Source organism: Streptococcus acidominimus, from assembly GCF_001921825.1.
Taxonomy (GTDB): domain Bacteria; phylum Bacillota; class Bacilli; order Lactobacillales; family Streptococcaceae; genus Streptococcus; species Streptococcus acidominimus.
The window spans coordinates 1-46,896 of record NZ_MSJL01000015.1 but is presented as its reverse complement, the minus strand read 5'-3'; the positions used below and the strand labels follow the sequence as shown (position 1 = coordinate 46,896).

Sequence of the window (46,896 nt, the reverse complement as noted above, 5' to 3'; positions counted from 1 at the left end):
TCATGGGCTTAGTGCGCCCAAAAATAGGAAAATAAGCAAAAAGTAAGCTTCGAAAGCGAAGCTTACTGGAATTAATGCTTACAAATAGGGCTTACTTAACAACTACTTGAAGTTTTTAGAGGTGCCCGTAACAGTTTTTCTTCCAATTCTGGTAGGCTAAGCCATTCACCTTTGGCATAGCCTGTTAGGCGCTCCTTGGCACGGCGAACGCGCTGCAACAAGCCACCCATGCGGATATCTACTGTATCTAGACCAAAGACCTTGTTTTCCTGCAACCATTGACGGCTGAAGCAATTGATAAAGCCTACCAAGTCTGCTTCTAGCTCCACCAAGTCTTTTTCAGCATAGGCTAGCAAGCTGGCTTTATCCCCTTGCTCATAGGCCTTGCGGATGTCCTTTGGTAGACAAGTCTTGACAGCGAGGATCCGATTGAGCTGGGCTTGGGTTTCAAACAAGTAGGCAAAATCTCCTGCTGTCTGTGCGATCGTTGCCAGCTGATCTGCGGACTGGCGGAAATGATCAGCATCTTCTGCCAGAATATGCTGATCCAGCAAGGGACAGAGAATATCTTGGTAGAACACATATCGGTTTGGATTGATGCCGCTAAGCTGTTCGGGGATATGGGGCAACAAGTTTGCCAAATCAATCTGCATAAAGTCCTCAAAGGTCACCCCAGTATTGACTACAAAATGATCCGCAATCTTCTCCAAATCATTCCGATAAGCCAATTCTGACCAGATTTGCAAGGCAGGAAGGATCGAAAATTGGGCGGTTTCCCCACCATTATCTCCCCAACCTGTCACAATCACTTCCTTGACCTGATAGGCTTGACAAGCCTGATGAGCTTCCTTGGCAATCATACGGCTGAAATGATTCTGCGGTGTGAAGCCGATCCACTTCCAGGCTCCGCCTGCAAAGGCAATATCAGAACTGATACTCAAGTGACGCTCAAAATTGCGTTCGTATTTCTCACGTGCATCCTGATAGTAGTCCCAATACACCAGCGTCACACGGTCTTTTAGTTGTTCCAGATAGGTCTGCGTTTCTGGCAGTATCTGCAACTCACTCTCATAGTTAGCCGTCGCAGACATCAATTGGAAGAACATGTCGCTCCACATTTGGCAGTGAAAACCATACTGTTCCGCCAAGGTCAGAACCCGATCCAAGTGTTCACACATGATCAGACTACGCTCCCGCGCACCATGTTGGCGATAGTAGCGACCTAGCCCAACCAGATGAGCCTCATCCATGCCGATATTGATACGACGGGTCTTAAGATGAGACAGGCTGGCAAACATCTGGTCAATCAGCTGATAGACCTTTTCTTCGCCTACGAGCAAAATGTCTTCCACATCCCGCAGTTCCTGTACCTCTTTGACCTGCCATTTGACAAAAGCACTTAGATGGGCAAGGGTTTGAATACAAGGGACGAACTCCATGTCAAAGAGATTCGCATAGGCTTCAATTTCTTTTAATTCCTCAACCGTATAGCGTCCCCTAAAGTAGCCAAAGTAGGGCTGGTCTGCAATTTCATAGGTATCTTCCATGTAAAGCTCAAAGGTGGAGTAGCCCATCAGAGCGAGTAGCTCTATCATCTTCTTACAGGTATCAACCGTCAGTACCGCATTGCGCGAGCAATCTGCCATATAAGCCAAGCGATCATAGACCGCATCTTCTGTAATGGAAACCTCATCACCCTCTCCCAATGCCGCCTTCAAGAGACTAAGCCCTCGATAAAGCCGAAAGGGCTGGTCATAACTAAGACGATACTGTCCCTCTTTTCCTTCAAGGACGATAGAATGCCCGCTACACTGCGAGATTTCTATCTGACAATCGCCCAGATTCAACCGTTTTTGTATGTGTTCAACAGCTCGCTGTTGCTGGTCTGACAATCCTCTAATGACTACCATTGTTCTTCCTCCTGAAGCCAATTCACCAAGGCTCCGTATATATTTGCATCTTCTTGATAATGACAAGCTATAATCTTTGGCACTACACTATATTCAGGGTAGCGCTCAACTACTTCTTCAATCTTTTTCTGCAATCCAGCAATAAATGCCTCATTTTGACTGATACTACCACCAATGCTAATCATATCTGGATCCAGACTGTACTGAATGTTTAAAATTCCTAAGGCAAGATAATAGTACATCTGCTCGATACTGTCCAAACAGATAGAATTACCTTGAGCTGCTTCTTGGTAAATCTTGCGCCCATCATAGCTAGCATCCCCCGTCTTTTCCCGTACCGTACGAACCAACTTCCCTGTCGAAGCAAGGGTTGACCAGTTATGCAAGTGCTGATCTGGCTCACGCAAGGTCATATAACCAAACTCACCGCCTAAATGATGTCTGCCTCGGTGCAACTTCCCATTTAAAATAATAGCTCCACCAATCCCTGTTCCAATGACAACACAGGCTAGATTTTGCAGATGAGGTCGTGAGAGCAGTTCACTCAAGCCAACACAATTGGCATCATTTTCCAAGGTCACAGGAAGCCCATAGGACGCCAGTTTGTCATACCAGGAAAAACCGTGGATATAAGGAATCGCACTGATTCCCTCAATAATCCCTGTCTCACGATTGACCGCACCCGGCACACTAAAAGCAATCCCCTCATAGTCTGCCTTGACTAGATGGGTGTCTAAAAAGGCGAGCAAGTCTTCTAAATGTTCAGGCGTCGGGCAGCTTGCCTTTTCAAGCACCGCCCCTTCCTTGGTCATCTTTGCAAATTTGACGCTAGTACCGCCGATATCAATACACGCTATTACCATACTATCTCCTTGTTAAATCAAGATACAAAGCCCGTTAAAAACTCAAAGCGCACTTCTTCATGTAATAACAGTCACTTCCCTGACTGTTATTACCATATCCGTAAGCGGACATAGTCCGCAACGGCTACGGCAAACTAAGAAATCTGACGCAGACACTAGAGAGTTTGCTCTGCAAACTTCTATTCTACTCACCTCCATAGGTATCCCATACCTTTGGAGCTAGGAAGATTTATCCCTAAAGGGAGCCACAGAGTTTAGGGCGTGTTCAGTTAATCAAGATACGAGAGCGGTTGACACGAGTTTCACTCGTTTTATCTCCAACCTTCCACAGTCTATTCCCAGACTGTGGAAGCAACCCCTAGACAAAATAGGCAATCGAAGCAGGTTGTCTTGCAACCAATGAGATTGGTCTTTTTGTCAGTGAGTTGTAGCTCACATAAGATACAGAGGACGTAAAGAGCAAAGTAAAAATAGGAGATTGACGATGTGTTCCATGAACACGAGGAAATCTATCTTTTTTACACAGCTCGTAGCTCGAGTTCAATTATAAGATGTGAAGCCGTTAAAAAACCGAACGAAAAATAGGAAATACAAGGAGTGAAAACCTCCTGTGGGGGGATCAGCCTATTACCTAAAAAACGAGTATCAACTAAAGCTGAAATAGCTATGCCTTTTCCCTATATTTTAGGACAAACTCAATTCCACAAGATACAACGTTCGTGAAAAACCATCAAAACCCGAGTTCCACTCCTATCATTTCCCACCTTCCACAGGCTATCCCTAGACTGTGGAAGTACACAACACCTCTCCCCACTCAAGTTCTTGCCACGTATCCTTATCCTCTTGTTTCTAAAGAAAGAATGTCAAGTCTTTCTGTGCGGATTTCCTGCCCCCGGATAGCATCCGCTTCTACTTGGTAGGGTTCTTCTAGCAGATTCACATATTGAGCTTCTACCCCTAAAGAGATAACCTCTTGGCTCATGTTATAGTAGCGAAGCAGGGTGTGATTGCCAGCCGTATCCTGTTTCAAGGCGGTCGGACAGATCTTCTCTTCCTGCAAGGCTGGATGCTCCAGAGCACGCCCTGTCGGCTCAACTGTTCCTTCTTGAACAGGAACTTGGAGACTTGTCAAAGGAGTCTGGAAAGCCTTGGCACGTCTAAAGGTCGCAAAGCGCTCTGCTGGACGGTGGCATTCTAGTGCATATTCTACTTCCAATGTTCGTAAACATTGGGCATCTGGTGTTGGGAAATAGCCCCAGTCGCCCAACTCACCTACTGCACGTAAGATGGTCACAGCAAGGGTCTTGTCCTCTAACACCTCATACTCATAGAGACCTTTCGTTGCAACGGTCACCCCTTTTTCATCATCTGTCAAGCTGACAAAGGCCTGTTGTCGTTGAGGATTTTCTGGATTTTCCCAAACGGCTGACGCTTGATTCGGGCGCTCAACTACTTCAAAAATACTCTCCGCCTCATGGTTCTCCCCCTGATGATGGGTAGGGATGAGGACGCGAATGCGGTGGTCTTTTGCTGTATTGGTAAAGCGGGTTTTAAAGCGAATTTGTGGGTCTGAAGCAAGAACGGTCATATCTGTGACCAGCTCTATCCTTGTCATTTCCTGTGAACGGCCAGCCGTTCGCTTCATATACTCAACCAAGCCCTCCTGCTCCAATTCAAGTCGGTCATCCGCACTCACAGGAATCGTCAAGGTATGGGTCAAACGCAGACGAGCGGTCTGGCTGGTATTTTCAACCACCTCTACATGAGTAAGGTCAGCATAGATGGGCTGGGTATTGACTGGCTGGAAGTAGAGATATTCATTTCCAATATCCCCGCGGTCTTCAAACTGGATAAAGTCAGTATAAACCTGACCTGTCCGCTTATCATGGAGCGTCAAGCCTGCTTCTCCCACACACAGTTTAAGATAGTCTGTCTCAATCTCCCCATCTTGGTAGAGCCCTGTTTCATGAGGCTGCTCACCTTCAACCAGTTGGAAAGTTTGCCAGGAAACCGCCTCTAGGTCAACAGGGAGCGTCACCTTGATCTGACGCGCGATATAGGCCTTGCGAAAAGCATCTTTTGGTAGCTGATAGTTGAAATGTGCCCCTAAATCTTCAATGATGGCAGGAATGTGTCGTCCATCCAAATCCTGTACACAAAAGTCAGGCAACTCAAGCTCTGACATCCGCTGAAAGGCGGTCGTTGGTGCAGCTTCTTTGAAATCACATGTCGCCACTTCTAGCACCACACTCGCCTGATCGCACTTGCGGTGCAAGCCAGTATTCACTACGGTAAAGAGGTAGTCGCCAGTTGCTTGCGCAGTATCTAGCTGGTCTTTCCAAGCCTGCAAGGCATTCTCCTTGACAAATACTGCCACCGATTTAGCCTTTTCAAAACGTACTTCCATTTCACGGTGCACTTCATCTATACTACAACCACAGATACTATCATGCGGAGCATTCTGAAGCAAGGTTTTCCAAGCATAGGTCAACTGGTCTTGGTAGCTGTCACCCTTAGTCATGACAAGGAGGGGCTCCACTACCTGCTCTAAGAGATTACTGATTTCTCCATAGGCCTGTTTCAAGTAGATCCGTGCCGAGGCTGTATTTGCCAAAGTATACCAGCCATCTGTCTCCTGACTGGTCAGCTCACCCGTCACCTGCGATAAGTTTGGCGGAAGCTCTTCCTTGACCGCCGCTATATAATCGTCAAAACTACTATGTACAAAGGTGATCTCTGGATACAATTCATTGGCTACTCGAATAGCCTGACTGAGATTCTTCTGCACCGGTTGGTGATCACAACCATTCATCATCAGCCATTGATTGGTCGCCGCATATCGCTTGACATCTGCTAATTTTTGTTCCCAGAAAGCTGCCGCCTCCGTGCGATCAACAGGGATTTCATTTCCGTTGCTGTACCAATTGGCAAAGAGGATTCCTAAGACCTCACTGCCATCTGCCCCCTGCCACACCATTTCGGAAAAGGAAGAGGTGAATTGCTGGTCAGCGAGCACCTGATTGTCAAAACCGATCGGCTTGACCCCGCGACCAAAAACTGCCACATCAAGCCCTGTCTGCCGGAGCAGTTGTGGTGCCTGCCCCATATTGCCAAAGGTATCTGGAAAATAGCCAACTGCAGTGGACTTGCCCCACTTTTGACATTCTTGATGACCAATCAGACTGTTGCGGACATTGGATTCACTACTGATAAGGTAATCATCTTGCAAGATATAAAAGGGTCCTATTTTTAATTTTCCCTGATCAATGTAGGTCTGTAATTTTTCACGATTTTCGGGACGAATAGCCAGATAATCATCAAGAACGATGGTCTGCCCATCCAGATGAAAACTCTTAAATTCAGGGTCATGTTCAAACAAGTCAAACAGATCATCAAAGAGCTCTACCAGCTGCATCCTGTGTCCCTCAAAGGATTGGTACCATTCACGATCCCAATGGCTATGAGAGATAATATGAACAACGACATTCTCCATCCTACACCTCCACTCGCATACCATAGTAATCAAGCACTAATTCACAAAACATCATATTTGCCCATGAGAACCACTCACGGGAATACTTGGTCGGATCATCTACATGGAAACTCTCATGCATCACTCCTGTTCCACCATCACAAGCCACTAATAAATCTAAAATGCGTTCTTTTTCTGCCCGATCTGAACTTGTCAGTCCTTCAATACAGAGCGCAATCGGCCAGATATAGCGGTAAAATGTATGGGAACTTCCCAAGCCCTTGGCGTATTCGCCCTCATAATAATAAGGGTTTTCACTACTTAGAATCGTACGTCGGGTCGCTTGATAGACCTCATCATCCAAGGAACAGTAACCGAGATAGGGAGCTGCAAGTAAACTTGGTACATTTGGATCATCCATGATGCTGGCATTGCCCAAACCGTCTACTTCAAAGGCATAGATGGTTTCACCTTTCTGATTCTTGGTTCGACCGTAAGTTTCAATCCCCTCTCTGATCTCTGCCTGTAAGGTTCTCGCCTGCGACACAAGGTCGTCACAATCCGGCAAGGCGAGCTCTTCAACAATTTCCACGACGTAACCCAAGACAACGGTCGCAAACATATTGGACGGTACAAGGTAGCTGTACTCGCAGGCGTCGTCGCTCGGACGAAAACCAGACCAAGTCATCCCTGTTAGACCAAATGCAGGACCTGCCCCGTCATTTGCCAAGGTATCTTCCTGACGGTCTCCCTCACGAACAAATGAATAGGGGGAACGACTGTGGTCTTGTTCCACCTGCCAGAGGTGGACAATCGCTTTGGTCGCTGCGATAAATTCCTCATCAAACTGGCTTCTTTCCCCTGTTACTTTCCACAGCAGATAGGCTAGCTGTAAGGGATAACAAAGGGAGTCAACCTCATATTTCCGCTCCCAAATCCATCCAGTCAACTCGGTCTGATCCGTCTCATGATGTCCCCGCCAATTGTCCGCCATGTTAAAGGCATTCGCATAGGGATCGTGTAAAATGAAGCGCAATTGGCGTCTCAATACACCCAAGATGGTCCTGCGCAAGCGGTCATCTTCTTTCGCTAGGAACAAATATGGCTTAACTTGAGCAGTCGAGTCGCGCAGCCACATGGCAGGAATGTCCCCTGTTAACACAAAGGCCGTCCCATCATCCAGAATCTTGACAGTATTGTCCAGTGTATCTGTGTAGCAACGCTCAAATACCTGCACCCATTTAGGATGATCTTTTGCTCGTTCTGCAATAGCCTGTAACCATTGATTAACTCGTTCTTTTGAATACATGTTATCTCCTTTATTTTTACTTAATGAAAACCAAGAAACAAGGGCGAAACTAGCACTCTGTTCCTTTTGGTTTTTGAAGAGTATTAGACTATTTCTCAGTTTCTAGTATAAAATAAAGCAGACCAAAAACCCTACACAAAGTATAGGGCTTTCGATAATATCTTTTCCACTTGGTTCTATGGAGAAAAATCATGATATAATGAGGGTAGAAAACACTTTCACGGAGAGCGCTTATGAAAACTATCCTCGAACAAATCGATACTCGCTATGGCTCCAACAACTGTCATGCCTACTCAAATGGGAATACCCTCCCCTACACTGGTCTTCCATTTGGTATGAATTATTTCGTACCCCAAACAACCGACAATCAGGGAGCTTGGTTCTTCCAGCCAACCATTCCCCTCTTCCAAGGGATACGGCTGACCCACCAAGCAAGCCCTTGGATCGGAGATTATGCCTGGCTTTTGATAACCCCTGTCACAGGGGAAATGATACAGTCCAGCCTCTTTCACCGACAAAGTAGCTATCGGCTGAATGACGCCACCTTTAACCCCCATCACCTCGCCATTCACTCCGAACGCTACCAGATTAGGACAGAACTGACCCCCACAACCTACGGCGCCTGCCTAAAATTGAACAGTCTCAAGCAGCAGGAACTAAGTCTCTTTCTCCATAATGAAAAAGGGTGTAGTTTTGAACAAATCGACTCCTATTCCCTAAGGGGAACCGTGCAGGATGTCACTGAAACGACCCGCAGACCTATTAAGCTCTATATCCATCTACGCTTTAGTTCGCCGATTACTGTTGTCCGTCAACTCGATCTAGACACCGTGGTCACATTTGCCGCAACGGATATAGAAGTCCAACTTGGAACCTCTTATATTTCCCACGACCAAGCCTTATGGAATACGCCAGACCTTCATTTTGAGGACTGCAAAAACCAAGCCAAGGAGAAATGGAACCACTATCTGCACCGCTTTGAGATTAGCGATAGCGGTGGCAACGATACCCGCATGTTTCACCATGCCCTCTATCGTACCTTTCTCTTTCCACAGACCTTCTACGAGTTAGACCCCGAGGGGCAGGAAATTCATCTTGATCTTGCTTCCAATCAAGTGCGCCCCGGGAAATTCTTTACCAACAATGGATTTTGGGATACGTTTCGCACCTCCTTCCCCCTCTTTTCCCTTGTCGCACCAGAGCAATACGCCGCTTTCTTGGAAGGCTTTCTACAGATGTACCGAGAAACGGGTTACCTGCCAAAATGGCTAGCGCCTGACGAACGCGGCATGATGCCGGGCACCCTGATTGATGGCGTGATCGCAGATGCCTGTACCAAGCAGATCGCCCCTCAACTGCATGAACAACTCTTTTCCGCTATGCTAGAAACTGCCCAAAAGACGGATCCGAACAAGATTTTTGGACGGCAGGGGGCAGCTATTTATCAGCAACTGGGCTATCTGCCTTATCCACAATTTCATGAGAGCGTCAGCCATACTCTTGACTATACTTATAGCGACTTTTGTATCGCGACTGTCGCAGCGGCACTCGGGCAGGATAGCATTGCCGAAGAATACAGGCAGCAAGCCCAGAACTATCGACAACTCTTTGACCCTGAAACAGGCTACTTCAGGGCAAAAGATGAAAATGGAAACTGGCGACCGGGCTTTTCACCCTCTAGCTGGGGAGAAGATTACGCAGAGTGTTCCAGTATCCAAGCTAGTCTGGGCATCCTGCATGATATAGACGGTCTAAAGCAGGTCATGGGTGGAGAAGCCGCCTTCACCGACTACCTCGTGCGTCTCTGTAACAGCCAGCCTTTCTTTGAGGTTACGGGCTATGGCTATGAAATTCACGAAATGAGTGAAATGGCAACGCAGCACTTTGGTCAACTTGCTATTTCTAACCAGCCGAGTTTCCATATTCCTTACCTATTCCAAAAGAGTCTCCACCCAGAATATACCAGTCTCATTATCAAGAGCATTCGCAAGGAAAGTTTCCAACCCGGCTTTGATGCCTATCCCGGTGATGAAGACAATGGAAGCATGTCTGCCTGGTACATTTTTAGCTGTTTGGGATTTTATCCACTCTGCCCAGGAAAAAATGAATATGTCTGCGGGGTTCCACACTTCCCGCAACTAAAAATCTACCTCCCTACGACTGACAAATGGCTCACGATTAACAGTTATGACAACCATCCTCATTTCAACTTTGTCAAGAGCATAACCCTTGATGGCAAACCTGTGACCAGCCTTTCACACACCGACCTCCTCGCTGCCACCCAGCTCGACTTCAACCTATCTTGGTTACCGGAAATCAAGATATGAGAGCGTTAAACAACTCCTAGACAAAATAGGCAATCGAAGCAGGTTGTCTTGCAACCAATGAGATTGATCTTTTTGTCAGTGAGTTGTAGCTCGAATTCAATTACACAAGATATGAGAGCGTTTGACACGAGCACTGCTCGTTTTATCTCCAACCTTCCACAGTCTATTCCCAGACTGTGGAAGCGAGCACAGCAAAAATAGGAGTTTTGACGCAGAACTTTTAGACGATAGTTTGCTCTGCAAACTTCTATTTCCCGCCTCTCAAGGTATACTATACCTTTAGAGCTAGGAATGTTTATCTATTTTCCGAGCTTTTAGCCCAAGTTCAATTCCAAGATACAAAGCCCGTAAAAAACTCAAAGCGAAAATAGGAAATCTGACGCAGAGTCATCAGACTCTAGGAAGATTTATCTTTTTCGCACAGAGTTTAGGGCGTGTTCAATTCCAAGATACAAAGCCCGTGAAAAACTCAAAGCGAAAAATGGAGAACATTGAGGATAACATCAAGTAACTTTATAAATTTTTTACCCGAAAACCATTGAAATACTTGACAAATGGTAGAAAATAGGAAATACGACGAGCGAAAAGCTCCTGTGGAGGTTTTCAGCTTCTTCCCTAAAGAGAGCCATATCTGTAACCAGTTAAAACTAGAACAGCTACGGCTCTTTTTTCACAGTTCGTAGCTCGGGTTCCGTTATAAAAGATAATCTAATACTCTATAAAAACTGCTGTTATTTCAAGAATAGGATGCTCAACAGTGCTAGGATAGCTGGGCTACCTTGTTTCAAGAGGATAGCCTTGTTGGAGGTAAGAGCTCCATAAAGTGCTGCCCCAATCACATACAAGACGAAAATCGTGACAATTTCCAGATTATGAGAAATGAAAATCCCATAGAGGAGAAAAACTGCTAGTAAGGCATTGTAAATCCCTTGATTTTTGAAGAGGGTCTGAACAGATGGACGAGATAGGTCTTCTTTCTTCATGTTAAAGGTCTGGCTGGTCTTATCCGATACTGTCGCAATCGTTTCAAGGTAAAAAATATAGAGATGTTCCAGAGCAACAATGGTCGCTAAAATAGTCGTCATCAATGACATGGTCTTCCCTTCTTTCTAATCGTTGTCAATCGCAATCGCTTCTAAGCCCTTTACCAACTTATCCAGTAGCTTGTCTAGGCTAGCCCTTTCTTCTGCCGACAGGATACTCTCCATTTGCTCTTTCACCCCCACATGATGGCGAGGTGGAGAGGTGATGAGCTGGTCTTTGGCAAAATCGGTCACATTCACCACAATCTCCCGCTGATTTTCCGGATTGCGACTCCTCGTGACATAGCCTTTTTCTTCTAAAATCTTGAAATGACGGGTCAAGGCAGCCTGATCTATATGCAAGACTTCCTGCACCCGAATCTGATTGCAAGGAGCAAACTCAAGTAAGAACTGCAACAGCTGGTAGCGCGTCAGACTAATACCCAAGCCTTTCTCAAACAACTGGGTAATGGTCTGATCGGTTATATGGAGTTGGTAAAGCAGATGATTCATTGCGGCTGAACACTTTCTTTTATAATCAATAGAAAGCCAAAATTGAACTTATCATCAGCTCGCTTCTCGCTTTCTCATTCAACAATTGACTTATCAACAATTGATAAGTCAATTATAAGACACACAAAAGAAAAAATCAAGCCTCCTGCTTGAAATTTTCCAACTTTTTAAGGACTGAACGAGGTCACGCCCTGTGATGAGCGATTGGCATAGGAAGTCCAATCGATACTACGAGCCTTACACCAGGCTTCTACCGCAGGCGCCAATACCAGATCCGTCTGGCGCAAGGAGGCTATATCTCGAGCGCCTAACAAGGTCATGATAGCGGTGATACTCTCACAAAAGACCTGCACTTCTTCAATCGCCTGCTCTACTGAATAATCCTTTACCAATTGTAGGAAGCGGTTGGATAAGCCAACTGCTTCTGCCCCCAATGCCAGCAATTTGACGATGTCTAGCGGCGTTTTGACCCCGCCTGAGGCAAGAATCTGCGGACGACTACTCGCAGGCAGGCTCATAGCTTCTACCATAGAGATAGTCGTTGACTGGCCCCAGCCATAGAGATAGGCATAACTATCTTTTGTCCGACGAGCATTTTCGATCCTCGCAAAATCTGTCCCACCTACGCCAGAAATGTCTACCGTCTCCACACCAAGAGATGCCAGCTGATCAACCGTTTCGCGGCTCATTCCAAATCCAACTTCCTTGACAATGACGGGCACCTCTAGTGAACGGACAAGGGCTTCGATATTTCTCATCCACATTGAAAAATCACGATCCCCTTCTGGCATAACGATTTCCTGCGGGGCATTCAAATGGATCTGCAAGGCATCTGCTTCCAGCACATCAACAGCTCTTTTGGCATTTTCTACATCATGGTGGGCACCCAGATTGGCAAAGATTATCCCATCTGGATTTTCTTGACGCATGATCGAAAAGGTATGCGCCACACTCGGGTCTTTCAGAGCCGCACTGATCGAACCTGTCGCCAAAGGAATCTTGGTCTCACGCCCCAAAATCCCCAATAATTGGTTGATTGCTCCTGTCTTTTCACTACCTCCCGTCATAGCATTGACAAAAAAGGGCATAGCAAACTCCAGACCTGCTACTGATGTCTTTAAGCTGACATCTGCCACCTTTATCTCGGGTAGAGAATGATGGACAAAACGGGTCTGCTCGAGGTCGCTTGCTGATGCCATTGTAAACTGCTGATTGGCCAAGGCTACATGCTGATCTTTGCGATTCGAGCCGATAACTTCATTTCCCAACATGATTTCTCCTATTCTCTATCAGTATACGCGATTGACAGAGGCAGGGGAACAATGCCACTTTCCGCCCATGCCTGCGCAATCCTTTCTTTTTGTGCAGGGGACTCCACTAGACAGATCCCACAATCACCACCACCAGCACCTGAAGATTTGGCAACCGCACCCTCTGCCTCGGCTAACCGACACAGGCGGGAGAGTTGAGGGGTCTCAATCACCATACCCATGCCAGCTGCAAAATCTTGCAGCTGCTTGCGATTGGTCACAATCGCTTCTCTGACTGCTAGCCTGTCATTTGCTTGGCAAGCCCGAATCAGCTTTTCTAAGCAAGTCCGATTAACCTGTAAAAAGTGACGGTAAGTCGCTTCTTTTTCTTCTTGATTGAGTTGGCCTTGCATGCTAGCGACCAATTGATCGGTCGAGGCAGCAGAACCCGTCCAACCAACCAATAAATCTAGTCCATCTGGCAAATCAAGCGTTTGAATCGCTAAACCTTTCCAGTCTTGCTCTACCATTTCAAGAATAGAAGAACTCTCCAGGGCTGTCTTGAGCCAATTTCTATCCACAGAATGATAGGCAATCACACCACCAAAGCTAGAGGCTGCCAGATCTCCAAATGAGCCTGACATGGCAATTCGTAGCTGGGCGAGCACGGCTAGCTTGTAGACCAAGAGCGGTGCTAACTCCTGCTGGTAGTAAGAGAGCACGGCTTTGATAACCGCAACCGTCACTGCACCTGAAGAGCCTAGTCCATACTTGGTTCCCGACTGTTCATCATCTAAATCAGAGCGAATATCAAGGCGATAGAGGGTATCAATCGTTACTCCTAAAGCGCTAAGATAGTCTTCAACCACCTGCATACTGCTGATGATCAACTGGTAGGGATTAGGAGAAGCGGTACAAATCTGCTGACCTTGGCGCGACCATGCCACCTCGAGATCAGGCTGCTGGCTAGAGTAAATCACTCCGCTCTCTGCTGGCTGTAACTGCACAAATAAGTACTGGTTCACCGCTAGGATAACCGCTGGATAGCCCGCTTCAACAACTGCATATTCCCCTGCCAGATACAGTTTCCCCGGTGCTGTCGCCTCAATCATGAGCTACCCCTTTTGAAAAGGTGGCTTGTGATTCCTGCCAGTCTGCTTCTGACAAGACATAGGCACCAGATCCCGGAAGACTGGTCAACACTTGGTCTGCTGGCAAATATTCTTTCAAAGCAGTAACCAGCTCATCCATATCACTCGCTCGGCAGAGAACCTTAACATTGGGACCTGCATCCATGGTCATATAAGCAGGCACCGCCAAGTCCTCTCTTACCTGACGAACTGCTTCCTGAGCCTTCATGGTATCTGCAGTCCAATAAGTAAAGGGAGGATTAGCAGATAGGGTGGTCGCATGCATCTTCATCCCATTATGCTCGGTCAATTGCCCCACTCTTTCAAAGTCTTTCTGGGCAATCGCAGCCTTGATGTCTTGTAAATCCTGGGCGGCTGTTTCTACCCACATAGAATAAAAAGGAGAGGTCTGAACGGTGTGCTCCATGCCTACACGGCTGGCAATCTTTTTCTTTCCGGTGTCCACTGCCAGAATAATCATCCCAATATCCCAAGAAGCATCATCAATAGGATGTGCCATCGAATCGGCTGAAGTCGTTCCCATATCCCATTCGACGAAGCCACCAAAGAGGCTACGGGTACTCGAACCCGAACCACGTCGGGCAAAGGTCGATAATTCCTCACGGGACATCTCTAAGCCCAGAGCAGTTGCGGTTGCCAATGCTAGAGCTGCAAAGGCGGAAGCTGAGCTGGCAAGACCTGCCGCAGTCGGTACACGGTTCAAACTCTCTACGCAGGCAAATCTTTTCTCACCTGTATATTCGCGAAACAGATCTAAAAATTGTGAAATTTTTTCAATTTCTTTTTGGGACTGTTTTTCCATGTTTAAGTAAAATGTATCTGCTGGCAAGGAGGCATCAAAGATGACCTTGGTATCTGTATAAAAGGCATCCAGCGTCAGCGATAAACTTGAGTTCATCGGTAAAAACAAGGCCTTATCCCGCTTTCCCCAATATTTGATGAGGGCGATATTGGTATGGGCACGCGCGATTCCCACTTTCTTACTCATGTCCTTCTCCTAAGTACTGTATCCATGTTTGGCGAGCACCTGCTCCTGCTAAGGCTCGGGCAATTTTTTCTGCCGCCTCTTTCGTTTTAGCAAGGGCAATCATGCAACCACCTCGACCACCACCGGTTAATTTTGCCCCTAGGGCGCCGGTGTCACGGGCAATAGCCACCAACTGATCCAGACTCTCGTCTGATACACTCAAATCCTGCAAGTAGGCTTGAGCTTGGTTCATTGCCTGTCCTAGCAACTCTGCCTGATTGTGTGCCAAATAGTCTCGTGCCTGATAGGTCAAATCTCCCAAGGCTTTGACCCAACCTTCCACCTCACTGCATCGCCGGTACAGAAACGCTACATCCGTAATCGCTTCCAGTGTATTTCCGGTCTTTCCCGTATCTGCGACAACAAGGTAGGCATCTAAGGAAAGGGCTAGGGGTTCAATCGGTTGATTCTTGATGAAAAAGATTGGGGAGCTTCCCGTTACCGTCGTTGCATCAATCCCCGAGGGATTCCCATGAGCAATCTTTTCTGATGACTGGATGATTTCCCACAACTCTTCATCAGATAATCTTTTTCCATAAAAGGAAAATAATGCTCGCGCGACTGCGGCAGCCACTGCTGCGCTTGAGCCCATGCCCCGTTCTGCTGGAATAGTGGAGCTGATCTCTATATGAATGGCTGGGTCTGTCGGAGCCCCAATCCGATAGAGAGAAAAACGAATGGCATGCTTCAAACTTTCCCAGATTTTCGGTATTTCATGCACCATGCCTTGGTAAAAATCACAACTAACCGAAAGGGCTTGCCCCTCTTTTCGAACCTCTGCTATAATTTGGACAGCAGAAAAAGGCATTGCAATGGCTGGCTGACCGTAGACCACTGCATGCTCTCCCATCAAAATAATCTTTCCTGTTGACGTTCCTATTGCAACCATGATGTCTCCTTATGCAGCTTCTATTATACCATGTTTCAGGAAAAAGCTTCTACTATTTTACATTTCTCCTTTCTTCTCATCAGTGGCTAGCAAGACGTAGCAAAAATTTGTCTTTCAATCCTAAAATCGCTACAATATTAGTATCAGACAGGACGAGGAATCACGCTATGAATATCAATCAGTTGCTCCAACAAGCACCAAAAACTCTCCCCATTCTCGACGCCACTTTTGGGCTAGAGCGCGAATCTCTGCGCATGAATAAGGAGAATCGAATCGCTCAAACACCGCACCCCAAAAGCCTTGGCTCGCGAAACTTCCACCCCTATATCCAGACGGATTATAGTGAGTCCCAATTGGAATTGATCACGCCTATCAGCCCGTCAACCCGCGAAGCGAGACGGGTTCTAGGAGCGATTACCGAAGTTGCCTACCGCTCGCTGGAGCAAGACGAGTATCTCTGGCCCCTGTCCATGCCACCTTATGCAAAGGAGGAGGACATCCGTATCGCCCAGTTAGAGGATGTCCACGAATACCGCTATCGAAAAGGACTTGGACAACGCTACGGCAAGCTACTTCAAGCCATGTCAGGGATCCATTATAATATGGAATTGGGGTCAAAGCTAGTCAACCAATTATTTGGTATAAGCCAGTACGATTCCCCACTTGAATTTACCAATAAACTCTATCTCAAACTAGCCCAACAATTCTTACGCTACCGCTGGTTTTTAACCTACTTGTACGGTGCCAGTGTGATGGCTGAAAAGGGATTTTTCAAAGAAGAGTTGCACCATCCTGTACGCTCTCTGCGAACCAGTTCACTCGGCTATGTAAACGCTACTGAAGTTCAGGTTTCCTTTGCCAGTCTGGAAACCTATGTTCGCGATATTGAACATCATGTCGCAACAGGCGCCCTCTCTGCCGAAAAAGAGTTTTATTCAGCCGTTCGCTTGCGCGGTCATAAACACAGTCGGGACTATTTGACAAAAGGTATTCGCTATTTAGAATTTCGCTGTTTTGACCTCAATCCTTTTGATTTTCTTGCGATCAGCCAAGAAACCTTGGACACCGTCCATCTCTTTATCCTTGCCCTCCTGTGGATGGATAGCCCAGAAAATGTAGACGAGACCCTAAAAGCAGCAGACGAACTCAACAACCAGATTGCCCTTGCCCACCCACTCAACTCGCTACCCGCAGCAGCTGACACACACACCATTCTCCAAGCCATGGAGGCGGTCGTCTCCCACTTCCAATTGGGAGACTACTACCAAGACCTGATCGGCACGGTTCAACAACAAGTGGAGCAGCCTGCATTAACCTTGTCAGGACAAATCGTCCGACAGATCAAAGACCAGTCGCTCCATGCATTTGGTCAGCGCCAAGGTCAGAACTTTCACAACCATGCTTGGAGCGCCCCTTATGCCCTCAAGGGCTACGAAGAGATGGAACTCTCGACCCAGCTGCTCATGTTTGATGCCATTCAAAAAGGGGTGAACCTCGAGATTCTCGACAAAGACGACCAGTTTCTCAAGCTCTGGCACAAGAGCCATGTCGAATACGTCAAAAATGGTAACATGACTTCAAAAGACAATTATGTCATCCCCCTTGCTATGGCCAATAAAACGGTCACGAAAAAAATCCTTGCCGCAGCAGGATTTCCTGTTCCAGCAGGTTCAGAATTTTCAAGCAAGGCAGAAGCCCTACGCTACTATGGACAAATTGAGAAGCGGGCTATCGTCGTCAAGCCAAAGTCCACTAACTTCGGACTGGGTATTTCCATTTTCCAAGAGGGAGCCAGCCTGACAGACTACGAAAAAGCGCTTGATATTGCCTTTTTAGAGGATAGCCAAATCTTGGTCGAAGAGTTTATTGCAGGCACTGAGTACCGCTTCTTTGTCCTTGATGGAAAGTGTGAAGCCGTCCTCTTGCGCGTCGCTGCAAATGTAGTAGGGGATGGGATTCATACGATTAGGGAATTGGTTGAGCTGAAAAACCAAGATCCGCTACGCGGTCGAGACCACCGCTCTCCGCTTGAAATCATCAACCTAGGCGATATTGAAAAACTGATGCTTGACCAGCAAGGCTACACGCCAGAAACCATTTTAAAAGCTGGCCAAAAGGCTGAATTGCGGGGCAACTCCAATATCTCAACCGGCGGTGATTCGATCGATGTGACAGACCAGATGGATGAGGGCTACAAACAGCTAGCAGCTGACATGGCGACTGCTATGGGAGCTTGGGTCTGTGGGGTTGACCTAATCATTCCAGACCCGACCTTACCATCTAGCAAGGAAACTCCTAACTGTACCTGTATCGAACTGAATTTCAACCCCTCCATGTACATGCACACCTATTGCTATCAAGGACCGGGACAGGCACTAACACCTAAAATTCTTGCCAAGTTATTCCCTGAAATCATCAACAAGTAGGCATTATATAGTTGTTTCGCTTTTATAGCCGTTTAGTTTATTTTTAGTACTAGCTCAAACAATCTGGGGAGAGATTGTTTGAGGTGGGAAATAAAGAAAACGAAGTTTTCGTCAAAACAATCTGGGGAGAGATTGTTTGAGGTGGGAAATAAAGAAAACGAAGTTTTCGTCAAAACAATCTGGGGAGAGATTGTTTGAGGTGGGAAATAAAGAAAACGAAGTTTTCGTCAAAACAATCTGGGGAGAGACTGGGTGAGGTGGGAAATAAAGAAAACAAAGTTTTCGTTAAAAGTCGCAGGTAGTTGTCTAGTTGATAACTAGACAAGTGATAGATAAGAAAAGTGTAACTTTTCTCAATAGTACAACTCAAGATACAAAGCCCGTAAAGAACTCAAAGCGAAAATAGGAAATCTGACGAGTGAAAAGCTCCAGTGGAGGTTTTCAGCCTATTTCTTAAAGAACCATCATCAGCTGAAGCTGAAACAGTTATGTCTCTTTTTCGCACAGAGTTTAGGGCGTGTTCAATTCCCCAAGATACGAGAGCGTTTGACACGAGTTTCACTCGTTTTATCTCCAACCTTCCACAGTCTATTCCTAGACTGTGGAAGCAACTCCTAGAGACAAAATAGGCGGCCGAACAGAAGTTTTAGCTTCGTAGTGAGACCCCCACAAAGGCAACTAGATTGGCGTGTTAGCGCCAATCAGATGCCTACTGTGATGTCTATCTAGGGTTACTCAACTTTCTGACTACGCTTTGTCAGTGAGTTGTAGCTCAAGTTCAATTATACAAGATACAAGGGCGTTAAACGAGCAAAGCAAAAATAGGAGTTTTGACGAGTGAAAAGCTCCAGTGGAGGTTTTCAGCCTATTTCCTAAAGAACCATCATCAGCTAAAACTGAAACAGTTATCGCTCTTTTTTGCACAGCTCGTAGCCCGAGTTCAATTATACAAGATACGAGGGCGTTAAACGAGCAAAGCAAAAATAGGAGTTTTGACGCAGAACCACAAGTTCTAGGAAAAACTATCTTTTTTGCACAGCTCGTAGCCCGAGTTCAATTACACAAGACGAGTTAACCAAGTAATAAAAATATAAACTAAATGACTATATTATCTCTGACAAGCTCCCGGGTCCCGATATGCTCAACGAAGCCATTGATTGGCTTGCGCCCTATTCTATCTGATTTCCATACAAGATTAAATCCAAGCGACTAGCATTTTAGCGCTGGTATGCTATAATAATCCTTATGGACAAAATGATTAAAACAATTTCAGAAAATGGGCACTTCCGTGCCTTTGTGTTGGATAGTACAGAAACAGTTCGGCTCGCTCAAGAAAAGCATGATACCATGGCTTCATCAACTGTCGCTTTGGGTCGTGCCTTGATTGCCAACCAGATGCTTGCCGCAAACGAAAAGGGGGATACTAAAATCACCCTTAAAATCCTCGGTAATAGCTCTATCGGTGCCATTATCAGCGTAGCTGATACTCAGGGGCAGGTCAAGGGTTACATTCAAAACCCCGACATTGATTTGAAGAAAACAGCAACGGGCGAGGTTATCGTAGGTCCTCTTATCGGGCAAGGTCAATTTTTAGTGATTACAGACTACGGTATGGGACATCCCTACCATTCCATGACCCCCTTGGTTTCGGGAGAAATCGGAGAAGATTTTGCCTACTTCTTGACGGAAAGTCAGCAAACCCCGTCCGCAGTCGGTCTCAACGTTTTATTGGACGAAGAGGACAAGGTTCAGGTAGCTGGTGGTTTTCTTGTGCAGGTTTTACCGGGAGCGACAGAAGAGGAAATCGCGCAATTTGAACAGCGGATCCAGAACATGCCGGCTATTTCGCAACTGCTGGCGTCAAGCAATCATATCGAAGCCCTTTTGGAGGCTATTTATGGCGAACAAGCCTTTAAGCGCCTGTCCGAAGAACCTCTTAGCTTCACCTGCGATTGTTCAAAAGAACGCTTCTTACATGCCCTTGCTAGCCTACCAAAAGCTGACTTAAAGGAAATGCAGGAAGAGGACAAGGGGGCAGCGATTAACTGCCAATTCTGCCAAACCCATTACCACTTTGACGAAAACGACTTGGAGGAACTCATCAATGGCTAATCTCAATACTCCATTTATGATTGGAAATGTCGAAATCCCCAATCGAACAGTCCTAGCCCCTATGGCTGGCGTGACCAACTCTGCCTTTCGTACTATCGCCAAAGAAATGGGGGCAGGTCTTGTCGTCATGGAAATGATTTCAGAAAAAGGACTGCTATATAACAACGAAAAAACCTTGCACATGTTGCATATCGAAGAAAATGAAGATCCCATGTCGATACAGCTCTTTGGTGGAGATGCGGACGGACTATCACGCGCAGCAGAATTTATCCAAAAAAATACCAAGACAGATATGGTAGATATCAATATGGGTTGCCCTGTCAACAAGGTCATTAAGAATGAAGCAGGTGCCAAGTGGCTCAAAGATCCAGATAAGATTTACCATATTATCCAGCAGGTAAGCTCTGTTCTTGATATTCCCCTAACCGTTAAAATGCGGACAGGGTGGGCAAGTCCTGATCTTGCTGTCGAAAATGCCCTTGCCGCAGAGAGTGCTGGAGTGGCAGCACTTGCCATGCACGGTCGCACTCGGGAGCAAATGTATACAGGAACAGTTGACCTCGAAACTCTTAGCAAGGTGGCGCAAGCACTCACCAAGATTCCATTTATTGCAAATGGGGACATTCGCACCGTCCAAGACGCTCGCCAGCGAATCGAAGAAGTCGGCGCAGATGCCGTCATGATTGGACGGACTGCCATGGGAAACCCTTATATTTTCGAGCAGGTCAACCACTATCTGGAGACAGGGGAAGTACTGCCTGATTTGAGCTTTGACGACAAGCTCACCATTGCCTTTGAACACCTGACCCGCCTGGTTAAGCTCAAAGGCGAAAGCATTGCCGTACGTGAATTCCGAGGACTTGCTCCACATTATCTACGCGGAACAGCTGGTGCCGCTAAAATTCGTGGTGCTGTCGCTCGCGCCGAATCAGTAGAAGAAGTTGAGACACTCTTTCATCAAGCACGTGAAGCCTATAAAAAATAGACCTCCTTTCTCAGACTCCATCGTGTCAGCTAGCGGACTGTTTAATACTAAAAATACTAAACTTCTCCTTACTTTTTCAAGATACAAGAATCCCTTGACTTTTCTATATAAATTATTTTATAATAATATTAGACCTCCTGCGAAACTATAATTTAGTCTCAAAATTGATAATCCCAGCAATTAGATTCATCCGTAAACCGAATCTTCGTTTTCGATTACGATAAGTCGTTGAAAAAATCTTAAAAGCTTTCACCTTGGCAAACACATTCTCCACCTTGATACGACACGAGGCCAAAGCCTTATTATAAGCTTTATCTTCATCTGTTAAGGGGTGTAATTTGCTTGATTTTTTTGGAGTTTTCGCCTGTGAGTATAGTTTCATAATCCCTTGATATCCACTGTCTGCTAAAATTTCGCCTGCCCTAGATAAGTCTCTTCGACTGGTTCTAAAAAGTTTCATATCGTGGCAATAATCCAGCTGGATATCAACGAAAAGAATCTTTCCCTGCACGGTCACAATCAGTTGGGCCTTACCTACATGAAACTTCTTTTTCCCAGAATAGCTTAGGGTTTGCTTTTTTGGGGACGCTGAATTTTCACTTCGGTGGCATCAATAATCACAGTATCTGTATCTTTTATCACAGCTTTGTCAATGGTAAATCCATTTTGAGCTAAGACTTCTTCAACCCAATGACTGCGACGAATAAGATTGCTCTCGTGTACACCAAAATCAGTCGCTATCTGTTCATAAGTACGATATTCACGGAGATATTGAAGAGTAGCCATCAAAATGTCTTCTAAACTCATTTTCGGTTTACGGCCACCTTTAGAGTGTTTTCTCTGATAGGAAACTCTTAGGACTTTTAGCATTTCTTTAAAGGTTCTTCTCTCAACGCCGACAAGACGTTTAAAGCGACTATCTGTGAGGCTTTTACTAGTTTCATAATTCATATGTATAGTTTAGCATATTTTGTTTCGCAGGAGGTCTATTATAAAATAAAACGCTTTCTTGGAAAGGGAGGTGTTCTATTATGTTATAGTAGAAAGTGCTTAGTCTACATTTTCCTAGCTTCTAAATATAAGGAGGACTAATATGACAAAGAGCATAAAATTATTAGCATTTATAGGGATGCTATCTCTACTATTATCTTTTATTACTAGTGTTAACGCAGAAGATGTAAATTATAATAGTATTGCTCCTGTTGAGGATTTCACTCAAGAACAAAGTGAAAGAGTAAAGCAGTATCTAATTCAGGATGGAGAAAGAGTCTACTTTGATTATGATAGAGCCTTACAAAATAGGGAATCAGATGAACTAATTAATATAGGCTTGTTAATTGAAACCATTAGTGAAGAGTACTCTAATTCTACTTTTACTCCTAATTCATATTTTAGAAGTATTCCTATACCATTTCACTGGAACTATTGCGGTCCAGGTCACAATGGTAATAATTTTACTTTACCTGTTACAGATGTTTTGGATCAAGGTTGCCAAAATCATGACAGATGTTTTACAGGAATGGGATACCGTAAAAACTGTGAATGCAATCGCCAACTGGTAGAGTATATCCGAATTAATCGCCGTTGGATACCCGCAGATGTTCGCTGGAAAGCCGATGCAATAAAAGTCTATTTTGAAACTGCAGGTCTGATAGGATGTTAAAATACTATAACAATATTAAAAATAGTCGGTTCGACCTCTATTTTATCCTTTTTATCCTCTTCATTTGGTCTATGGTTATTTGGATACCACCTAGTATTCATCTTCCTTTTGGTAATCATAGCATGTCCGTCATTGATTTTATCTATCGCTATTTTCTTCCAGCGAGCGGATGGCTGTCCATTCTAACCGCCCTTCTTTTCAAAAGAATAAAATTGTTCCTATTTGGCCTCCTCTGCCTGCAGCCAATCGTTGTGACACTGGCTCTCTCCTACCTCATTTTCGGGATATTGGGACTAGATGCTCGATAACGTATCCTAGCCACTATATAGTCGTTCAGTTTATCTTTTATTACTTCGACGATTGTGGAAACTCCGTTTCCCTATTTCCAACTTCCCATAATCTCCCAGATTATGGGAACTCGCTTTGCCGTACTCTACGATTGTTACTGACTATCGTCAGTATGATTTCCAACCTTCAGCTCGTTGCCTAGTACTAAAAGTAAACTAAAAGACTATAAAAGTCGTATCAACCCTAGAATGGTCCATTGATACGACTTTTTTTACGATGTATCCAAAATCTGGAAATAGCTCTCACCAAACAGCAAAAGACTAGTACTGAAAGACTATGATAGAAGAGGCTAGCCTAACGGCTTATATCATAGTTCAATTTTCTAGCTTTCACCCCAATTTTCAGGGTATCCCCTGCCTGCAATTCTCCACGAAGCAGCATTTCAGCCAATGGATCTTCTACTTTCATTTGAAGCAAGCGGCGGAGCGGACGAGCTCCCATTTCACGATCGTAGCCCTCCTGCGCTAATAATTTCAAAGCGGACGGCTGTATTTTGAACTGAATCCCCTTTTCATTCATAACGGCTTGAAGCGGACGAATCATCACTTTCACCACTTCCTGCATATCCTGATCCGTCAAGCTATGGAAGACGATTTTCTCATCAATTCGGTTGATAAACTCTGGTCGGTAGGTCTTTTTCAATTCTTCAAAAATCCGCTTTTCAACCTGTTCCTGACTATGTGATAAGTCAAGCGCTCCAAAACCAACCGTCTTCTCATCCCGCAAGGCAGTTGCCCCAAGGTTTGAGGTCATGATAATGAGAGTATTTGAAAAATCAACCTTCCTCCCCTTGCTATCGGTCAAAACACCATCATCCAAGACCTGTAATAGAATATTAAAGGTATCCGGGTGTGCTTTTTCCACCTCATCAAAGAGCAAGACAGCATACGGTTTGTTGCGGACTTTCTCTGTCAGCTCGCCGCCTTCTTCATAGCCGACATAGCCCGGAGGAGCACCATTTAAGCGACTGGCAACGAACTTTTCCATATACTCACTCATATCAAAACGAATGAGGGCTGACTCATCATCAAACAAGACCTCTGCCAAAGCCTTTGCCAATTCTGTCTTTCCGACCCCAGTAGGTCCTAAGAACATAAAGGAGCCAATCGGACGCTTGCCTGTCCGAATCCCTGATTGATTGCGGCGAATAGCACGACTAACTGCAGAGATAGCAGCCTCCTGCCCAATCACCCGCTTGTGCAACTCAGCTTCTAAATTCAAGTATTTCTTGACATCCGTCTGACTTAACTTAGCAACTGGAATGCCTGATAACCGGCTAAGGGTCAGCAAAACATCCTCGTCTGTCACTTGAGCATCACTTACGGTTTCCGGGCTTTCTGCCTCCAACTCCTTGATCAACAATTGACGAACGGTCTTGTGCTTTCCTGCCATGAGCGCCTGATCTGTGGCAGATAATTCAGACTGCTTACCACTTGCTTTTTGCCGGTTCTGCACCGTTGCGCTCGCCTCATCCAGCAAGTCAATAGCCGAATCGGGTAGATTTTTACTGGTCAAATAGCGTTTCGCAAAGGTAGCAGCAGTCACAATTGCTTGGTCTGTAATCTGAATATGATGATGGCCTTCATAGGCTTTCTTCAAGCCCTGCAAAATGGCAATGCTATCTGCTACACTCGGCTCCTCTACTGTTACTCTTGCAAATCGACGGGAGAGGGCTGCGTCTTTTTCAATATGCTTTTGATACTCATCCTGGGTCGTTGCCCCAACGGTACGCAAGGTTCCACGAGCTAGGGCAGGCTTTAAGATATTAGCCGCGTCCAAGGTGGAGTCAATGCCACTACCAGACCCCATAATGGTATGCAACTCATCAATGAAGAGGATGACGTTCCCGTCGTCTTCAATATCGTTGATGATATTGGTCATCCGCTCTTCAAAATCCCCCCGGAAACGCGTTCCAGCAATCACATTCATCAAGTCTAACTCCAAGACCCGCATCTTGGCTAGACTAGCTGGCACCTCACCGTCGGCTACCCGTTGAGCCAAGCCCAAAGCAAGGGCTGTTTTCCCAACCCCCGCATCTCCGACTAGGACAGGATTATTCTTGCTCTTACGGGAAAGAATCTGAATCATGCGCGAAATTTCATCCTCACGACCAATGATTGGATCAATCTGCCCTGCACGAGCTAGGGCTGTCAAATCCCGCGTGTAGTCCTCCAAACCACCTGTCTGAGGAGCTGGTGGCATCCCCATCATATTCGCCATGGTTGGACGATTTGCTTTCCCACCTTTCATAATGCTGCGGATAGACTTCAAATCTTCCTTGGTGAAGCCAGCCTTTGCCTCTAGGTTCTTTCGCAGATCAATGAAACGAAACTTGGTATCCGAATCTCCAAACTCAAATCCAGCCTTGTCTAGGACTTGTGAAGCGATGGAACGCTTGTCTAAGAGCATGGCCATGAAGAGATGTTCCGTCCCAACCTGTCTGGCTTTAACCACTTCTGCAATCTTGTGAGCAAAATCTGCCACTTCATTGAGTCGCTTTGAACTCTGTAAAAAGGTAAATTCCTCTAAGTCCTCAAGATAGGTACGCTCTGTCACCGCATAGATTGCCTGCTCATAATCCGTAATATCAAGTGGATAATCCGCCAAAGTAGCTCCTGCAATCGTGTCTGGATTAAGGACAAAAGCCATTAACAGATGCCAAGTCTCTAAGTAGTCACACATGTAGCGCTGTCCGATTAACTGCGCATCTTCATAGATACGCCGTAATCCATTTGAAAATTTCATTCTAATCCTCTTTCCTATCCAATCGTCGTAAAATCTGTCGCATCATCCGCGCACGAATAGCACTGGCATCATTTCCCAAGATCTCGTTACTGCTAGCAGCTAGAAACAAATTACCCTCGCGCTCTGTCATCAACTGCTCATCAAATAAGAGTTGCAGAATATCCGCAAACACCGCGCTAGACAATTCTGTCCCCATATTGTGTAACAAGTCGCGAACCAACTCATGCTTGTCCGAAAAGGTAATCCGACCAATTCGGATATAACCTCCACCCCCACGCTTGCTTTCTACAATATAGCCACGGCTAGCAGTAAATCGTGTCTTAATCACATAGTTAATCTGACTTGGCACCACCTCAAATCGGCTTGCCAACTCACTTCTGCGCAACTCTGCTACACTCACCTGTTCTAATATCGCCTTGATATGTTCTTCAATATAATCAGATGTATTTTTTATCGCCATAGACTCCACCTCTTTCTCTGACTATCTTTGACTATTATACCCTAATTCCCTGACTTTGAAAAGCAAAAGCAACGCAGACCGGTTTTCAGAATAGTCTATAAACAGGGAAGCCTTGCTCCACTACTCACTTTGATATTTGGAGAGAAAAGTAGAAACTATTTTAAAACAAGAGTTTGGGTATTATAGGAAAAATCCAAACAGAATTTCTTGCATTTCTCACCAGCTTTCCCTATAATGAAAAGAGGAATTACATTCGAGCTACGAGCCACTGATTGTTGATAGCCCTCCAATAAGCTAGCTATCTTCGTCTGGAAATCGACTGTTAAAGTGGGAGATAGAACGAGTGAAACTCGTGTCAAAAACCCTCGTATCTTATGCAACTGAGTTCAGCCTAAAACCTCGGAAAAAAGAGACGTAACTGTTTCAGCTTTAGCTGATTACAGGTATGGCTCCCTTTAGGTATAGACTTCCTTGTATTCGGCGAACACTACGTCAGTCTCCTATTTTTCAGTCGGTTTTCTACGGCTTCACATCTTGTGTAACTGAACTCGGACTAAGCACTGGGTGAAAAAGAGACGCAACTGTTGCAACTTTAGTTGCTTACAGGTGTAGCTCCCTTTAGGGAATAGGCTGAAAACCTCCACAGGAGCTTTTCACTCGTCAAGATTCCTAATTTTCAGTCGGTTTTTTAACGGCTTCACATCTTAATTGAACACGCCCTAAACTCTGTGCGAAAAAGAGACGCAGGTGTTCTAGCTTTAGCTAGTTACAGCTGTGGCTCCCTTTAGGGATAAATCTTCCTAGCTCTAAAGGTATGGGATACCTTTAGAGGCGGGAAATAGAAGTTTGCGAAGCAAACTCTCGTCTAATGGTTCTGCGTCGTATTTCCTATTTTCACGGTGTGCTTTAAACGCCCTCGTATCTTATTTAACTGAACTCGCCCTAAACTCTGTGCGAAAAAGATAAATCTTCCTAGGGTCTAATGACCCTTCGTCAGATTTCCTATTTTCGCTGTGAGTTTTTTACGGGCTCGTATCTTATTTTTAAAGGAGTTACTATGTTTACCTATTCATTTCAAGAGCTTGTGCAGGATTTTACGTCTATTTCTGTTGAGGAAACTGAACGTCTGCTTTCACAAGGGGAAAATGTCATTCTCTTTTTAGGACGCGCGACCTGTCCCTATTGTCAGCGCTTTGTGCCAAAGCTCCATAGCGTTACCCAAGCAAATGGATTGACTGTCTATTTTATTGACAGTAGTAATCCCGATCCTCAACTGCAAGCCTTTCGCCAACGCTACCAAGCAGCGACTGTTCCCGCTCTCCTATTTGCAAGTGCAAACGGCGTGCAAGTTCGTTGCGACAGCTCTATGACAGAAGACGAAATCCGCCAATTCTTAACTGTCTAAAATGTCCCAGCTACAAGTAGAATTTGACCGCCAGCAGGTCACTGTTTATCACCATCATCAGTCTATTGGAACCATTAAGCTATCGGAAAATCCATATCATCAGCAACATACCTACCTAACCTTTGACTTGACGATATATGACGATAGCCTTGCCGCTCCTCTTTTTCAGACCATTCGCAGCCATTGCAAGAAGCCCTTACAGGTCATGCTGTCCTCAACCAACCAGAGTCTCATCTCCTTTTTAGAAGCAGGAGGTTTTCAGTGCAAGCGGATTTGCCATGAAATGGTTGTCAGCGTACAGGACTATCTCGGAGAGCTGACCTCGACTTCATTTCAAATCGCAGAATGTGCAAGTAAGACCTACGAGACTTGTAGCCACCTGCTACTCCATTACTATACAAAAAGCCACAAGTCAATCAGCCCCTTTACGGAGACTGCAGAAGACTTTTTTGCAACTCTTCCTGATACTGTCTATTATCAAAGCGGAGCAAAGGGAATTGAAAATCTAGCGTTTATAGAGGACAATGAGATTGCCTATGTATGGGGAGAGGACAACAACAGTCTCCGCTCCTTTCTCCATCAAATCGTTCCCTATCTCTTTCAAGAATATACAGAAATCCTCTTTGAAGCAGATGATGTGGACAGCTGTGCTATGACCCTCAAGTCACTCTTTAAAGAGCAGGCGGATGCGCATTGGGATACCTATATCTTGTCCTAAAATTCTAGTAGTCTTCGAAAATCAAAATATAGTCATTTAGTTTATCTTTTATTACTTCGTTAACTCGTCTTGCTGTACTATTGAGAAATGTTACACTTTTTGAAAATCACAATAATCACATAAAAAGAGAAGAACAAGCGTTCCTCTCTTTTTCATTTACAAGATTATTTACCAAGTGCCGCAGCCATTGTTGCAGCAACTTCTGATTCAAAGTCGTTAGCTGCTTTTTCAATTCCTTCACCCACTTCAAAACGAGCAAAGGCTACAACGCTAGCATTTACTGAATCAAGGTAAGCTTCAACTGTCTTGCTATCGTCCATAATGTAAACTTGTGCAAGAAGGGTGTAAGCTTGGTCAACTTTTGTATTGTCAAGCAAGAAGCGATCCATTTTTCCTGGAAGGATTTTATCCCAGATTTTTTCTGGCTTACCTTCAGCAGCCAATTCTGCCTTGATAGCTTCTTCTGCTTGTGCCAACACATCATCAGACAATTGAGCTTTTGAACCATATTTCAAGAATGGAAGGGCTGGTTTACCAACCATTGCACGGCTCTCATTGTCTTGTTCAATTTTATGGTTCAATTGTGCCAACTCATCTTTCACGAATTGTTCATCCAATTCTTTGTATGAAAGAACAGTTGGTTTCATCGCTGCAATATGCATTGATACTTGTTTTGCAAGGGCTTCGTCGCCACCTTCGATAACAGAGATAACCCCGATACGACCACCATTGTGTTGGTAAGCACCGAATGCTTGTGCATCTGTCTTTTCAATCAAAGCAAAACGACGGAATGAGATTTTTTCTCCGATAGTTGCAGTCGCATTAACATAAGCTGCTTCAAGAGTTTCACCTGAAGGCATTGTAAGAGCAAGTGCTTCGTCATTGTTAGCAGGTTTGCCTTCTGCGATCACTTTTGCTGTTTCGTTTACCAATTCAACGAATTGAGCGTTTTTCGCAACGAAATCTGTTTCAGCATTCACTTCAACAACTGCTGCCACATTTCCATCTACATAAACACCAGTCAAACCTTCTGCTGCTACACGGTCAGCCTTCTTAGCTGCTTTTGCCATCCCTTTTTCACGAAGCAATTCAATCGCTTTTTCGATATCACCATCTACTTCAACAAGGGCTTTTTTAGCATCCATGACACCAGCACCAGATTTTTCACGCAATTCTTTTACAAGCTTAGCTGTAATTTCTGCCATTTTAATTCTCCTTTAAAATAAGATACGAGCCCGTTAAAAACTCAAAGCGAAAATAGAAAATTTGACGCAGAAACTTCAGTTTCTAGGAGAATTTGTCTTTTTCGCACAGAGTTTAGGGCGTGTTCAGTTACAATAAGATACGAGGGCGTTTGACGCGAGTTTCACTCGTTTTATCTCCAACCTTTCACAGTCTGTTCCTAGACTGTGAAAGCAATTCCTAGACAAAATAGGAAATCTGACGACTGAAAAACTCCGGTAGAACTTTTCAGACTGTTTCCTAAAGGGAGTCATAGCCTTAGGGCATGTTCTATTTCTTTTCAAAAAAGGGGGAGGGCTGAGCCCTGCCCCTTAGGATGTTCCAAAGTATTAGTTGTTGTCGCCTTCTACAACTTCAACGATTTCTTCAATAGATGCTGCTTCTGTTTCAGTAGCTGCTAATTCTGCCTCTACTGCTTCAACGCTATCTTCGCCTTGGCGACCTTCAATGATTGCATCAGCCATTTTAGCAGTGATCAACTTAACAGCGCGGATTGCATCATCATTGGCTGGGATAATCACATCGATATCATCTGGATCTGTATTTGTGTCAACCATCGCAACAACTGGGATTCCCAATTTTTTCGCTTCTTTAACAGCGATTTGCTCTTTATGTGGGTCAACGACAAACATAACGTCTGGAATACGTGGCATGTCTGCGATACCACCCAAGAATTTTTCAAGACGAGCACGTTGTTTGTTCAACAAGGCTACTTCTTTCTTAGGAAGAACATCAAAGGTTCCTTCTTCTTCCATACGGTTGATTTCTTTCAAACGAGCGATACGTTTTTGGATTGTTCCCCAGTTTGTAAGAGTTCCACCCAACCAACGGTGGTTAATGAAGTATTGACCAGCGCGGATTGCTTCGTCTTTCACTGCTTCTGCAGCTTGTTTTTTCGTACCAACGAACAAGATAACTGCATCATTTGCTGCTGCTTCACGGATAAAGTCGTATGCTTGATCAGCCAATTTTACAGTTTGTTGAAGGTCAATCACGTGGATACCGTTACGCTCTGTAAAGATGTATTTTGCCATCTTAGGATTCCAGCGACGAGTTTGGTGACCAAAATGAACACCAGCCTCAAGAAGTTGTTTCATTGAAATTACTGCCATGAGTAATGTCTCCTTTTGTTTTTTCTCCTCTCCCAAACGTCAACTTGCAGTCCAACCTTTCGGCAACAGGTCCACAATGGATTTGAGATGAGTATTTATTGCTTATCGCAACTCTATTATCTTACCAAATTTCAAAGGATTTGGCAAGGAATTTGTTGCTCTATTCCACAACAAATTCAACTCCTACACATTTCCTACTTGACCAATCGTCTTTTTTTCGGTAGAATGTTATGTGTTATGGCGGTATAGCCAAGTGGTAAGGCACGGCTCTGCAAAAGCTTGATCGTCGGTTCAAATCCGTCTACCGCCTTATTTTATGGATTTTATCCAAATTTAACAGCAAAAAAAGCCCTTGAAATGGGGCTTTTTAATTTTTTAATCATGATAAATACGGATAAAATGATATAGTTTGTAGGCAAATTGAACGACATAAGGGAGACCGTTCTCAACTTTGTTTATCCTAATATAGTCATTTAGTTTATATTTTTATTACTTCGTTAACTCGTCTTGTATAATTGAACTTGAGCTACAACTCACTGACAAAAAGATAAATACTCCTAGAAGCCAACGCTTCTTCGTCGTATTTCCTATTTTGTCTAGGAGTTGCTTAACGCTCTCGTATCTTGAGTTGTACTATTGAGAAAAGTTACACTTTTCTTATCTATCACTTGTCTAGTTATCAACTAGACAACTACCTGCGACTTTTAACGAAAACTTCGTTTTCTTCATTTCCCACCTCAAACAGTCTCTCCCCAGACTGTTTGAGCTAGTACTAAAAATAAACTAAACGGCTATAAAAGTCCGCTTTGATAGGAGCTTTTTTGCCACTTAACTGAAGTCAATATTCTCAAGTTGGCAGTCTATTTTCGAGACTTTCTTTTTAGCGAGACAAATATTTTGACAAATACCTTTTTTACTTAGTATACTTAAAAGGCGAAACTATCTATCACGAAATGCATTTTGCAAATAAAATTTTAAAAGAGAAATGATGCCATGCCTAATACCTACAATGTGAATGAAATTGAACAAAAATTTAGAATGTTAGAATCTCATTTAGATAGAAAATATGAAAACTTGGAAAGCAAGCTCAATAATATCTATACCAAGTCAGAGATCGACATGATGTCCGAACTTAGGGTGCAGCGAATCTTGTCAGAAACTAGGAATATCTTGCTTGAGCAACAGATGAAAGAAAGGGCAGAGCGGGAAGCGGATCGTAGAATTACAAAACGCTGGATCATTGGACTCGCTGTCACTATCATCTTATTCTTTCTGAAAGAGCTTATTTTTTGCACCTACAAATAATCGTGTATTCAGCTACTAATTTCATCATATTAAGACAAAGAATATCTATATCTTACTTGGAACTTTTAAATAAATGCACCCATTCTCTAAAACTTCCCTCCCTTTAGCTGGGTTTCAATACCCTTACAATAGAGGTCCTTTTGATAGCACCAAAAACTCCGATGGAGTTTTCAGCCTGTTTCCTAAAAGGAGCCGTAACTGTAACCAGTTAAAACTGGAACAGCTACGGCTCTTTTTTCGTGCTTTAGCCCAAATTCTTTTTAATCTTTAGTGAGGAGTAAGCGCATTTGTATTGCTCCATTAGGTTTTCATTTGCAAAAACCATAATGGCTCCCCAGCATAAAAATACTCAATATCCTGTAAAATTTTTCTAAGTCTAGCACCGATTGCCAGATAGAATATCTACGCATTAGCCAATCGAATGTCTCCCTTTCGGCTGAACCTCTACATCTGGTTCTTTATTTAGCACACCCAGAAAGACAAGGGTACTAAAAATAATACAGGCCGTCTGTTCTATCTGATTCAAGGTACGGCTAATCTCAATATTGAAATAGCAAACCAAAATATTATCAACTAACATTAGAATCAAGGACACTAGCCCGATCCAAAACATCTGACGCTTAAAACGGATTTTTAATCGTTTCATAGAACACCTCCCTATTTTTATAATACCCAATAAAATCAAAACCTGAGCGAGCTTCAGCCTGCACTAACGCAGTTTGATTTTTACGGAGTATAAAAATACATTTTATCACATAATAATACATTTAACGAAACAAAAATACCAGCACGTTTGCTGGTAGAATAAACTATTGAGAGTTAGGCATCAAATCTCGCAGGTTATGGCACATACAGCGGGCTAGGCAAGCTACTTAGAATTCGTCTCCTTAAGTGCTCCTAGCTTTTTCATGTTCTGCTTCAACTCATGATAGCGCCAAATAAGATGATAGACAGTATCCTCAGCCAAAACTCCACGCGCCATATCCTGCGGGAGTTCCCCCGCCTCGTCCATCTCATAGTGACGCATCCAATCACTACTCTCATAATAGGCAATTAAACTGGTCAAAGACGGCAAGAATTGTTCGAATGCTTCTAATGAGCCCTCCAAAGCCGTCAAAACAGCTTCTGCCTGATTTACCACTGCTTCCATTTTCTGGATCTTTTTAATATCGTTCATGGTCTTAGTATACCAAAAACACCAGCGAATAGGCTAGTGTTTTAAGGAGATTATGAAAAATATTTAGGATTGATTCTAGTATAACTTCTTTTCTGCGCGATGACATCAGTCCATAGACCGATATTATCATCCTCACTCTATGAATACCAAACATAGTTCGGGAGAAGACTACTATAACAAACTTAGCAGCATGAACAAGAAGAATAAGGCAGACAGGATGAGCAAGGGCCATTTGAGCTTTTGCAAGATCGCAACGTATTCCCGAATAAAGGCACTTGGGAGATAATAGGAAGCAGTCTGGCAGCCCAAACCTGCCCCTCTCATCTTTAATTTTTTGGCATAAAAACTGGTTCGTAAGACATGATAGTCATTGGTCACAAAAAGGTAATAGGGCTTAGCCCCTTTATCCGTCAGTTGTTTGGAAAAGAGGAGGTTTTCATAAGTTGTCCGCGACCGATCCTCAAGAATGATCGCCTCATCTGGGATTCCCTTCTGGCGGAGATAATCGGCAATGGCTGCGGCTTCAGACACCTTCTCGTCAGATCCCTGCCCACCACTTGGAATAAGGGTAACATGAGGATTGCTTGCTTTTTCAAAGGCAGCAATCGCCTTGTCAATCCGTTTGGCAAGAAGTGGCGTTACCCTCTCTCCAGCTAACAAACCTGCCCCGTGGATAATGATATAGTCGTAATCCCGCTTCTTTGGCAAGATATGGTACAAGATAGAATAGAGGAAAAAGGCGACAAAGACCCCCGCAAAGAGGATAAAGAGAAAATTCACATAGATGAAGAGATAGTAGACAAGAGGATAATCAATCGCGAGCACCTTAGCATAGCTGAGTCCTAAAAATGCTAGTCCCATATAGGATAAGAGCCCTGTCCCCAAAAGCAGCGATAGGCTATTCCCCAGAGATTTTCCCTCTTTCTTCAAAACGACAAAACCATTGATAAAGAGGAAGACACCGACCAGAACGATCACAAAGGGTATTGACAAAAAGAGCAAGAGCAACAGCGTATAGAGCGTATCTGAATGTAGAAATGCTAGTTCTAGAGCAGAAATATACAGAAAGCCCAATGCGAATAAGAATAAAAAAGCATTGAGGAGATTTCTCGGGTCTCGCCAAAAACTAATGATAAAAGCCACTACAAACATGACCGTTAGAACAGGAAGCAACATACTATTTCCTTTCATATTACGATAAAAAAGAGAGAACGAAGTCTCCCTTTTCAGTCTCAGTTACAATTCCGCAATCTGACTTAGATTCACCTCGGCAATGGTATCATTTCCAAACATGGAGATGACCATTTTTACCTTGTTGTTATCAATTTCAGTAATTTTACCAGTGTAGTCTGCAAAGGCACCATCAATAATGCGAACGGTGTCTCCGACCTTGACATCAACATCAAATTCTTGAACTGTTTGCCCCATTGACACTAGGATCTGACGGATCTCTTCTTCCAAGAGTGGTGTTGGCTTGGAACGATTTCCGTGCGATCCGACAAACCCTGTAACGTTTGGGGTATTCCGTACGACGAACCATGCTTCATCCGTCATCACCATTTCGACCAAGACATAGCCCGGGAAGCGGTTTTCTTCTACTTCTTTGACCTCACCATTTTTCTCTACTTGAACAGTCTGAGTAGGAATTTCCACACGGAGGATATTCTCTAACATATTATAGGTTCGGGCGCGTTGTAGCAGATTCTCTTTCACCTTGTTCTCATATCCTGAGTAAGTTTGAAGTACAAACCAGCCTTTATCAAAACTATCTAACATAGCTTTCTTCCTTTCGTAATAAAAAAAGCCCGAAGGCTTTCCCTTTTCTTCATTATAGCATGGCAATTTTCGTCTTGCAAGTCTTTTCTAGAAAAGATTGATGAGACTGATAAGGCCTTTAGACAAGATCAAGTCGAATAGATAGATAATCACTACAAAAAAGATGGTGTATTGAATGACAGACACAAAGTCTCTCCAGCTTTGCTTTTTAGTCGGCCAAGTCGTACCTTTTAAAATCTGTATCGTATCGTTTAAAAATTTCACAACAAACTCCTATCTGGTTTCCTTGTGGATCGTGTACTGTCCACAGTGTTTACAATATTTATTTACTTCCAATCGTGTCGGCTTGGGATTGCTTGAGAGTTTTATTGAATAATTCCGTGATCCACAAACTGCACACGCTAGGCTTGCTTTTTTCAGTGCCATACAGCCCTCCATCTGTGCTATTTTATCATATTTTGTAGGAGTTGGCAACTACTCAAACCAACTCTTAAATTTTTCCCATAAGGTTTTAGCCCGCTCTGGCAATTTAGCGTCAATAATGTCTTGCTTGGTTTGATCAATCAAGTTTTGAGCGCGGTCCTTGATATCTTGCATGTGGTCTTGGTAATTCCCCGCATTCGGAGTCTCTACCGGCTGTACTGGTAGCTCAATACCATTTTGAACATAGGCGTTTTCCACTGTAAACTCTGTCCCAGCTGTATTTGGCAGGATTGATGCTGCTACTGTTTGGAAGACACTTGACGCCATCCAGGAATTATTGGCATCAATGTAGTGTTGTTCATCAGTCTTTTCAAATCCGACCCACTGGCTGATCACCAGATCTGGTGTGTAGCCGACGATCCACTGGTCATTTGTCAAATCAGGATTGAAGCTCGTTTCAGTAGTCCCTGTTTTTCCAGCAAGCGTGTACCCATAGACAGCAGCATTGACCCCTGTACCATTGGTAAAGGTTCCCAACATCATGGAGGTCATCTTATCTGCCACAGACTTATCCATGACACGACTACTTTCTTCCTTATGCTGGACGAGCACCTTGCCTCCTGCTGTCTCAATCCGCGTAATCAAATGCCCATCTTTCATCACACCAGCATTGGCAAAAGCCGAGTAGGCTTGCGCCATTTCAAAGGGATGGGTCGACACACCGCTTCCAATCGCTACTCCCAATACAGGGTCAACCTTGTCCATGTTGAGACCGAATTTCTTCCCGTATTCAAAGACCTTGTCAATTCCGAGAGTATGGACAATTGAAACGACCGGCAAGTTGTAAGACATGGCCAAGGCTTGATACATCGGAATCGTGTCAGATGTTGAGTAGTCAAAGTTGTGGAGCGTATAGGTCCCATAAGTCTCAGTATGATTATCCAGTTCCTTATTGATTGACCAGCCTGCTGCAACAGCAGGGGTGTAGGCAACTAGAGGCTTGATGGCAGAACCTGGACTCCGCTTAGACTGGGTGGCAAAGTTAAAACTGCGGAAGGCTTGATTTTCCGAACTGTTGATACGTCCGACAAGGGCACGAACCCCACCCGTTTTGGGATCCATAGCAAGGCTGGCAGATTGGGCATAAGAGCCATCATAAGCCGAACTTGGAAAGAGCGACTCATCATTATAAATCAGCTGCATGCTGGCCTGCGAATTTTGATCCAATTCTGTGTAAATGCGGTAGCCGTTATTGATAATATCACTTTCTTTCAAACCATAGCGATCAATGGCTTCTGCTAGCACCGCATCAAAGTATGATGGATAGCTGTAACTACTCTGCTTGCCCCCGTAGGTATCACTCAATTGACTCGCCAAATCGATCTGGGCGTCCGCATCTGCCGTTGCTTGATCCAGATAGCCTGCAGCCACCATGGCTTGCAGAACTGTATTTCTCCGATTAGTCGCATATTCAATGGAATAATAGGGATTGTAAATCTCGGGACCTTTGAGCATTCCAGCAATCAGGGCTGCCTGCTCAACCGTTAGCTGGCTGGCGGATGTCCCAAAATATTTCTGGCTCGCATCTTCCACTCCCCAGACACCATTTCCAAAATAAGCATTGTTAAGATACATGGTTAGAATCTCTTCCTTGCTGTATTTTTTATTGATTTCTAGAGCGAGAAAATACTCTCTAGCCTTTCGACTGATGGTCTGGTCTTGGGTCAAGAAGGCATTTTTAGCCAGCTGCTGGGTAATGGTCGAGCCTCCGCCCGAACGCCCCAAGGTCAAAAGCGCCAGAATGGTTCGCTTATAATTGATACCAGAATTTTTATAAAAGGTGCGGTCTTCGGTCGCAATAACGGCCTGTTGCAGGTTGGGGCTAATCGCATCTAGCTCAACATAGGTCCCTTTTTGCCCAGAAAGAGCCCCTGCTTCATTGCCCTCCTTATCATAAATAACTGTCGTTGCTTTTAAGGCTGCCTGTAAATCCCCGACATTGGCTGTCTTGGCTAGGAAAAAAAGATAGCCTCCTACCGTCAAGACGGTGATGCCCATTAAAATCAGGACAATCTTGGTCAGTTGATACCTTTTCCAAAAACGACGAATAGGATCTGGAATGCGAGATTTCTTCTTGGGTTTTCGTTCATTTTCTTTAGACCCACGCCGACTACGGCGCAGCTGACGACCTTCTTGAGCCCATTCCTGAGCTTCTCTTACATCATATTCGTCCATGATACTCTCTCTTTCTACTAATTTTTGTACCATTATACTACATTTTACTATATTCAGGCCGATAGAAGCCTAAAAACCACTCACACCAAGGAAATTTTCCCTAAGTATAGCAGAAAGACAGTAGCGGGATAATGCTTTCTCAAGCAGGCTTGCAGATATAAGATGACAAAAGATTACCTGTCTCCCACCCGTCAGATTGATACTCTGTACTAATACTCTATAAAACCGTTAAACTCCCCTACGCTTCCCTTTGAGTCTCTGTGACAGTGCCTTTCTGATGTCCCTGTCAAAAACATTGTGGTAAAATAGAAATATTCTGATTGAAAGAGGCATTTGAATGACTGAACTGTATGATATTACCATTATCGGAGGCGGGCCTGTGGGGCTATTTACCGCTTTTTATGCACATTTGCGCCAAGCTAGGGTCAAGATTATTGAATCCCTCCCTCAGTTGGGTGGACAGCCGGCTATTTTGTATCCTGAAAAGAACATCCTAGACATTCCAGCCTTCCCACGCCTAACCGGTCAAGAACTAACTGATCGTCTCCTCGAACAGCTCCAACCTTTCGAGACAAGCATTTGCCTCAACGAGACGGTGACGGGCATTACACAGGGGGAGCATTTCACCATTATAACATCAAAGGGAGAGCACGCTTCAAAGGCCATCATCATCGCTATGGGAGGGGGCGCTTTTAAACCTCGTCCTCTTGAGATTGAGCAGGCAGACGACTTTGAAAATATCCACTATCATGTGGCAAATATCCAGCAATATGCAGATCAAGATGTGGTAGTCCTCGGAGGAGGAGATTCTGCGGTAGACTGGTCACTAGCCTTTGAGGAGCTAGCTAAAAGCACCCAGATTGTACACCGTAGGGATAATTTTCGTGCCATGGAGCATAGTGTCGAAGCCCTAAAAGCCTCAAGGGTCACCATTCACACCCCCTATATCCCGCAAGCCCTTCAAGTAGAAAAGGGACAGGCAAGGGCAATCGAATTTGCCAAGGTCAAGAGCGAGGAACGGCTAACCCTCCCCTTTGACCATCTCTTTGTCAACTACGGCTTTAAGTCTTCTGTCGGTACTTTAAAGGAGTGGGGACTGGATTTACAGCGCAATCGTATCCTCGTCAATCGTAAGCAAGAGACTTCTATCTCTGGTATCTATGCGGTCGGCGACTGCTGTTCCTACGAGGGAAAGGTGGACTTGATTGCAACGGGGCTAGGAGAAGCACCGACCGCTGTTAACAACGCTATGCATTTCATCAATCCAGCCGAAAAGGTGCAACCAAGGCACTCATCCAGTCTATAAGTCTATGAAATATACCATTACAATTCCTGATCAATTTCCCGCTATGACCGTCAAGGAAGTATTAGAAGATTACTTTTTGATTCCTCGAAAGATTCGGCACTTCCTCCGCACCAAAAAACACGTCCGTGTGAACGGGCAGGTCATCAACTGGCAAAGCCCGATTCAAGCAGGCAATCAATTGGAACTCATCTTTGATGAGGAAGATTATCCTGAAAAAACCATCCCTTGGGGGAGGAGCGACTTGGTCAACGTCCTATATGAAGATGAGCACCTGATTGTCGTCAATAAGCCCGAGGGGCTGAAAACCCACGGCAATGAGCCGACTGAAATCGCCTTGCTCAATCACGTGTCAGCCTATGTCCAGCAGACCTGCTATGTCGTTCACCGCCTAGATAAAGAAACAAGTGGAGCTATTTTATTTGCTAAAAACCCTTTTATCCTACCGATTTTAAACCGCCTGTTGGAAAACAAGGTGATCTTCCGTGAATACCTTGCCCTCTGCCAAGGGCTCGTCCCAGAAAAAACACGAACCATCACGGACAAGATCGGTCGTCACCGCCATGATAGACGCAAGCGAGTGGTCGATCCACGAAAGGGACAAGTAGCCATCACACAAATGACCTGTCTCAAAGGACTGACTAGGACAAGTCTGGTCAAATGCCAGCTAGAGACAGGGCGCACACATCAGATTCGAGTTCATCTTGCTCATCACGGCCATGCCATCATCGGCGATCCCCTTTATGGCAAGATTCCTGCCAGCAGGCTCATGCTTCATGCCCACAAACTCACCTTTACCCACCCTTTCACACTTGAGACCATCTCTGTTAAGGCAGAATCCCCTAGTTTTGAAAAAGGAGTGGACAACATAAAATAAGAGGATGTACAGAACTCCTCAATAACAGGTGAAGCAGACTAACTTGCCCTCTAAGACACGACCTAACTTTAAAAATGGAGAGGAATGTTTGTAGAATGAAATCACGAGATAGAACAAAATAGCTTCTATCATCAACACCTGCCAAGTGCTGATACCCTGCACCACCACACTTCATACTCTATAAACATCAACATCTGGAACTGGCTAAAGCTGAAACAGTTATGTCCCAAAGGGAGCCACACTTGACACGAGATACAACTAACGGTCAGCAAAATAAGTGAGCGACGTCAGATTTTAATTTTTGACGAGTATCCGTTGATTTTTCTCTTCCTTTCATCTACCTTTACACGCTTTAAGAAAAGATTAAGGTTTGAGCGCTATACTTTATTCATCCCCAAAAACTTTTCTTTTTCATAAATCTCCTCAAACATCCTGAATTGTTCAGGATGTTTGTTTTTCTATCCGGTCTCCTGCTTTCATACTTTTAGACCTTTGTGATATAATAAAAAAATGAACAATCTTGTGATAATAATTGATAACAAACAAAAGGAGCAGCTAAAGGCAGACTATGCTACCTACCAGCTACCCAGTAACAATCCTTATGTAGAAGCCTTTTTTAAGGTAGAGAATGTCAGTATCACTCTCTACCAATCAGGAAAGGTGATGTTTCAGGGAGGAAAGGCGCAAGAGCATGCTCAAAAATGGGGCTATCAGGCAGAAAAACCAAGCCCGCAAAAAAAACTCTCTCAACACCTTCCCATGATTGGAACAGATGAAGTGGGCAATGGTTCCTATTTTGGCGGGCTCGCTGTCGTTGCTAGCTACATCACCCCTAATGATCACGCCTTTCTCACATCACTGGGCGTCGACGACTCCAAGCGATTGACCGATCAAAAAATCAAACAAATTGCGCCCTTGCTAAAAGAGAAGATCCCCCATCAAGCGCTACTACTTGCCCCTCAAAAATACAATGAGGTTATCGCCCGTGGCTACAATGCGGTATCGGTCAAGGTCGCTCTTCATAATCAAGCCATTTTCCTGCTCCTGCAAAAGGGTGTCACACCTCAACAGATTGTCATTGATGCTTTTACTAGCAGCAAAAACTACAATCGCTATTTGGCGCAGGAAGCTAATCGCTTTCCTAATCCTGTCACTCTAGAAGAAAAGGCTGAGGGAAAATACTTAGCTGTTGCTGTATCCTCCATTATTGCACGAGCCATGTTTTTAGAAAATCTAACCCAACTAAGTCAGGAAATCGGACACCATCTACCGTCAGGGGCTGGAAAGCAATCTGAACAGATCGCTCGCGATATCCTTGCCCAGTATGGCATGGCTGGACTCGAAAAGACAGCAAAACTCCATTTTGCCAATACCCAAAAGGCTCAAGCACTTTTATCCTATCGTAAATGAGGTTTTATCAATGAAACATTTTTTAAAAGAGTGGGGGCTCTTCTCCCTTTTTGTCACCGTGATTCTCCTTTCCAGAATCTTCGTCTGGAGTTTGGTAAGCGTTGAAGGACATTCCATGGATCCAACCCTGCATGACAAGGATATGCTAGTCATGCTAAAACTCGGAAGTGTCGACCGCTTTGACATCGTGGTCGCAGCCGAGACAGATGAAAACGGAAAAGAGAAACAAATCGTGAAACGTCTCGTTGGAATGCCCGGTGATACGCTTCACTATGAAAACGACACTCTCTACATCAACGGCCAAGAAGTTAAGGAAGAATACCTTGAGGAATACAAGGCAGCGTTTGCTCAAGACAAACTCCAAGCGACCTATGCCTACAATTCCGCTTTCCAAGGAATTGCCCAAAGTGCATCTGCTTTCACACTAGATGCACAAGGAAGCCCTACTTTTACCGTTGAAATCCCTGAAGGGCAATACTATCTCCTAGGAGATGACCGGCTTGTCTCATTAGATAGCCGCAAAGTCGGAACCTTTAGAAAATCGTCAATCAAGGGGAAGATTATCTCTCGTGTCTATCCTTTTAATCGTATCCAAGGTTTTTAATCCTTAACAACAGCTGACCTTATTGAACTTTTGTTCTGCGGTTTCAAGGAAGCGAGTTTCGCGAATCTATCCAGCTTTTTCCAACTCAATTGGAAGAAATTGAGTTTCATAGACAACAGACCAATCACAGGCTACCGAGCGCATATCCAGATAGATGAGCAACTGGAGAACCAGTAGCTTGTGATTTTTCAATGGCTTATACTCTTCAAAAATCAAATTCATACTCTATAAAAATCAAAATCTGACTAGGCAATGAAACCGCAGGTAGAACTGAAGTTCAGCAAGGTGAGTTAACAACGTCAGAGTTTGATTTTTGACGAGTATCAGATTATGTCAGCATCGCCTTGCCGTACGCCAGTACAGCCTGTGGCTAGCTTCCTTGTTTACTTTTGATTTTTATTGAGTATTATAGAATTAGGAACTGATATGAGTGAAATTTATTTTACAGGAACCATCGATCGGGTTATCTTTGAGAATCCCTCCAATTTTTACAAGATTCTGCTTCTTGAAATTGATGAGACCAATAGCGACTATGATGACTACGAAATCATCGTGACAGGAACGATTGCAGATGTCATTGAGGGAGAGGACTATCAATTTTACGGTCACTTGGTCACCCACCCCAAATATGGGCAACAGCTACAAATCACGCGCTATGAACGGAGCAAGCCAACTTCTGCTGGCTTGGTCAAATACTTTTCCAGCGATCAATTTAAGGGGATCGGTCGGAAAACGGCTGAAAAAATCGTTGAGCTCTACGGTGAAAATACCATTGACCACATCCTTGCCGAACCCGAAAAATTGACCCAAATTACAGGACTTTCTGCGAAACATCGACAGGCCTTTATCGAAAAGCTACGCTTCAACTACGGTACAGAAGTCACCCTTGCAAAGCTCGCTGAGTATGGGATTCCAAACAAACTAGCCTTCCAAATTCAAGAAAAATACAAGGAAAAAACATTGGATATCATCGCGGAAAATCCCTATCAACTGGTGGAGGATATTCAAGGGCTCGGTTTTATCATTGCCGATAAGTTGGCAGAAAATTTAGGAATTGCGAGCGATTCCCCCCAACGTTTTCGGGCGGCAATGCTATACAGTCTGATCCACCAGTCCATGGAGACAGGTGATACCTATGTCGAAGCCCGCGATTTACTAGAGCATACCCTAGAGGTTCTTGAAACAGCTCGTAAGATTGAACTTGATCCTGCTCTTGTTGCGCAAGAGTTAACGGGACTGATTCAGGAGGGGAAAGTCCAACAGATCGATACCAAGATTTTTGATAATTCCCTCTTTTTTGCAGAGTATGGTATCCATCAGCAAATGAAGCGCTTATTAGAGAAACAAGAGGTTTCTAGCTTTTCTTCTGAAAAGATTGACGCGGCAATTGAAGAGGTAGAGGAACTGTCCGGCTTCCAGTATGACCCCATTCAAAAACAGGCTATCCACCAAGCCCTCAACAATCCCCTCTTCATTCTGACAGGCGGACCAGGAACCGGTAAAACCACGGTTATCAATGGTATTATTTCCATCTATGCCATGCTTCACGGCATAAACCTAACCAAGACTTCGGGTGATTGCCCCATTTTACTAGCTGCACCAACAGGACGAGCCGCAAGACGGATGAATGAATTAACGGGATTGCCGAGTGCGACCATTCACCGACATCTGGGCTTAACCGAGGGGCAGGAAGAAAGTTACCGTGATGAGTATCTGGATGCCGAATTTATCATCATTGATGAATTTTCCATGGTGGATACTTGGCTAGCTAACCAGCTCTTCCAGCACATCTCATCAACAACCCAGGTCTTAATTGTGGGCGACGCCGAGCAACTCCCCTCCGTCAGTCCCGGTCAAGTCCTCTCAGACCTATTGAAAATACCTGCCATTCCCAGCATCACCTTGGAAAAAATTTTCCGCCAATCTGATGACTCAACGATTGTCACTCTGGCAAATCATATCCGCCAAGGCCAATTGCCGAGCGACTTTCGAGAGAAAAAAGCAGACCGCTCCTATTTTGAAGCCCGAAACGAGCAAATTCCTGCGCTCGTTGAGCGGATTGTCAGCGCAGCGGTTCAGTCGGGAATCAAGGCACAGGAAGTCCAGATCCTTGCCCCCATGTATCGGGGACAGGCAGGGATTGACCAGCTGAATATCACTACCCAAGCCCTCCTCAATCCTCTTGGTGAAGGACAGTTGGAATTTCTCCAAAACGAGACCCATTTCCGCCAAGGCGACCGCGTCATTCACTTGGTCAACGATACCGAAGCCAATGTCTTTAACGGCGATCTGGGCTATATTACCGATCTCCTACCTGCCAAATATACCGATTCTAAGCAGGATGAAATCACGATTAACTTTGATGGTAGCGAGGTCGTCTACCCGCGCAACGAGTGGTACAAGATTACGCTTGCCTATGCCATGTCGATTCACAAATCACAGGGGAGCGAGTTTCAGGTGGTGATTCTACCGATTACCCGAACCAGCCACCGCATGCTCCAACGAAACCTGCTCTATACAGCCATTACCCGTTCAAAGAGCAAGCTCATTCTCCTAGGAGAACACAGCGCCTTTGACTATGCTGTGAAAAATGCAGGTACCAGCCGCAAGACCTACCTCAAAGAACGCTTTGATACAGGGCAGACCCAATTGGAGCTAGATGCAGAGGCTACTCCAAATCTAGCTTCTGATGAAAGCACCGCCCCTTCCTACATTCTCACCGAAGAAAATATCCGAACGATTGACCCCATGATCGGCATCACGGAATCAGATATTCAAGCATTTTTTGCCAAGCAATAGCCAACAAGCTGGGGACTTCCCTGTCATTTGTAGCACTCTCTAAAACATGAACAATTATTTTAAAGGACTTAACCTGTATTGGACAGGACTAAGTCCTTTTCTTTGACCTATATAGCCGTTGCGTTTATCTTTTATATGGTCACTCAGTTTACTTTTATAGCCGTTTAGTTTATTTTTAGTACTAGCTCAAACAGTCTGGGGAGAGACTGTTTGAGGTGGGAAATGAAGAAAACGAAGTTTTCGTTAAAAGTCGCAGGTAGTTGTCTAGTTGATAACTAGACAAGTGATAGATAAGAAAAGTGTAACTTTTCTCAATAGTACAACTCAAGATACGAGAGCGTTAAGCAACTCCTAGACAAAATAGGAAATACGACGAAGAAGCGTTGGCTTCTAGGAGTATTTATCTTTTTGTCAGTGAGTTGTAGCTCAAGTTCAATTATACAAGATGAGTTAACGAAGTAATAAAAATATAAACTAAATGACTATATTACTTCCTTAACTCATCTTGCTATACTCCACCAATGGATAGAAATTTGCAGAACAAATTCTCATCTAATCTATTGACTTTTTTTGTTAATGGGTGTATATTTGTTATATAATAAAATTTGATATATAATAAATTACTATCTATCTTTATAGTGTATCAACGTAAAGGAGGTCTTGAGATGTACTTTCCCGTACCTGCTGTGCTGACAGAATTTCTCATTCTCGCGATTTTAGAGTCCAACGATTCTTACGGTTATGAGATTAGTCAGACCATTAAGCTGATTGCCAATATCAAGGAATCTGCCCTCTATCCCATTTTAAAGAAAATGGAACAAAATGATTACTTGGCAACCTATTCCCGAGAATACCAAGGGCGTACTCGAAAATATTATGGTTTAACCCAATTAGGCCACGAACAACTGGTTAAACTCAAGGAAGATTGGGACATCTACACATCAACGATTAACGGTATCATAGAAGGGAGCATTCGTCATGACAAGAACTGAATACATGGAGCAGTTGGAGAAACATCTAAAAAAACTGCCCCACAAAGAATACCAAGCAGCCGTCAATTATTTCGAAGAATACTTTGATGATGCAGGATCAGAGGGAGAAGCAGCCTTGATTGAAGAATTAGGTTCCCCAAAAGAAGCTGCAAGTGACATCATCAACAATATCCTCGATCGTCATATGGAAGAAGAGATCACTGCCGAGCGAAAAAGCAAGACCAAGACCATCTGGCTCGCCCTACTGGCACTTCTATCGCTCCCCATCACTGTGCCGATACTGCTCTGCCTCATTGGGACACTCCTTTTCATCATCGCAAGCGTCGCGGGTCTGATTCTCCTTGCCTTTGTCTTTGGGCTAAGTCTCATCGTGACAGGTGGATACCTGATCTGGGAAGCCTTTAGCCTTTTCAATCAGTCTGTTCCAGCCTTCCTCATGGGATTCGGTTCTGGAATCGGTCTCATCGGCAGTGCAGCCATTCTCTACGTGGTGACTGGAATCTTTGCCTATTGGTCAAGCCATCTAGTCAAAAAACTCTTTCAATGGATTCTTAAGCGAGGTAAAACAGCATGAAAAAGAAAGTTACCATTACCTTATTGACAGGCTTTATCGCCTTAATTTCCGGTCTCATTCTCTGCGGCATCGGCTATTTCATGGGCGGCATTGAAGACATCAAGGCGATTGCCACTCCCAACTTAATAGAAGAAACCTATCAAGATATTCATGAAATCAGACTAGACTCCACCTCAAAAGATGTCCGATTGGAGCAATCTCCGGATGACCAATTCCATGTCCGTTATTCCAATAGACTTGTTCGGTAACTACTTGGTTTCAAAATTAATAATCCCACAAATTAACTCAGCACGTATTTCAAAACGTTTTCTCCGACCACGATAGTCTTGTTTCATGATTTGAAACGTCTTAAACTTCGCATTGAAATGCTCAATTTGGATACGAATCGCTGCCATCTCACGATTTAGTTGCTTTTCCTCTTCCGTCAATCTGTGATGTTTTGAGTTCTTAGCTGGAATAAAGCTATTTTCAT

At 44.4% G+C, this 46,896-nt stretch carries 40 protein-coding genes, 1 tRNA gene and 1 pseudogene; 18 read left to right on the top strand and 24 right to left on the bottom strand.

Annotated elements, in window-relative coordinates:
- Positions 1–128: 128 nt before the first annotated feature.
- The 4 genes and pseudogenes from BU200_RS04605 to BU200_RS04590 form a co-directional block, all read right to left on the bottom strand.
- Positions 129–1,910, bottom strand: a pseudogene (locus tag BU200_RS04605) (family 20 glycosylhydrolase); the annotation flags it as partial.
- Positions 1,904–2,773, bottom strand: a complete 870-nt coding sequence (locus tag BU200_RS04600; RefSeq protein ID WP_075099054.1) for an ROK family protein — start codon at positions 2,771–2,773, stop codon at positions 1,904–1,906. The pseudogene BU200_RS04605 and the gene BU200_RS04600, both read right to left, overlap by 7 nt.
- Positions 2,774–3,608: 835 nt before the next feature.
- Positions 3,609–6,266, bottom strand: coding sequence for an alpha-mannosidase (locus BU200_RS04595; protein WP_075099053.1), 2,658 nt, complete (start codon positions 6,264–6,266; stop codon positions 3,609–3,611).
- A gap of 1 nt (position 6,267) precedes the next feature.
- Positions 6,268–7,554 (bottom strand): glycoside hydrolase family 125 protein, encoded by a 1,287-nt coding sequence (locus tag BU200_RS04590; protein WP_075099052.1) that lies wholly within the window; start codon positions 7,552–7,554, stop codon positions 6,268–6,270.
- A 233-nt stretch (positions 7,555–7,787) separates the two neighbouring features.
- Between BU200_RS04590 and BU200_RS04585 the strand changes: the two genes are divergently transcribed.
- The gene (locus BU200_RS04585; RefSeq protein WP_075099051.1) at positions 7,788–9,881 is read left to right on the top strand and encodes a GH92 family glycosyl hydrolase; all 2,094 of its coding nucleotides are present in this window, start codon (positions 7,788–7,790) and stop codon (positions 9,879–9,881) included.
- Between the two features lie 731 nt (positions 9,882–10,612).
- On the opposite strand, the gene BU200_RS04580 is transcribed toward BU200_RS04585, so the two are convergent.
- The 6 genes from BU200_RS04580 to mvk form a co-directional block, all read right to left on the bottom strand.
- Complete coding sequence (locus BU200_RS04580) at positions 10,613–10,975, bottom strand: DUF1304 domain-containing protein (protein WP_075099050.1); 363 nt, start codon at positions 10,973–10,975, stop codon at positions 10,613–10,615.
- A gap of 15 nt (positions 10,976–10,990) precedes the next feature.
- Positions 10,991–11,416, bottom strand: a complete 426-nt coding sequence (locus BU200_RS04575) for a MarR family winged helix-turn-helix transcriptional regulator (RefSeq protein ID WP_075099049.1) — start codon at positions 11,414–11,416, stop codon at positions 10,991–10,993.
- Positions 11,417–11,583: 167 nt separating this feature from the next.
- Positions 11,584–12,687, bottom strand: coding sequence for a type 2 isopentenyl-diphosphate Delta-isomerase (fni, locus tag BU200_RS04570; protein WP_075099048.1), 1,104 nt, complete (start codon positions 12,685–12,687; stop codon positions 11,584–11,586).
- An 8-nt stretch (positions 12,688–12,695) separates the two neighbouring features.
- A complete protein-coding gene (locus BU200_RS04565; RefSeq protein WP_075099047.1) occupies positions 12,696–13,778 on the bottom strand; it encodes a phosphomevalonate kinase in 1,083 nt (360 codons plus the stop codon).
- On the bottom strand, positions 13,771–14,805 hold the full coding sequence (gene mvaD, locus BU200_RS04560; RefSeq protein ID WP_075099046.1) for a diphosphomevalonate decarboxylase: 1,035 nt from the start codon (positions 14,803–14,805) through the stop codon (positions 13,771–13,773). Before mvaD ends, BU200_RS04565 begins: the two co-directional genes overlap by 8 nt.
- Positions 14,798–15,733: a mevalonate kinase gene (gene mvk, locus BU200_RS04555; RefSeq protein WP_075099045.1), complete on the bottom strand. Its 936-nt coding sequence runs from the start codon at positions 15,731–15,733 to the stop codon at positions 14,798–14,800. The genes mvaD and mvk overlap by 8 nt, the downstream gene beginning before the upstream one ends.
- A gap of 167 nt (positions 15,734–15,900) precedes the next feature.
- On the opposite strand from mvk, the gene gshAB reads away from it, so the two are divergent.
- The 3 genes from gshAB (at position 15,901) to dusB (ending at position 21,256) form a co-directional block, all read left to right on the top strand.
- Positions 15,901–18,159, top strand: a complete 2,259-nt coding sequence (gene gshAB, locus BU200_RS04550) for a bifunctional glutamate--cysteine ligase GshA/glutathione synthetase GshB (protein ID WP_075099044.1) — start codon at positions 15,901–15,903, stop codon at positions 18,157–18,159.
- A 1,245-nt stretch (positions 18,160–19,404) separates the two neighbouring features.
- Entirely contained in the window at positions 19,405–20,271 is an 867-nt protein-coding gene (hslO, locus tag BU200_RS04540; RefSeq protein WP_075099042.1) for an Hsp33 family molecular chaperone HslO, read from the top strand.
- Positions 20,264–21,256 (top strand): tRNA dihydrouridine synthase DusB, encoded by a 993-nt coding sequence (dusB, locus tag BU200_RS04535; protein WP_075099041.1) that lies wholly within the window; start codon positions 20,264–20,266, stop codon positions 21,254–21,256. Before hslO ends, dusB begins: the two co-directional genes overlap by 8 nt.
- Positions 21,257–21,401: 145 nt before the next feature.
- Here dusB and BU200_RS04530 read toward each other — a convergent pair.
- Positions 21,402–22,207, bottom strand: a protein-coding gene (locus BU200_RS04530; protein WP_409372402.1) for an IS5 family transposase whose coding sequence is annotated in 2 segments (ribosomal slippage) — positions 21,402–21,839 and positions 21,842–22,207 — 804 coding nt in all. Because the reading frame shifts where the segments join, the coding sequence is not laid out codon by codon here.
- A 142-nt stretch (positions 22,208–22,349) separates the two neighbouring features.
- On the opposite strand from BU200_RS04530, the gene BU200_RS04525 reads away from it, so the two are divergent.
- Together BU200_RS04525 and BU200_RS10910 are read left to right on the top strand one after the other, a co-directional pair.
- Positions 22,350–22,919: a phospholipase A2 family protein gene (locus BU200_RS04525; protein WP_075099040.1), complete on the top strand. Its 570-nt coding sequence runs from the start codon at positions 22,350–22,352 to the stop codon at positions 22,917–22,919.
- Between the two features lie 71 nt (positions 22,920–22,990).
- Positions 22,991–23,227: a hypothetical protein gene (locus BU200_RS10910; RefSeq protein WP_142237022.1), complete on the top strand. Its 237-nt coding sequence runs from the start codon at positions 22,991–22,993 to the stop codon at positions 23,225–23,227.
- A 334-nt stretch (positions 23,228–23,561) separates the two neighbouring features.
- Here the strand turns inward: BU200_RS10910 and BU200_RS04520 are convergent, their stop codons facing one another.
- Entirely contained in the window at positions 23,562–26,012 is a 2,451-nt protein-coding gene (locus BU200_RS04520; protein ID WP_075099039.1) for an ATP-dependent Clp protease ATP-binding subunit, read from the bottom strand.
- Position 26,013: 1 nt separating this feature from the next.
- Entirely contained in the window at positions 26,014–26,472 is a 459-nt protein-coding gene (locus tag BU200_RS04515) for a CtsR family transcriptional regulator (protein WP_075099038.1), read from the bottom strand.
- A 1,057-nt stretch (positions 26,473–27,529) separates the two neighbouring features.
- Here BU200_RS04515 and BU200_RS04510 point away from each other — a divergent pair.
- Positions 27,530–27,877: a DUF6568 family protein gene (locus BU200_RS04510; RefSeq protein WP_075099037.1), complete on the top strand. Its 348-nt coding sequence runs from the start codon at positions 27,530–27,532 to the stop codon at positions 27,875–27,877.
- 1 nt (position 27,878) lies between these two features.
- Positions 27,879–28,595, top strand: a complete 717-nt coding sequence (locus BU200_RS04505; protein ID WP_075099036.1) for a hypothetical protein — start codon at positions 27,879–27,881, stop codon at positions 28,593–28,595.
- Positions 28,596–28,759: 164 nt separating this feature from the next.
- Here the strand turns inward: BU200_RS04505 and tsf are convergent, their stop codons facing one another.
- Complete coding sequence (gene tsf, locus BU200_RS04500; RefSeq protein ID WP_075099035.1) at positions 28,760–29,800, bottom strand: translation elongation factor Ts; 1,041 nt, start codon at positions 29,798–29,800, stop codon at positions 28,760–28,762.
- A gap of 366 nt (positions 29,801–30,166) precedes the next feature.
- Complete coding sequence (rpsB, locus tag BU200_RS04495) at positions 30,167–30,949, bottom strand: 30S ribosomal protein S2 (RefSeq protein WP_075099034.1); 783 nt, start codon at positions 30,947–30,949, stop codon at positions 30,167–30,169.
- A 239-nt stretch (positions 30,950–31,188) separates the two neighbouring features.
- Between rpsB and BU200_RS04490 the strand changes: the two genes are divergently transcribed.
- Both BU200_RS04490 and BU200_RS04485 read left to right on the top strand, forming a co-directional pair.
- Positions 31,189–31,259: transfer RNA gene (locus BU200_RS04490), tRNA-Cys, on the top strand.
- Between the two features lie 683 nt (positions 31,260–31,942).
- A complete protein-coding gene (locus BU200_RS04485; RefSeq protein ID WP_075099033.1) occupies positions 31,943–32,254 on the top strand; it encodes a hypothetical protein in 312 nt (103 codons plus the stop codon).
- A gap of 409 nt (positions 32,255–32,663) precedes the next feature.
- Here the strand turns inward: BU200_RS04485 and BU200_RS04480 are convergent, their stop codons facing one another.
- From BU200_RS04480 to pbp2a, 7 genes are all read right to left on the bottom strand, one after another.
- Entirely contained in the window at positions 32,664–32,900 is a 237-nt protein-coding gene (locus BU200_RS04480) for a phage holin (protein WP_075099032.1), read from the bottom strand.
- A gap of 222 nt (positions 32,901–33,122) precedes the next feature.
- The gene (locus tag BU200_RS04475) at positions 33,123–33,431 is read right to left on the bottom strand and encodes a DUF4298 domain-containing protein (RefSeq protein ID WP_083609355.1); all 309 of its coding nucleotides are present in this window, start codon (positions 33,429–33,431) and stop codon (positions 33,123–33,125) included.
- A gap of 171 nt (positions 33,432–33,602) precedes the next feature.
- Complete coding sequence (locus BU200_RS04470; RefSeq protein ID WP_172459314.1) at positions 33,603–34,607, bottom strand: YdcF family protein; 1,005 nt, start codon at positions 34,605–34,607, stop codon at positions 33,603–33,605.
- A gap of 60 nt (positions 34,608–34,667) precedes the next feature.
- Positions 34,668–35,207 carry a transcription termination/antitermination protein NusG gene (gene nusG / locus BU200_RS04465; protein ID WP_075099030.1) on the bottom strand — a complete coding sequence of 180 codons (540 nt, stop codon included), beginning with the start codon at positions 35,205–35,207 and terminating at the stop codon, positions 34,668–34,670.
- A gap of 87 nt (positions 35,208–35,294) precedes the next feature.
- Positions 35,295–35,471, bottom strand: coding sequence for a preprotein translocase subunit SecE (gene secE / locus BU200_RS04460; RefSeq protein WP_075099029.1), 177 nt, complete (start codon positions 35,469–35,471; stop codon positions 35,295–35,297).
- 9 nt (positions 35,472–35,480) lie between these two features.
- A complete protein-coding gene (gene rpmG, locus BU200_RS04455; RefSeq protein WP_075099028.1) occupies positions 35,481–35,633 on the bottom strand; it encodes a 50S ribosomal protein L33 in 153 nt (50 codons plus the stop codon).
- A 48-nt stretch (positions 35,634–35,681) separates the two neighbouring features.
- Positions 35,682–37,865 (bottom strand): penicillin-binding protein PBP2A, encoded by a 2,184-nt coding sequence (pbp2a, locus tag BU200_RS04450; protein WP_075099027.1) that lies wholly within the window; start codon positions 37,863–37,865, stop codon positions 35,682–35,684.
- A gap of 337 nt (positions 37,866–38,202) precedes the next feature.
- Between pbp2a and BU200_RS04445 the strand changes: the two genes are divergently transcribed.
- The 4 genes from BU200_RS04445 to lepB all read left to right on the top strand — a co-directional run bounded on the left by BU200_RS04445 (position 38,203) and on the right by lepB (position 42,059).
- Positions 38,203–39,171, top strand: coding sequence for an NAD(P)/FAD-dependent oxidoreductase (locus tag BU200_RS04445; protein ID WP_075099026.1), 969 nt, complete (start codon positions 38,203–38,205; stop codon positions 39,169–39,171).
- Positions 39,172–39,175: 4 nt separating this feature from the next.
- Positions 39,176–40,045 (top strand): RluA family pseudouridine synthase, encoded by an 870-nt coding sequence (locus tag BU200_RS04440; protein ID WP_075099025.1) that lies wholly within the window; start codon positions 39,176–39,178, stop codon positions 40,043–40,045.
- 510 nt (positions 40,046–40,555) lie between these two features.
- On the top strand, positions 40,556–41,455 hold the full coding sequence (gene rnhC / locus BU200_RS04435) for a ribonuclease HIII (protein WP_075099024.1): 900 nt from the start codon (positions 40,556–40,558) through the stop codon (positions 41,453–41,455).
- 10 nt (positions 41,456–41,465) lie between these two features.
- The gene (gene lepB, locus BU200_RS04430) at positions 41,466–42,059 is read left to right on the top strand and encodes a signal peptidase I (protein WP_075099023.1); all 594 of its coding nucleotides are present in this window, start codon (positions 41,466–41,468) and stop codon (positions 42,057–42,059) included.
- A gap of 66 nt (positions 42,060–42,125) precedes the next feature.
- On the opposite strand, the gene BU200_RS11110 is transcribed toward lepB, so the two are convergent.
- Positions 42,126–42,281 (bottom strand): hypothetical protein, encoded by a 156-nt coding sequence (locus BU200_RS11110; protein ID WP_158015100.1) that lies wholly within the window; start codon positions 42,279–42,281, stop codon positions 42,126–42,128.
- A gap of 204 nt (positions 42,282–42,485) precedes the next feature.
- Here BU200_RS11110 and recD2 point away from each other — a divergent pair, with 204 nt between their 5' ends.
- The 4 genes from recD2 (at position 42,486) to BU200_RS04410 (ending at position 46,672) form a co-directional block, all read left to right on the top strand.
- On the top strand, positions 42,486–44,858 hold the full coding sequence (gene recD2, locus BU200_RS04425) for an SF1B family DNA helicase RecD2 (RefSeq protein WP_075099022.1): 2,373 nt from the start codon (positions 42,486–42,488) through the stop codon (positions 44,856–44,858).
- A 665-nt stretch (positions 44,859–45,523) separates the two neighbouring features.
- Positions 45,524–45,850: a PadR family transcriptional regulator gene (locus BU200_RS04420; protein WP_075099021.1), complete on the top strand. Its 327-nt coding sequence runs from the start codon at positions 45,524–45,526 to the stop codon at positions 45,848–45,850.
- On the top strand, positions 45,837–46,424 hold the full coding sequence (locus BU200_RS04415; protein WP_075099020.1) for a DUF1700 domain-containing protein: 588 nt from the start codon (positions 45,837–45,839) through the stop codon (positions 46,422–46,424). The genes BU200_RS04420 and BU200_RS04415 overlap by 14 nt, the downstream gene beginning before the upstream one ends.
- Positions 46,421–46,672, top strand: a complete 252-nt coding sequence (locus BU200_RS04410; protein WP_075099019.1) for a hypothetical protein — start codon at positions 46,421–46,423, stop codon at positions 46,670–46,672. The genes BU200_RS04415 and BU200_RS04410 overlap by 4 nt, the downstream gene beginning before the upstream one ends.
- Here BU200_RS04410 and BU200_RS04405 read toward each other — a convergent pair.
- On the bottom strand, positions 46,673–46,896 hold a 224-nt coding region (locus tag BU200_RS04405), incomplete at its 5' end, for a transposase family protein (protein ID WP_142237021.1).

Excerpts from the sequence above, each read along its gene's own strand:
- BU200_RS04600 (WP_075099054.1), bottom strand. The coding sequence starts at position 2,773 with ATGGTAATAGCGTGTATTGATATCGGCGGTACTAGCGTCAAATTTGCA.
- BU200_RS04595 (WP_075099053.1), bottom strand. The coding sequence starts at position 6,266 with ATGGAGAATGTCGTTGTTCATATTATCTCTCATAGCCATTGGGATCGT.
- BU200_RS04590 (WP_075099052.1), bottom strand. The coding sequence starts at position 7,554 with ATGTATTCAAAAGAACGAGTTAATCAATGGTTACAGGCTATTGCAGAA.
- BU200_RS04585 (WP_075099051.1), top strand. The coding sequence starts at position 7,788 with ATGAAAACTATCCTCGAACAAATCGATACTCGCTATGGCTCCAACAAC.
- BU200_RS04580 (WP_075099050.1), bottom strand. The coding sequence starts at position 10,975 with ATGTCATTGATGACGACTATTTTAGCGACCATTGTTGCTCTGGAACAT.
- BU200_RS04575 (WP_075099049.1), bottom strand. The coding sequence starts at position 11,416 with ATGAATCATCTGCTTTACCAACTCCATATAACCGATCAGACCATTACC.
- fni (WP_075099048.1), bottom strand. The coding sequence starts at position 12,687 with ATGTTGGGAAATGAAGTTATCGGCTCGAATCGCAAAGATCAGCATGTA.
- BU200_RS04565 (WP_075099047.1), bottom strand. The coding sequence starts at position 13,778 with ATGATTGAGGCGACAGCACCGGGGAAACTGTATCTGGCAGGGGAATAT.
- mvaD (WP_075099046.1), bottom strand. The coding sequence starts at position 14,805 with ATGAGTAAGAAAGTGGGAATCGCGCGTGCCCATACCAATATCGCCCTC.
- mvk (WP_075099045.1), bottom strand. The coding sequence starts at position 15,733 with ATGGTTGCAATAGGAACGTCAACAGGAAAGATTATTTTGATGGGAGAG.
- gshAB (WP_075099044.1), top strand. The coding sequence starts at position 15,901 with ATGAATATCAATCAGTTGCTCCAACAAGCACCAAAAACTCTCCCCATT.
- hslO (WP_075099042.1), top strand. The coding sequence starts at position 19,405 with ATGGACAAAATGATTAAAACAATTTCAGAAAATGGGCACTTCCGTGCC.
- dusB (WP_075099041.1), top strand. The coding sequence starts at position 20,264 with ATGGCTAATCTCAATACTCCATTTATGATTGGAAATGTCGAAATCCCC.
- BU200_RS04525 (WP_075099040.1), top strand. The coding sequence starts at position 22,350 with ATGACAAAGAGCATAAAATTATTAGCATTTATAGGGATGCTATCTCTA.
- BU200_RS10910 (WP_142237022.1), top strand. The coding sequence starts at position 22,991 with ATGGTTATTTGGATACCACCTAGTATTCATCTTCCTTTTGGTAATCAT.
- BU200_RS04520 (WP_075099039.1), bottom strand. The coding sequence starts at position 26,012 with ATGAAATTTTCAAATGGATTACGGCGTATCTATGAAGATGCGCAGTTA.
- BU200_RS04515 (WP_075099038.1), bottom strand. The coding sequence starts at position 26,472 with ATGGCGATAAAAAATACATCTGATTATATTGAAGAACATATCAAGGCG.
- BU200_RS04510 (WP_075099037.1), top strand. The coding sequence starts at position 27,530 with ATGTTTACCTATTCATTTCAAGAGCTTGTGCAGGATTTTACGTCTATT.
- BU200_RS04505 (WP_075099036.1), top strand. The coding sequence starts at position 27,879 with ATGTCCCAGCTACAAGTAGAATTTGACCGCCAGCAGGTCACTGTTTAT.
- tsf (WP_075099035.1), bottom strand. The coding sequence starts at position 29,800 with ATGGCAGAAATTACAGCTAAGCTTGTAAAAGAATTGCGTGAAAAATCT.
- rpsB (WP_075099034.1), bottom strand. The coding sequence starts at position 30,949 with ATGGCAGTAATTTCAATGAAACAACTTCTTGAGGCTGGTGTTCATTTT.
- BU200_RS04485 (WP_075099033.1), top strand. The coding sequence starts at position 31,943 with ATGCCTAATACCTACAATGTGAATGAAATTGAACAAAAATTTAGAATG.
- BU200_RS04480 (WP_075099032.1), bottom strand. The coding sequence starts at position 32,900 with ATGAAACGATTAAAAATCCGTTTTAAGCGTCAGATGTTTTGGATCGGG.
- BU200_RS04475 (WP_083609355.1), bottom strand. The coding sequence starts at position 33,431 with ATGAACGATATTAAAAAGATCCAGAAAATGGAAGCAGTGGTAAATCAG.
- BU200_RS04470 (WP_172459314.1), bottom strand. The coding sequence starts at position 34,607 with ATGTTGCTTCCTGTTCTAACGGTCATGTTTGTAGTGGCTTTTATCATT.
- nusG (WP_075099030.1), bottom strand. The coding sequence starts at position 35,207 with ATGTTAGATAGTTTTGATAAAGGCTGGTTTGTACTTCAAACTTACTCA.
- rpmG (WP_075099028.1), bottom strand. The coding sequence starts at position 35,633 with ATGGCACTGAAAAAAGCAAGCCTAGCGTGTGCAGTTTGTGGATCACGG.
- pbp2a (WP_075099027.1), bottom strand. The coding sequence starts at position 37,865 with ATGGACGAATATGATGTAAGAGAAGCTCAGGAATGGGCTCAAGAAGGT.
- BU200_RS04445 (WP_075099026.1), top strand. The coding sequence starts at position 38,203 with ATGACTGAACTGTATGATATTACCATTATCGGAGGCGGGCCTGTGGGG.
- BU200_RS04440 (WP_075099025.1), top strand. The coding sequence starts at position 39,176 with ATGAAATATACCATTACAATTCCTGATCAATTTCCCGCTATGACCGTC.
- rnhC (WP_075099024.1), top strand. The coding sequence starts at position 40,556 with ATGAACAATCTTGTGATAATAATTGATAACAAACAAAAGGAGCAGCTA.
- lepB (WP_075099023.1), top strand. The coding sequence starts at position 41,466 with ATGAAACATTTTTTAAAAGAGTGGGGGCTCTTCTCCCTTTTTGTCACC.
- BU200_RS11110 (WP_158015100.1), bottom strand. The coding sequence starts at position 42,281 with ATGAATTTGATTTTTGAAGAGTATAAGCCATTGAAAAATCACAAGCTA.
- recD2 (WP_075099022.1), top strand. The coding sequence starts at position 42,486 with ATGAGTGAAATTTATTTTACAGGAACCATCGATCGGGTTATCTTTGAG.
- BU200_RS04420 (WP_075099021.1), top strand. The coding sequence starts at position 45,524 with ATGTACTTTCCCGTACCTGCTGTGCTGACAGAATTTCTCATTCTCGCG.
- BU200_RS04415 (WP_075099020.1), top strand. The coding sequence starts at position 45,837 with ATGACAAGAACTGAATACATGGAGCAGTTGGAGAAACATCTAAAAAAA.
- BU200_RS04410 (WP_075099019.1), top strand. The coding sequence starts at position 46,421 with ATGAAAAAGAAAGTTACCATTACCTTATTGACAGGCTTTATCGCCTTA.